The sequence below is a fragment of the Vibrio ostreicida genome, assembly GCF_013074385.2.
GTDB lineage: Bacteria > Pseudomonadota > Gammaproteobacteria > Enterobacterales > Vibrionaceae > Vibrio > Vibrio ostreicida.
In genome coordinates, this window is sequence record NZ_JABEYA020000024.1 from 1 (window position 1) to 43340 (window position 43340).

48 protein-coding genes, 9 tRNA genes and 1 pseudogene are annotated in these 43340 nt (G+C 45.5%); 44 read left to right on the top strand and 14 right to left on the bottom strand.

All coding sequences use genetic code 11. The annotated features are described in order from the left end of the window. Window positions 1-129, bottom strand: a 129-nt coding sequence (locus tag HLM86_RS20380) for a thiamine pyrophosphate-binding protein (protein WP_170883768.1), incomplete at its 3' end; no start/stop codon positions are given. A gap of 321 nt (window positions 130-450) precedes the next feature. On the opposite strand from HLM86_RS20380, the gene metK reads away from it, so the two are divergent. The 11 genes from metK (at window position 451) to ruvX (ending at window position 9156) form a co-directional block, all read left to right on the top strand. Further along, window positions 451-1602, top strand: a complete 1152-nt coding sequence (gene metK / locus HLM86_RS19245) for a methionine adenosyltransferase (RefSeq protein WP_076590682.1) — start codon at window positions 451-453, stop codon at window positions 1600-1602. Between the two features lie 339 nt (window positions 1603-1941). Beyond that, on the top strand, window positions 1942-2769 hold the full coding sequence (locus HLM86_RS19250) for an AraC family transcriptional regulator (protein ID WP_170883767.1): 828 nt from the start codon (window positions 1942-1944) through the stop codon (window positions 2767-2769). A gap of 34 nt (window positions 2770-2803) precedes the next feature. Further along, window positions 2804-3400 carry a LysE family translocator gene (locus HLM86_RS19255; RefSeq protein WP_170883766.1) on the top strand — a complete coding sequence of 199 codons (597 nt, stop codon included), beginning with the start codon at window positions 2804-2806 and terminating at the stop codon, window positions 3398-3400. A 15-nt stretch (window positions 3401-3415) separates the two neighbouring features. After that, a complete protein-coding gene (locus HLM86_RS19260) occupies window positions 3416-3826 on the top strand; it encodes a DUF2000 family protein (protein WP_170883765.1) in 411 nt (136 codons plus the stop codon). A gap of 325 nt (window positions 3827-4151) precedes the next feature. Beyond that, entirely contained in the window at window positions 4152-4946 is a 795-nt protein-coding gene (locus HLM86_RS19265) for a DUF2189 domain-containing protein (protein ID WP_076590686.1), read from the top strand. Window positions 4947-5012: 66 nt separating this feature from the next. Further along, window positions 5013-5510: a SprT family zinc-dependent metalloprotease gene (locus tag HLM86_RS19270; RefSeq protein WP_170883764.1), complete on the top strand. Its 498-nt coding sequence runs from the start codon at window positions 5013-5015 to the stop codon at window positions 5508-5510. A gap of 64 nt (window positions 5511-5574) precedes the next feature. Continuing rightward, a complete protein-coding gene (locus HLM86_RS19275; protein WP_076590688.1) occupies window positions 5575-6273 on the top strand; it encodes an endonuclease in 699 nt (232 codons plus the stop codon). 113 nt (window positions 6274-6386) lie between these two features. After that, on the top strand, window positions 6387-7118 hold the full coding sequence (gene rsmE / locus HLM86_RS19280; RefSeq protein WP_076590725.1) for a 16S rRNA (uracil(1498)-N(3))-methyltransferase: 732 nt from the start codon (window positions 6387-6389) through the stop codon (window positions 7116-7118). Between the two features lie 13 nt (window positions 7119-7131). Further along, a complete protein-coding gene (gene gshB / locus HLM86_RS19285; protein WP_170883763.1) occupies window positions 7132-8082 on the top strand; it encodes a glutathione synthase in 951 nt (316 codons plus the stop codon). A 54-nt stretch (window positions 8083-8136) separates the two neighbouring features. Beyond that, window positions 8137-8700, top strand: a complete 564-nt coding sequence (locus HLM86_RS19290; RefSeq protein WP_076590690.1) for a YqgE/AlgH family protein — start codon at window positions 8137-8139, stop codon at window positions 8698-8700. Between the two features lie 24 nt (window positions 8701-8724). Then, window positions 8725-9156, top strand: coding sequence for a Holliday junction resolvase RuvX (gene ruvX, locus HLM86_RS19295; RefSeq protein WP_076590691.1), 432 nt, complete (start codon window positions 8725-8727; stop codon window positions 9154-9156). Window positions 9157-9225: 69 nt separating this feature from the next. Here the strand turns inward: ruvX and HLM86_RS19300 are convergent, their stop codons facing one another. After that, the gene (locus HLM86_RS19300) at window positions 9226-10326 is read right to left on the bottom strand and encodes a PilT/PilU family type 4a pilus ATPase (RefSeq protein WP_170883762.1); all 1101 of its coding nucleotides are present in this window, start codon (window positions 10324-10326) and stop codon (window positions 9226-9228) included. A gap of 9 nt (window positions 10327-10335) precedes the next feature. Beyond that, window positions 10336-11373, bottom strand: a complete 1038-nt coding sequence (locus tag HLM86_RS19305; RefSeq protein ID WP_076590693.1) for a type IV pilus twitching motility protein PilT — start codon at window positions 11371-11373, stop codon at window positions 10336-10338. 24 nt (window positions 11374-11397) lie between these two features. Here HLM86_RS19305 and HLM86_RS19310 point away from each other — a divergent pair, with 24 nt between their 5' ends. From HLM86_RS19310 to hemW, 7 genes and pseudogenes are all read left to right on the top strand, one after another. Then, a complete protein-coding gene (locus tag HLM86_RS19310) occupies window positions 11398-12120 on the top strand; it encodes a YggS family pyridoxal phosphate-dependent enzyme (RefSeq protein ID WP_170883761.1) in 723 nt (240 codons plus the stop codon). Window positions 12121-12126: 6 nt separating this feature from the next. Then, on the top strand, window positions 12127-12945 hold the full coding sequence (proC, locus tag HLM86_RS19315; RefSeq protein WP_076590695.1) for a pyrroline-5-carboxylate reductase: 819 nt from the start codon (window positions 12127-12129) through the stop codon (window positions 12943-12945). Between the two features lie 38 nt (window positions 12946-12983). Next, entirely contained in the window at window positions 12984-13541 is a 558-nt protein-coding gene (locus tag HLM86_RS19320; protein ID WP_076590696.1) for a YggT family protein, read from the top strand. Next, a pseudogene (locus tag HLM86_RS19325) lies at window positions 13541-13829 on the top strand (DUF167 family protein). Before HLM86_RS19320 ends, HLM86_RS19325 begins: the two are co-directional and overlap by 1 nt. A gap of 248 nt (window positions 13830-14077) precedes the next feature. Beyond that, on the top strand, window positions 14078-14509 hold the full coding sequence (locus HLM86_RS19330) for a DUF4426 domain-containing protein (RefSeq protein ID WP_076590697.1): 432 nt from the start codon (window positions 14078-14080) through the stop codon (window positions 14507-14509). Between the two features lie 38 nt (window positions 14510-14547). Then, window positions 14548-15150 (top strand): XTP/dITP diphosphatase, encoded by a 603-nt coding sequence (locus HLM86_RS19335; RefSeq protein ID WP_170883760.1) that lies wholly within the window; start codon window positions 14548-14550, stop codon window positions 15148-15150. Further along, complete coding sequence (hemW, locus tag HLM86_RS19340; RefSeq protein WP_170883759.1) at window positions 15150-16325, top strand: radical SAM family heme chaperone HemW; 1176 nt, start codon at window positions 15150-15152, stop codon at window positions 16323-16325. The genes HLM86_RS19335 and hemW overlap by 1 nt, the downstream gene beginning before the upstream one ends. Before the next feature lie 43 nt (window positions 16326-16368). On the opposite strand, the gene glsB is transcribed toward hemW, so the two are convergent. Both glsB and trmB read right to left on the bottom strand, forming a co-directional pair. Beyond that, window positions 16369-17289, bottom strand: a complete 921-nt coding sequence (gene glsB, locus HLM86_RS19345; RefSeq protein ID WP_170883758.1) for a glutaminase B — start codon at window positions 17287-17289, stop codon at window positions 16369-16371. A 101-nt stretch (window positions 17290-17390) separates the two neighbouring features. After that, entirely contained in the window at window positions 17391-18110 is a 720-nt protein-coding gene (trmB, locus tag HLM86_RS19350; RefSeq protein ID WP_076590700.1) for a tRNA (guanosine(46)-N7)-methyltransferase TrmB, read from the bottom strand. Between the two features lie 183 nt (window positions 18111-18293). On the opposite strand from trmB, the gene mutY reads away from it, so the two are divergent. The 12 genes from mutY to HLM86_RS19410 all read left to right on the top strand — a co-directional run bounded on the left by mutY (window position 18294) and on the right by HLM86_RS19410 (window position 22287). Further along, window positions 18294-19349 (top strand): A/G-specific adenine glycosylase, encoded by a 1056-nt coding sequence (gene mutY / locus HLM86_RS19355; RefSeq protein ID WP_170883757.1) that lies wholly within the window; start codon window positions 18294-18296, stop codon window positions 19347-19349. A gap of 19 nt (window positions 19350-19368) precedes the next feature. Continuing rightward, window positions 19369-19641: an oxidative damage protection protein gene (locus HLM86_RS19360; protein WP_076590702.1), complete on the top strand. Its 273-nt coding sequence runs from the start codon at window positions 19369-19371 to the stop codon at window positions 19639-19641. Window positions 19642-19713: 72 nt separating this feature from the next. Then, the gene (mltC, locus tag HLM86_RS19365; protein ID WP_076590703.1) at window positions 19714-20850 is read left to right on the top strand and encodes a membrane-bound lytic murein transglycosylase MltC; all 1137 of its coding nucleotides are present in this window, start codon (window positions 19714-19716) and stop codon (window positions 20848-20850) included. A gap of 103 nt (window positions 20851-20953) precedes the next feature. After that, a tRNA-Phe gene (locus HLM86_RS19370) sits at window positions 20954-21029 on the top strand. Between the two features lie 50 nt (window positions 21030-21079). Then, window positions 21080-21155, top strand: a tRNA-Thr gene (locus tag HLM86_RS19375). Between the two features lie 5 nt (window positions 21156-21160). Next, window positions 21161-21236 (top strand) — tRNA-Phe (locus HLM86_RS19380). Between the two features lie 50 nt (window positions 21237-21286). Further along, window positions 21287-21362, top strand: a tRNA-Asn gene (locus tag HLM86_RS19385). A 430-nt stretch (window positions 21363-21792) separates the two neighbouring features. Beyond that, window positions 21793-21868, top strand: a tRNA-Phe gene (locus tag HLM86_RS19390). A 52-nt stretch (window positions 21869-21920) separates the two neighbouring features. After that, window positions 21921-21996, top strand: a tRNA-Thr gene (locus tag HLM86_RS19395). Window positions 21997-22010: 14 nt separating this feature from the next. Beyond that, a tRNA-Asn gene (locus HLM86_RS19400) sits at window positions 22011-22086 on the top strand. A 35-nt stretch (window positions 22087-22121) separates the two neighbouring features. After that, window positions 22122-22197, top strand: a tRNA-Thr gene (locus tag HLM86_RS19405). Between the two features lie 14 nt (window positions 22198-22211). Further along, window positions 22212-22287: transfer RNA gene (locus HLM86_RS19410), tRNA-Asn, on the top strand. A 134-nt stretch (window positions 22288-22421) separates the two neighbouring features. Here HLM86_RS19410 and HLM86_RS19415 read toward each other — a convergent pair. The 8 genes from HLM86_RS19415 to mlaF form a co-directional block, all read right to left on the bottom strand. Further along, on the bottom strand, window positions 22422-23156 hold the full coding sequence (locus tag HLM86_RS19415) for a 1-acylglycerol-3-phosphate O-acyltransferase (RefSeq protein WP_076590704.1): 735 nt from the start codon (window positions 23154-23156) through the stop codon (window positions 22422-22424). Window positions 23157-23268: 112 nt separating this feature from the next. Continuing rightward, on the bottom strand, window positions 23269-24534 hold the full coding sequence (gene murA / locus HLM86_RS19420) for a UDP-N-acetylglucosamine 1-carboxyvinyltransferase (protein WP_076590705.1): 1266 nt from the start codon (window positions 24532-24534) through the stop codon (window positions 23269-23271). Window positions 24535-24543: 9 nt separating this feature from the next. Then, window positions 24544-24798 carry a BolA family iron metabolism protein IbaG gene (gene ibaG, locus HLM86_RS19425; protein ID WP_076590706.1) on the bottom strand — a complete coding sequence of 85 codons (255 nt, stop codon included), beginning with the start codon at window positions 24796-24798 and terminating at the stop codon, window positions 24544-24546. Between the two features lie 13 nt (window positions 24799-24811). Continuing rightward, window positions 24812-25117, bottom strand: coding sequence for an STAS domain-containing protein (locus HLM86_RS19430; RefSeq protein WP_076590707.1), 306 nt, complete (start codon window positions 25115-25117; stop codon window positions 24812-24814). A gap of 2 nt (window positions 25118-25119) precedes the next feature. After that, entirely contained in the window at window positions 25120-25758 is a 639-nt protein-coding gene (mlaC, locus tag HLM86_RS19435) for a phospholipid-binding protein MlaC (RefSeq protein ID WP_076590727.1), read from the bottom strand. A 2-nt stretch (window positions 25759-25760) separates the two neighbouring features. After that, a complete protein-coding gene (gene mlaD, locus HLM86_RS19440) occupies window positions 25761-26249 on the bottom strand; it encodes an outer membrane lipid asymmetry maintenance protein MlaD (protein ID WP_170883756.1) in 489 nt (162 codons plus the stop codon). Window positions 26250-26251: 2 nt separating this feature from the next. Further along, the gene (gene mlaE / locus HLM86_RS19445) at window positions 26252-27040 is read right to left on the bottom strand and encodes a lipid asymmetry maintenance ABC transporter permease subunit MlaE (RefSeq protein WP_076590709.1); all 789 of its coding nucleotides are present in this window, start codon (window positions 27038-27040) and stop codon (window positions 26252-26254) included. A gap of 2 nt (window positions 27041-27042) precedes the next feature. Further along, complete coding sequence (gene mlaF, locus HLM86_RS19450) at window positions 27043-27837, bottom strand: phospholipid ABC transporter ATP-binding protein MlaF (RefSeq protein ID WP_076590710.1); 795 nt, start codon at window positions 27835-27837, stop codon at window positions 27043-27045. A gap of 238 nt (window positions 27838-28075) precedes the next feature. Between mlaF and HLM86_RS19455 the strand changes: the two genes are divergently transcribed. The 12 genes from HLM86_RS19455 (at window position 28076) to mgtE (ending at window position 37250) form a co-directional block, all read left to right on the top strand. Next, window positions 28076-29047: a calcium/sodium antiporter gene (locus HLM86_RS19455; protein WP_076590711.1), complete on the top strand. Its 972-nt coding sequence runs from the start codon at window positions 28076-28078 to the stop codon at window positions 29045-29047. Window positions 29048-29072: 25 nt separating this feature from the next. After that, window positions 29073-30038: a KpsF/GutQ family sugar-phosphate isomerase gene (locus tag HLM86_RS19460; RefSeq protein WP_076590712.1), complete on the top strand. Its 966-nt coding sequence runs from the start codon at window positions 29073-29075 to the stop codon at window positions 30036-30038. Next, on the top strand, window positions 30038-30595 hold the full coding sequence (kdsC, locus tag HLM86_RS19465; RefSeq protein WP_076590713.1) for a 3-deoxy-manno-octulosonate-8-phosphatase KdsC: 558 nt from the start codon (window positions 30038-30040) through the stop codon (window positions 30593-30595). Before HLM86_RS19460 ends, kdsC begins: the two co-directional genes overlap by 1 nt. Next, complete coding sequence (gene lptC / locus HLM86_RS19470; RefSeq protein ID WP_076590714.1) at window positions 30592-31155, top strand: LPS export ABC transporter periplasmic protein LptC; 564 nt, start codon at window positions 30592-30594, stop codon at window positions 31153-31155. Before kdsC ends, lptC begins: the two co-directional genes overlap by 4 nt. After that, the gene (gene lptA / locus HLM86_RS19475) at window positions 31136-31633 is read left to right on the top strand and encodes a lipopolysaccharide transport periplasmic protein LptA (RefSeq protein ID WP_076590715.1); all 498 of its coding nucleotides are present in this window, start codon (window positions 31136-31138) and stop codon (window positions 31631-31633) included. The genes lptC and lptA overlap by 20 nt, the downstream gene beginning before the upstream one ends. A gap of 2 nt (window positions 31634-31635) precedes the next feature. Further along, on the top strand, window positions 31636-32361 hold the full coding sequence (lptB, locus tag HLM86_RS19480; protein ID WP_076590716.1) for an LPS export ABC transporter ATP-binding protein: 726 nt from the start codon (window positions 31636-31638) through the stop codon (window positions 32359-32361). Between the two features lie 51 nt (window positions 32362-32412). Then, complete coding sequence (locus HLM86_RS19485) at window positions 32413-33873, top strand: RNA polymerase factor sigma-54 (RefSeq protein ID WP_076590717.1); 1461 nt, start codon at window positions 32413-32415, stop codon at window positions 33871-33873. Window positions 33874-33897: 24 nt separating this feature from the next. Further along, window positions 33898-34185, top strand: coding sequence for a ribosome hibernation promoting factor (gene hpf, locus HLM86_RS19490; RefSeq protein ID WP_076590718.1), 288 nt, complete (start codon window positions 33898-33900; stop codon window positions 34183-34185). Window positions 34186-34190: 5 nt separating this feature from the next. Next, on the top strand, window positions 34191-34637 hold the full coding sequence (gene ptsN, locus HLM86_RS19495) for a PTS IIA-like nitrogen regulatory protein PtsN (RefSeq protein ID WP_170883755.1): 447 nt from the start codon (window positions 34191-34193) through the stop codon (window positions 34635-34637). Next, window positions 34637-35500: an RNase adapter RapZ gene (gene rapZ, locus HLM86_RS19500; RefSeq protein WP_076590720.1), complete on the top strand. Its 864-nt coding sequence runs from the start codon at window positions 34637-34639 to the stop codon at window positions 35498-35500. The genes ptsN and rapZ overlap by 1 nt, the downstream gene beginning before the upstream one ends. Window positions 35501-35506: 6 nt before the next feature. Then, a complete protein-coding gene (locus HLM86_RS19505; RefSeq protein WP_170883769.1) occupies window positions 35507-35782 on the top strand; it encodes an HPr family phosphocarrier protein in 276 nt (91 codons plus the stop codon). Between the two features lie 112 nt (window positions 35783-35894). Then, a complete protein-coding gene (gene mgtE / locus HLM86_RS19510; protein WP_076590722.1) occupies window positions 35895-37250 on the top strand; it encodes a magnesium transporter in 1356 nt (451 codons plus the stop codon). A 50-nt stretch (window positions 37251-37300) separates the two neighbouring features. Here mgtE and metH read toward each other — a convergent pair whose 3' ends face one another. Continuing rightward, window positions 37301-40978, bottom strand: coding sequence for a methionine synthase (metH, locus tag HLM86_RS19515; RefSeq protein WP_170883754.1), 3678 nt, complete (start codon window positions 40976-40978; stop codon window positions 37301-37303). Window positions 40979-41068: 90 nt separating this feature from the next. On the opposite strand from metH, the gene HLM86_RS19520 reads away from it, so the two are divergent. Together HLM86_RS19520 and HLM86_RS20275 are read left to right on the top strand one after the other, a co-directional pair. Continuing rightward, window positions 41069-42427: a cation:proton antiporter gene (locus HLM86_RS19520; protein ID WP_076590724.1), complete on the top strand. Its 1359-nt coding sequence runs from the start codon at window positions 41069-41071 to the stop codon at window positions 42425-42427. A gap of 180 nt (window positions 42428-42607) precedes the next feature. After that, window positions 42608-42736, top strand: coding sequence for a winged helix-turn-helix domain-containing protein (locus HLM86_RS20275; protein ID WP_245798281.1), 129 nt, complete (start codon window positions 42608-42610; stop codon window positions 42734-42736). The last annotated feature ends 604 nt before the right edge of the window (window positions 42737-43340 follow it).

A 43340-nucleotide genomic window follows, 5' to 3' on the forward strand; every position in this document is an offset into this window, starting at 1 on the left:
AGAGCGCCAAAGCACTTCAGCGATATCAGCCATCCCCATTGGGGCGCCTGGGTGGCCAGAATTAGCTTGTTGAACGCCGTCCATGCTAAGCGCGCGGATGGCATTGGCGAGGTGTTTGCGAGAAGGCATGTCTGCTCCTGAATCGGTTAAGCGGAATCAATAAAAATCAGCAAATATTCTCTCAAAGGTCTCTAAGCTCTGCAAACGTTTTCCTCCTTTGCTCTCTCCGCTATCGGGTGATTTTCTATCGATGATTCACCCAAGCAATTAAGAATCTTATCTTTTAACGCAAACGTTTGTATATGTATTAAATTAAAAAAGAGCTTGTAATTCGGGCTATCAAATCTAGAATAGACGTCTAGATGTAGATACACCTACAGTTATTAGTATTATTCAAGAGCAGTGGGTACCAATATCCACTGCCCTAAACCAGATAAAAATGGAGCTAACATGGCTAAGCACCTGTTTACTTCTGAATCCGTTTCAGAAGGTCATCCAGATAAAATTGCAGACCAGATTTCCGACGCGGTATTGGATGCAATCCTAAAGCAAGATCCTAAAGCCCGAGTTGCCTGTGAAACCTACGTTAAAACAGGCATGGTCATGGTTGGTGGTGAAATAACAACGTCTGCGTGGGTCGATATTGAAGAACTCACTCGCCAAACTGTTCGTGATATTGGTTACGTTAACTCTGAAATGGGCTTTGATGCCGATTCTTGTGCCGTATTGAATACCATTGGTAAGCAATCTCCTGATATCAACCAAGGGGTCGATAAAACGGATCCCAAGGAACAGGGTGCGGGTGACCAAGGCATTATGTTTGGTTACGCGACGAACGAAACTGACGTGCTGATGCCAGCCCCTATCACCTATTCTCATCTTCTGGTTCAAAAGCAAGCTGAAGTTCGCAAAAATGGCACGCTACCTTGGTTACGCCCAGATGCGAAATCTCAGGTGACGTTCCAGTACGATCAAGGCAACATTGTCGGTATTGATGCTGTGGTTCTTTCGACTCAGCATGCCGAATCCATCTCGACACCGGATCTGCGTGAAGCCGTGATGGAAGAAATCATTAAGCCAGTCCTGCCGGCACAATGGCTTAACAAAGACACCAATTTCTTCATCAATCCGACTGGTCGTTTTGTCATCGGTGGCCCGATGGGGGATTGTGGTCTAACCGGTCGTAAAATTATCGTTGATACCTATGGCGGTGCCGCACGCCATGGTGGTGGGGCATTTTCTGGAAAAGATCCATCAAAAGTCGATCGCAGTGCTGCTTACGCTGCCCGTTATGTCGCGAAGAATATCGTCGCGGCTGGCCTCGCTGATCGCTGTGAAATCCAGTTGTCATATGCCATTGGCGTTGCTGATCCTACGTCGATCATGGTCGAAACTTTCGGCACGGAAAAAGTCAATCAAGAGATCATCATTGAAGCCGTTCGTCAGCATTTTGATCTTCGTCCGTACGGACTGCAAGAAATGCTCAACCTGCTGCAACCTATTTATCAAAAAACCGCAGCATATGGTCACTTTGGCCGTGAGGAATTCCCTTGGGAAGCAACGGATAAAGCCCAGTTACTGCGCGAGTTTGCTGGCCTTTAATCATCGAACACATTGACGTTACTTTTTTCAAAGGCTTCTGGTTTTCCAGAAGCCTTTTTTGTCGGTGAACAACACCGTTTAAAACTTTTCTCTTACGCTGGGTTTATTGCTACGTCACGCTACAGGAAAGAAAGTAACAATAAAGATGGAAACTCCATCTCACTCAATACGCCACCTTAAAGGAATGGTGGCAATAAAGTTCGAAACTCATTTTTGCCCCAAAGTTTGCTAGATAATAAAGAGCGACTGTTATGCATTTAGCAATTTTGTTCTATCTTCACGATCACTTGCTCTCTATACTTTCATTATGTTTCCACCAAATAGATTGAGTCTGTCAGCATGCAAGAACAATTTAGCTATCAAAAAAGTGCGCACACTTTAGGATTGTGTTCATTTTCGGCAAAGATGAGAGACTTTAGCTACGGTAAACATGCCCATGAAGAGTTCAGTATCGGTGTGACTTGCCGTGGCCGTCAGGACTTTTTTAGTAATGGAACTTTTCATAAAAGTCAGGCAGGAAACGTGATCTTTTTTAATCCAGAACAGGTTCATGATGGACATGCTGGAGGTGGAAAAGATATGGAGTATGAAATGCTCTACATACCTGAATCGACAATGATGAGTTTGATTCAAAGCATAGGGAGTGTATCTAAGGATCAGTCTCGATTGAAAGAGTCATCCTTTCATGATGCAGTTTTGCAACGACAGGTCATTTCATTTGCCCGCTCTATGAACTTAGAGCAACCACTTTCTTCACTAGAAGAAGAGCACCTCTTACTGGGCATTGCTCATTCGATTGTTCGTCTTGGCGATGGCTCGTTTATTGATAAGGCGGCTTATGGACGAACAGGTAAACTATTAGAGCAAGCAAAGGAGTTTATTCATTTCAACCTTAATCGAAAGCTAGGTATTGAAGAGATTTCAGGCGCTGCCAATATGTCTAAATATCATTTCATTCGTTTGTTTAACAAACAGTTTGGCATGACGCCACACCAGTATGTACTTAGCTATAAAATCAATCGTGTAAAACGCGACCTAGAGCTAGGTAATAACGCTGCAGATATTGCATTTAAGTACGGGTTTTCAGATTTAAGCCATCTTAATCGTAACTTTAAGAATACGTTTGGTATCACGCCAACCCAATATCAAAAACAACTCTCGTTTTAGCTTAAACTAAAGCATCGACCAAAAGATTAACTCTATGCTGGACATAATTATTTATGCTCTAGGGGTGATGTACACCCCAGGGCCAGTCAATGCTATCGGCTTAAACAGTGGCATACAAAAACAAAACTCAATATTAGGCTTCAGTCTCGGTGTCTCTATCGCGATGTTCGCATTATTCAGTGCTGTTTCGCTGATTGGTGAGACAGTAATGAATGATACTTTCTTACAATGGACGGCAATACTGGGGGCTATCTACATTCTTTGGTTGGCATACAAAATATTCGTAAGCCAAGTGGGTAAAGTTGAACTAAAACCAAGTCAAAGCATGAATCTGCGAGACGGTTTGATGCGTCAGCTTCTTAATCCGAAAGGTATTACGGTGGCATTGCCTATTGCAACAGTTCAGTTTCCATCAGCAGGTATTACGGGCGGGTACATCTTTGTATGGTGCGCTATTTTGGCACTACTTGCGTTTGGTGCTCCTACTGTTTACTACATCGCTGGACGTCTTATTGGCCAAAAGATAAACGAAACTTGCTATTTAGTTGTAATGAATAAGCTAATGGCCGTGCTGTTACTGTTTGTTGGCTTAAAGATGGGGTTGTCGCCTGCAATAGATTTAGTGTACTGATTAATAAGAGGAAATATGCAGTTTGATTCTAAATTTGTCATCGTGGTAGCAGATGATTTACCAGTATGGCAGAAGTTGAATATTGTGAGCTTTCTATCTGGTGGGGTCACATCTACATCAATGGTAGAAACTGGAAAGCAATATGTGGATGGGAGTGATAATACCTATCTACCACTTTGTATCCAGCCAACAATAGTACTTAAAGTGAAAAGAAGTAAATTATCGACTTTTGTCCAACGCGCGAATCGTGCAAACATAGAAACCGCAATATTCATCGAAGATATGTTCGCAACAGGTCATGATGACGCTAATCGAAGCACGGTTCGTTGCTATGATACAGAAAGCTTACCCTTAGTCGGGATTGCTATGTGTGCAGAAAAAAAATTAGTCGATAAAGTTGTCAAAGGTGCGAAACTTCACGATTAGAGTTGAAGTTGATTACGCCTGTAATAACGCCAATCTTAGATAACGAGCCAGAGAAAAGTGTGGCATAGTTTCAAATTTTATTGTTGAAGTTTCGAACGATATTGTCCAACGACATTTTTTACTTAGCTCGCAAAAAATAAACATACGATTTGTATTTTCTCACGCAAGCGTCAATAGTTATTAAGAGGTTAAATCGACAGCATTTTCCATGCTGCTTTTAGCGGATACACAGGCGCACCGCTTTATCATCAAAGTGGTGTAAAGCGTTTCAAAACATGACTCAGACTGACTCTGAGTGCCTCTGGCAGACTATCAAGGAGGATGTATGCCTCGTACGGTGAACCCGCAAGATGTCGACGACAAGCAAAAGCACGTTCCAGATAACGAATACGCCCGCACGATCCCGTGCAATCATGTCAGCTTTTCAGCGCCTTTTCACTGGCTGTCACTAGGGCTACAAGACTTTGTCAGAATGCCCCTCATCAGCACCTTTTATGGTTTGTGCTTTATGGCAGCAGCCGTCGGCATTGTATTACTGGTGCAATGGCAAGGTACCCACTTAGTGGTGATGCCCAGCTTGGTCGTCTACGTTCTTATCGGCCCTTTTCTTGCCCTCGGTTTATATGATGCAAGTTGGGAAAGAGAAAGAGGCCACAAAGCCCGCTTACTTCATTCAATGAAGGCCATCGGCCGTAATTCAAGTTCTCAGTGGGCATTTGCCGTGATGCTTGCGATCTGTATGATTTTTTGGATGCGCATTGCCGCACTTCTTCACGCGCTTTATCCCTCGGTGCAAGGTGCGCCACTGACCGAATTTTTGCCGTTTCTCGTTATTGGGTCCTTGGTTGGGTTTGTTTTAGCTTGCGTCGTGTTTACGATTTCAGCCTTTTCTCTCCCACTCATGATGGAGAGGCGGGTTGATATGATGACCGCTGTTTTCACCAGCTTTAACGCAGTCAAAACCAATATTCCGGCCATGATTGTTTGGGCTGGGCTGATTTGTGGCGGTATTCTGGTGGGTTTTGCTACTTACGGTATCGGGATGCTGTTTACGATGCCAATGCTTGGCTACGGCACTTGGCATGCCTATCATGAGACCATTAAGAAGAAACACCACTGACTCGCGTTAACCCTCAATCCTAGGTATGATACGCCCCTTAAAATGGGGCGTTTTTTGGAGAATAACTTGGATTGGGAACTCAACTATCGCACTCAAAGAGTCATTTGCAATTGCCTTAACGCTGCCACCAAGGCATTCAACCGCTCTTTCCCTGCACCTACAATCAACTTCAAACTGCGCGGTAAAACCGCAGGCAAAGCCTACCTCCAACTCAACGAGATACGCATTAATCCTATTTTATTTTCAGAAAACCAACAGGCTTTCCTCACTGAGGTCATTCCTCACGAAATCGCTCATTTAATTACTTATCAGGTCTATGGCCATGTAAAACCACATGGAAAAGAATGGCGAGGCATAATGGAATCGATTTTTGACGTTCCAGCTCGAACAACGCACTGTTTTTCGACAACATCGGTTCAGGGTAAAACCTTTGAGTATCGGTGTAGTTGCTCACAATACCCCCTTTCCATTCGTCGTCATAACAAGGTGTTACGTGATCAAGCACATTATCGCTGTCAACAATGCCAACACCCCCTAATATTTACGGGTAAACAACTGTCTTAAATAGGGCTTGTCAAACTGTTCGCGTGCTAGACTGCGAGGCATCATACTTTTCCCATACTTATATATGCCTATTTATCGCTTGTTGAGTTTCGCCCTGCTATTACCTATCACCAGCATTGCCGCTCCCCCAACCTCTTTTTCGAAAGCCAAACGCGAAGCAATTCACATTTATGTGGACCATCCATCGAGCTTTTATTGTGGCTGTCACATTCAATGGCAAGGCAAAAAAGGAATCCCTGATTTGATGACTTGTGGTTATGACATACGTAAACAGCCACAACGCGCCTCGCGCATAGAGTGGGAACATATCGTGCCCGCTTGGCAGTTTGGCCACCAGCGTCAATGCTGGCAAAATGGCGGAAGAAAAAACTGCACCAAGCAAGATTCAGTTTTCCGTCTGATGGAAGCCGATCTGCATAATTTGGTGCCAGCAATTGGAGAGGTTAACGGTGACCGCTCAAACTATCGTTTCAGCCAATGGAGTGGCTCACAGGGTGTGAGTTATGGCCGCTGTGAAATGCAAATCGACTTTAAACAACGTAAAGCCATGCCGCCTGACAGAGCCAAAGGCGCCATTGCAAGAACCTATTTGTATATGACTGACATGTACGGATTTAAGATTTCCAAGCAACAATCTCAATTAATGCACGCCTGGGATAATCAGTTCCCCGTCAGTGAATGGGAGTGTTTACGAGACAAACGCATTTTTGAGATACAAGAGAACCATAACCCTTTTGTGCGCTCTGCTTGCCAGCAGCTTTAGTCTGGCTATCCGTTTTCGCTTTATGATCGGGAGTTGGCTAGCCCTTGTTTTTTCACCGTAAAGCATCCATGTTAGAGTCTATCTCAACCTTTCTTGCCGGAAATAAAAATACAATGCGAATCCCACGAATTTATCACCCGGAACCCATTAACCAGTTAGGTTCTTTAATGCTGAGCGACGACGCAGCAGGTCACATTGGGCGAGTACTTCGCATGAAAGAAGGGCAAGAATTAATACTGTTTGACGGCAGTGGCGCAGAATTTTCAGCCATAATTGCTCAGGTATCAAAAAAAACGTTGGAAGTGACGATTTCTACACGCACAGAACGCAATAGTGAATCCCCGCTCAATCTTCATTTAGGTCAAGTTATCTCTCGGGGTGACAAAATGGAGTTCACGATTCAGAAGTCGGTCGAATTGGGCGTCAATATGATTACTCCCCTTATCTCCGAACGTTGCGGAGTAAAACTAGACCACAAGCGGTTCGAGAAAAAATTGGCTCAATGGCAAAAAGTGGCCATCAGTGCCTGTGAGCAGTGCGGTCGCAATCGCATTCCAGAGATTCGTCCAATTATGCAACTTGAAGACTGGTGCGCGGAAGCTGACGAGGCGTTAAAGCTCAACCTTCACCCTCGCGCTAAGTACTCGATCAACACACTTCCTGCTCCAGTGGACAAAGTTCGCTTATTAATTGGCCCCGAGGGGGGGCTGTCTGCACAAGAAATTGCCAAGACTCGGGAGTATCACTTCGAAGAGACTTTAATGGGACCGCGAGTGCTACGCACTGAAACTGCCGCCCTTACTGCTATTACCGCCCTTCAAGTTCGCTTTGGCGATCTTGGCTAAACGGAGAAAAACCATGATCAAATTAGGTATCGTAATGGACCCGATCTCGTCCATTAACATTAAGAAAGACTCTAGCTTTGCAATGCTACTTGAAGCACAGCGACGTGGTTATGAAATCCACTATATGGAAATGAGTGATCTTCATTTAGAGCAAGGCACCACATTTGCCGACACCAAGATCGTCGAGCTCAAAGAAGATCCTAATTCTTGGTATCAATTCACATCAGAGCAGACGATTGAACTGTCAGAGCTTGATGCTGTCTTGATGCGTAAAGACCCTCCATTTGACACGGAGTTCATTTATGCAACCTATCTTTTGGAGCGCGCAGAAGAGCCCGGCACTGTGATCGTCAATAAACCACAAAGCTTGAGGGATTGTAACGAGAAACTCTTTACCGCTTGGTTCCCTGAATTGACGCCCACAACGATCGTCACTCGAAAAGCCGATAAACTAAAAGCCTTTCGTGAAAAACATGGTGATGTGATCTTAAAACCATTAGATGGCATGGGTGGTGCGTCTATCTTTCGAGTCAAGCAAGATGATCCTAATGTCTCAGTCATCATCGAAACTTTGACCAACCACGGTCAAAACTATGCCATGGCCCAGACGTTTGTCCCTGACATCAGCAATGGAGACAAGCGAATTCTGGTCGTGGACGGTGAAGTCATGCCATACTGCCTAGCCCGTATTCCGGCAAAAGGGGAAACGCGCGGCAATTTAGCCGCAGGGGGCACAGGAGAAACTCGCCCACTCAGTGAAACAGATAAACAGATCGCTGCAGCTATAGCGCCTACACTTAAGGAAAAAGGGTTAATCTTTGTAGGCCTAGATGTCATTGGAGATAAGCTGACAGAGATTAACGTTACCAGCCCGACTTGTATCCGTGAAATCGAGGCTTCGTTTAATATCTCAATCACAGGTAAATTAATGGATGCCATTGAAGGTCGCATCAATAAGCCATAATTGGACCACAAATCATTGGGTGATGATTTATCACCCCTTTACGCTGGAGTCGCTATGGATTTAACCAACCATTTTTTAGTTGCCATGCCGGGGATGAAAGACCCTTATTTTCAACGCAGCGTCATCTATGTTTGTGAACACAACGATGAAGGCGCAATGGGGTTGATGATTAATGTCCCCATTGATGTAACTGTCGGTAAAATGCTCAAGCAAGTCGATGTGGAAGCGGTACAGCCTCAGCTAAAAACAGGCAGTCTTGAAAAGCCTGTGTTTAATGGAGGGCCTGTATCAGGAGATCGCGGTTTTATACTTCACAAACCCAAAGATGACTATGAATCAAGCATCAAAATGACGGATGGTATCTCGGTCACTACCTCAAAAGATATACTCGCTGTACTCGGGACCGAAGCCGAACCTCATGAGTACATTGTCGCTTTAGGGTACTCTGGTTGGGAGGCAGGCCAACTCGAAATTGAACTGTCTGAAAACTCCTGGCTGACCATTGAAGCAGATCCCCATGTTATGTTTAACACGCCAATCAGTGAGCGATGGCAAAAAGCGGTCCAGATGCTCGGCATTGACGCTTCCCAGCTCTCCAGCGATATTGGCCACGCTTAACCTTTAATCCTAACGAATACTATTATGCCTAAAACAATTATGGCGTTTGACTTTGGCACAAAAAGCATTGGTAGTGCTATTGGCCAAGAGATCACAGGAACCGCCTCCCCACTCAAAGCATTTAAAGCCAGAGACGGGATCCCTAATTGGGATGACATAGAAAAGATCATAAAAGAATGGCAGCCTCAACTGCTGGTGGTTGGGCTGCCAACTGATCTCCACGGTCAAGCACTGGAAAGCATCACCCCACGAGCCAAAAAGTTTGCCAAACGGCTACAAGGCCGATTTGGCCTACCCGTCGAGTTACATGACGAGCGACTGTCCACTACAGAAGCAAGAGCTGAACTGTTTGAGTTTGGTGGCTTCAAAGCACTCAGTAAAGGCAATGTTGATTGCCAATCTGCGGTGATCATTCTAGAAAGCTGGTTTGAGGCACAGTGGGGAAACGTCGAATAAAAATGAACGTCTTATGAGAACAAACGCCCTGCAGGAGAGGCAACCTAGCGCAGGGCAGCGACATGTCATTCAGTCCATATCAATCTTAACATCACTTAAAGCACCGCCTGCCAAACTTTCCCCTCGCTGAGTCTTGAGCATAATACGAAGATCATTGGCCGAGTCAGCGCTATGCAGGGCTTCTTCCTCATTGACTTTATCATCCAGTACAAGTTGATAGAGTGCTTGATCGAACGTTTGCATCCCTACTTGCTGCGATTTCGCCATGGTTGCTTTGAGCTCATGGAGATCCCCTCGTCGGATCAGATCAGAGACCCTTGGCGTGTTGAGCAACACTTCGAACGCACCGTGGCGCCCCTGACCGCTTTTATCACGAATCAATTGTTGGGCTATCACACCTTTCAAGTTCATAGATAGGTCAAAAAGAAACTGCTCTTTTTGCTCTTTGGGCACTAAATGTAAGATCCGCTCCAAGGCCTGATTTGCATTATTGGCGTGTAACGTCGCCATACATAAATGGCCAGTTTCAGCAAATGTCATCGCAAACGCCATCGTCTCCCGAGAACGGATTTCACCAATCAAAATCATATCCGGAGCCTGGCGCAAAGAATTTTTTAGGGCGATTTCATAACTGTCGGTATCCAGCCCAACCTCTCTTTGAGTCACAATACACTTTAAATGTGGGTGCACAAACTCAATCGGATCTTCGACGGTAAGAATATGCCCACTGCGTTGCGCGTTACGAAACCCAGTCATTGCCGCCATGGTGGTCGATTTACCGGAACCGGTTGCTCCTACGACCAACACCAATCCTCGTTTGGTCGTCGACAAGTCTTTGAGTACGTCGGGCAAACTCAAGGCATCAAAGGTGGGGATTTCCGTTTCAATACGCCGTATGACGGCACCGGGTAACTCACGCTGATAAAAAGCTGAAACGCGAAAGCGACCAAAATCTCTCACCACGGCAAAGTTTGCCTCTCGCGTTTCGGTGAATGTCTGATAGTGACTGGCATCCATCACATTACTCAGCAAACTAAGTACCTCTGTTTCAGATAAGTCATCACCAATAGGCTTTAGGTCACCATCCACACGATATAACAGAGGGGCTCCAACGGTGATGTAAAGATCCGAGGCGCTATGATCTAACATTGCTTGTAGGTTAGCGTCCATGATCGACTCCTAAAGTGGCCCCTGATCAACTTCAAGTTTCGACGCAACTTCTTCAGAGTCCACGACGCCTTGAGCGATCAATTGTTTTGAGTGTTGTTCCATGGTTTGCATACCATGGGCAGCTCCAGTCTGAATCACAGACTGCATTTGAGCGACCTTGTCTTCTCGTATCAGGTTGCGAATTGCTGGGGTTGCCATCATGATTTCATGGCACGCCGCTCGGCCCCCTCCAACGCGCTTAAGCAACTTCTGGGCGATGACCGCACGCAAAGATTCGGACAACATTGAACGAACCATTCCTTTATCGCTGCCAGGGAAGACATCGATAATTCGGTCGATGGTCTTTGATGCTGAGCTGGTGTGCAGGGTACCAAACACCAGATGACCTGTTTCAGCGGCAGTCAGTGCCAGACTAATGGTTTCCTGATCACGCAGCTCACCAACCAAGATAACATCTGGGTCTTCTCGCAATGCACTGCGTAACGCGTTGTTAAAACTGTGGGTATCGCTGTGAACTTCTCGCTGGTTTATCAGGCACTTATTATTGGCATGAACAAACTCTATAGGGTCTTCAATGGTGAGAATATGTTTGTTATGGTGACGATTAATATGGTCAACCATGGCAGCAAGTGTGGTCGACTTTCCCGACCCTGTCGGTCCAGTGACCAAGATTAAGCCTTTTTCCATATTCGACATTTTTTCAAAGATAGGGGGCGCTTGCAGTTGTTCCAACGTGGGGATTTCTGTAGGTATAGTTCGAAATACCGCTGCGCAACCTCGTGATTGATTGAACGCATTGACGCGAAATCTGCCCACATCCGGTAAGGCAAAAGAAAAGTCAACTTCGAGACGTTCTTCGAATTCGCTACGCTGAGAATCATTCATAATGTCGAAAATTAAACGGTGGACCTCAGAATGATTAAACGCAGGAACACCAAGCTTCCTTACTTCGCCATCAATGCGTACCATGGGAGAGACACCAGCAGAAAGATGTAGATCTGAAGCATTATGCTTTACACTAAAATCCAATAACTCAACGATATCCATTTAAAATCCTTAATAAAGTTAGCTATGAGTAATATTCAACAAAATATTGAACAGATCACATCACAGATTGCAGCGGCACAACAAAAGTGTGGACGCCCTCTTGGCTCTGTGCAACTTCTGGCGGTCAGTAAAACCAAACCTGTTGAGAAGATCTTGCAAGCAACCCAAGCAGGTCAGAGAGCGTTTGGTGAGAACTATGTTCAGGAAGGCATTGATAAAGTGTCATATTTCGCCGATCATCATCCAGATTTACCAATAGAATGGCATTTTATTGGGCCGATTCAATCCAACAAAACTCGTCACGTTGCGCAACATTTTGACTGGGTGCATACCATCGACAGAACGAAAGTCGCGCAACGCCTTAATGATCAGAGACCCAACGATTTGAAGCCTTTGCAAGTCTTGATTCAGGTCAACACCAGCAGCGAAATGACCAAATCTGGCGCCAACCATGACGAAATATTGACCTTAGCGAAGTTGATTTCTTCTCTGCCTAACCTCACTTTAAGAGGATTAATGTCAATTCCTGCTAATGTATCCGACTACTCGTCTCAGCTCGCTGCATTTTCCCAATTGGCTGAATTAAAGGAAAAGCTTTCGCAGCACCTCCCGACTCAACAACTGGATACATTGTCAATCGGGATGAGTGGGGATATGGAGGCGGCCATTGAGGCAGGCAGCACCATGGTACGTATCGGTACAGCTATTTTTGGCGCACGCGATTACCCCTCAAAGACAGGAGGATAACAATCAATGGAACACAAAAAAATTGCCTTTATCGGCGCTGGCAATATGGTCAGAGCCATCGTCTCCGGGCTAGTTTCTGACGGATACCCTGCGGCACTCATTACCGCGACAGCCCCTTCAGAGACTCGCCGCCGACCGTTGGAGCAAGATTTTTCGATTCTGACCAGTAGTGACAACTTTTCGTCTGTTCAAGCGGCCGATGTGGTCGTGTTATCAGTCAAGCCGCAAATGATGGAACAGGTCTGTAAGCCACTCCAGTCAATCGATTGGTCTCAAAAGCTGGTGATTTCCATTGCTGCTGGTATTAACAGCCAACGCGTCAATGAAATCCTTGCCCATCCAGTTGATTTAGTGCGAGTGATGCCAAACACCCCTTCTCAGCTTGGCTTAGGGATGAGTGGTTTATTCGCTCCGGCGTCTGTCAGCGAACAACACAAGCACTTTGCTCAGTCGTTGATGGACTCAGTGGGCAAAACCTGCTGGGTCAAGGAAGAGCAAGCTATCAACAATGTGATTGCTGCAGCTGGCAGTGCACCCGCCTACTTTTTCCTTTTTATGGAAGCCATGCAAACAGAAGCCATTGCACAGGGTTTTGACGAAGACACGGCACGCCTTTTGGTCCAGCAATCCGCTTTAGGTGCCGCACATATGGTGGTTTCCAACCCCACGACAGAATTGTCCACACTCAGAGAGCAAGTGACCTCTAAAGGGGGAACAACCGCAGAAGCCTTGCGAACATTTAATCAATGCCAACTTTCTGATATTGTCGCCAAAGCCATGCAAGCAGCGGTCGCTCGCGCGGAAGAAATGGAAAAACTGTTGTAATGACTTGAGCAATTCGCTCAAAGAATAAAAGGTAACCTATGAACTCGATAAATTTTCTGATCTCTACCCTGTTTGATCTCTACATCATGGTCGTGATTTTACGTATCTGGTTGCAAGCTGCACGTGCAGACTTTTACAACCCGTTTTCACAATTTGTTGTCAAAGCGACTCAACCTGTCGTCGCTCCACTACGTCGTGTGATTCCATCAATTGGCAGCCTTGACCTTGCCACACTATTTTTTGCCTATGCCCTCACTGTCCTTAAACTCGTGGCGCTTGGAATGCTCGCATCAAGTGACACCTTTACCCTGAGTCCCGCGTTATTATTTTTGGGCTTTTTGTCGCTCATTAAAGCCGCTGGTGGATTACTCTTCTGGGTACTGCTTATTCGCGCTATCCTAAGCTGGGTTAGTCAGGGCCGCAGCCCAATTGAATATGTTTTCCACCAACTCACCGAACCTATGCTGGCCCCAATCCGCCGAATCCTTCCTGCCATGGGAGGGTTAGATCTGAGTGTTTTGGTGCTGTTTATCGTGCTCCAGTTCGCGAACTTTTTGGCTGGAGATCTCCTTGGTGGGATCTGGTTTATACTTTAGTGGCCTTGACGGTTTGGAAAGAAGAGTATGACTTGGCACTTAGGTTGTACATACAACCTAAGTGCCAGCCATAACAAAGTTGTTGGCTTACAGGGCGATGAGCTGAAAATTGCGATCACCCCCCCTACTGAGGGGAAAGCGAATCCACATCTGAGCAAATCCTTATCCCAGCAATTTAAGGTAGCAAAGCGTCAAGTTGCGCCAGAAAAGGGCGAACTGTGCCGACATAAACAGGTCAGGGTCCATTCGTCCACCGTCATACCCCAAGATATTGAAGCCCTTACCTGAAGGCTTCAATCTTGCTCCTCGGCACGACCTTTACGCATTGGACGACCATTCCCCAGACGCTCTCCACAGCTCAGAGTCGCATAGATTACTACTCTGATATTTCAGTCTGCGTCCAGTGTCGTTAACATGAGATCCCATACAAGGATCGAAGTGCACGATCACACGTAAAATAAGGAGAGTGCCGAACGGGCCTCTGTGCTACGTTTCAGTTTCGCTTTAAATGAAGACAATCACGAAAAGGATGTATCATGAAATTATGGACCGCGCTTGCCCTCACCAGTTTATTCGTTTTCCCAAGCTGGGCTGGGCAATTTAAAACCATTAAAGATGTCGAAGTACATTACTCCGCTTTTAACTCAACCTTCTTAACACCTCAGGTAGCCCGCAGTTACAAACTAAAAAGAAACGGCTACTCAGCGGTGATAAATATCAGCGTGTTAGATAATTACCAGGCAGGCAAACCACCCACCCCAGCCAAAATTAGTGGTTCGGCTAAAAATCTGATCGGACAAACCAAAAATCTCGAATTTCGAGAAGTGAAGGAAGGCAAAGCTATCTACTACTTGGCTGAATTTCCCGTGTCAGAAAAAGAGAACCTCACATTCAACATAGAGGTTAATGCTGGTAATAAGGGCACTGGCACATTAAAGTTCACTCAGAAATTTTATGTGGAAGAGTAAGTCTCTATTCCATGTACGAACAAGAAGAAGTTAAGACTATGAATGGAAAAAAAATTGTTCTCGCCACCGGTAATCAAGGTAAAGTTCGAGAAATGGCGGGGCTGTTAGCCAAATTTGGGTTTGAAGTCATTGCTCAAAGCGAGTTTAACGTATCGGACGTGGCGGAAACAGGCACCACATTTATTGAAAATGCTATCATCAAAGCTCGTCATGCCGCTAAAGAAACCGGTCTCGCCGCAATTGCTGATGATTCTGGGTTGGAAGTCGATTTTCTCAACGGTGCGCCAGGAATCTACTCTGCTCGCTATGCAGGTGACAATGCCAGCGATCAAGAAAACCTTGAAAAGCTCCTTAACGCCATGGAAGGGGTTCCACAACAACAACGCACCGCGCGTTTTCACTGTGTTTTAGTCCTAATGCGCCATGAGCTGGATCCTACTCCCATCGTGTGCCACGGCGTCTGGGAAGGCCAGATCCTGACCCAACCTCAAGGAGACCATGGGTTTGGCTATGATCCTGTGTTCCTCGTTCCAGAGGATAATTGCGCATCCGCCCAGTTGGAACCAAGCCGCAAGAAACAACTTTCTCATCGAGGCAAGGCATTGAACCAGTTGTTTTCAACCTTATCTGAGCAAGCATAATGAGCCCATTGATTCCACCGCCACTGAGCCTCTATGTCCATATTCCGTGGTGCGTACAAAAATGTCCGTACTGTGATTTTAATTCTCACACTCTGAAAAACGACATTCCAGAGCAGGAATACATCGCTGCACTCCTCCAAGACCTCGATACTGATATTGCGCGTTATGACCTCAACGCCACCCCAAGGCAGTTAGCATCGATTTTTATTGGCGGCGGTACACCCAGTTTGATTTCAGCCCAAGGCATCGCAGATCTTCTAGAGGGTATTGATCAACGCGTCCCTTTTAAAGACGGCATTGAAATCACGATGGAGGCGAATCCAGGCACCATTGAAGCGGAACGATTTCTAGGCTATAGAAAGGCAGGAGTCACTCGCATATCCATCGGTGTGCAAAGCTTCGAACAAGAGAAGCTGGAAACACTGGGAAGAATTCACGGTAAAACCGAAGCCATTTACGCCGCTCAACTCGCACACACCATTGGCTTAAAGAGTTTTAATCTGGATTTGATGCACGGCCTGCCCAACCAAACCACAGAACAAGCGATCGATGATCTAGATAAAGCCATTGCGCTTTCACCGCCTCACCTGTCTTGGTATCAGCTAACAATTGAGCCCAACACGTTGTTCTATTCTCAGCCGCCCGTGCTCCCTGATGATGATGCACTTTGGGATATTTTTGAGTTGGGGCACCAAAAACTGGCTGAGGCTGGCTATGTCCAGTATGAAATATCCGGATACAGCAAACCTGACTTTCAATGCCAGCACAATTTAAATTACTGGCGCTTTGGAGACTATCTTGGAATTGGCTGTGGCGCTCATGGGAAGCTGAGCTTTCCTGATGGAAGAATCGTGAGAACAACAAAAGTGAAGCACCCTAAAGGGTATTTATCTGCTTACCAAAACCTTGTCAAACCGTATCTTGACAGCGAACACATTGTCGCAGATTGCGATCGCCCATTTGAATTTTTTATGAACCGCTTCCGTCTCATTGAGGCCTGTCCCAAGCAAGATTTCATAGATACAACTGGCCTTAGCCTAGACATTATTCAGCCAACAATAGAATGGGCGAAGCAAATGGATTACCTCAACGAGTCCACCACCCATTGGCAGATCACTCACAAGGGGAAGCTGTTTCTCAATGATCTCCTTGCTGCGTTTATGGCAGACGAGTAACAACAAAACGAAGTGGTGTGCACCAGCAAACCACTTCGACTCGTTAGAATATTGAACGCCCAATACGCTCAGACAAGAGTTCCAAGGTGCGGGTACCTGCCAGACTATTCCCTGATGGATCCAGCTCAGGAGACCACACAGCAATGGTCATTTCACCGGGTACAATGGCGATGATCCCACCACCCACTCCGGATTTGCCCGGCATACCCACTCGGTAAGCAAATTCTCCCGCGCCATCGTACAATCCACACGTCGCCAATAACGCATTCAGTTGTTTGGTTTGTGTCGGAGTGACGACTTGTTTACGCGTTTGTACAGAGGTTCCCTTGTTCGCTAGATAGCTAAAGGTTTTGGCTAAATCAACACAGCTCATTTTCAAAGCACAGGCATGAAAATAATTACTAAGTACTGGAATCACTTGATTGTCGAAGTTCCCAAAAGATCGCATAAGATAAGCAATCGCAGCATTGCGGTCGCTGTGCATCATCTCAGATGAGGCAACTTTTTTGTCGTAACAGATGTGTGTGTCACCAGATAGTTGACGAACAAATTCCAGCAAACGTTGCCTTGGTGCGGATAAACGACTTTGTAGCATATCAGCGACTACGATCGCTCCAGCATTGATAAATGGGTTACGTGGAATACCCTGCTCCATCTCTAGTTGGATCAGTGAATTGAATGCTTGACCAGACGGCTCTTTCCCGACCCTAGACCAAATTTCTTCAGGCGTATAGATGCTCATGGCTAAGGTTAGACTCAGCGCTTTAGAAATTGACTGAATTGAAAATGACTCATCCGCGTTACCCGCTTTGAAGACTTCCCCCTTATTGGTAAACACGGCAATCGCGAGCTTATTCGCCGGAATCTTCGCCAGTGCGGGGATGTAGTCTGCGACTTTTCCCTGACCAAGTAACGGCCGGACTTCTTGTAGGATGCTCTCTAATATTTCTTTTGTCGGTTTCATTAGTTACCTATATTTCAAAGGCTTATTATTATTCTTATAGGGTCAAAAAAGCCAACATCGAAAATGTTGGCTTTTCAATTCATTTTAGCTCGCCGATAGTTTTAGCTCACGCGTTTAAACTTGATGTCCCACACTCCGTGGCCCAGTCGATGTCCACGCGCTTCAAACTTGGTCAATGGACGCTCTTCAGGACGAGGCACAAAATCCCCATCCACAGCGATGTTCTCATAGCCAGGCGCATTATCCATTACTTCAATCATATGTTGCGCATAATTTTCCCAATCAGTCGCCATATGAAAGACACCGGCCTCCACGATCAGTTTCTCTCGCACCATCTCGGCAAAGTCTAGTTGGACAATACGACGTTTATGGTGACGCTTCTTGTGCCAAGGGTCTGGAAAAAACAGTTGCAATGTTGCCAAACTGCTATCGGGAATCATATGAGCAAACACTTCAACAGCATCATGACACATAACTCGTAAGTTAGTAACACCCGCTTCACGAGCGTCAGCCAAACAAGCTCCTACACCTGGACTATGTACTTCAATGCCAAGAAAGTTCTTTTCTGGCGAGTTTTTTGCCATTTCAACAAGCGACGCCCCCATACCGAAACCGATTTCCAACACGACTGGATTATCGTTTCCAAAAACGGCTTTCCAATCTAAAAGCTCGGGTTGGTAATCGATGCCCATTGTCGGCCAGCATTCATTCATTGCGTTTTCCTGACCTTTGGTCAGTCGGCCTTCACGACGAACAAAACTGCGCACTTTACGTATCAGCTTACCGTCTTGGTTGTATTCGTTGGTGGTCACTTCACTCATGATTTCGCCTGTCTAAAAATTGCTCTCGACTGAAAGGGATTGTGATTATCCAAAGAATCGACACAGGTGCAAGTATTTTAGGTCAATTCACGTAGATTAAACCCTTACATTTTATCGGTTGTACTTTAGTCAAAATCTATGGTGCAATTTTACTTCTCTCAAACAATAACTATAGAGCATGTCGTGACCTCTTTTGCCAAAGCCATTTTAGAATGGTATGACGCCTACGGAAGGAAAAGCCTTCCCTGGCAACAAGACAAAACCGCCTACAGTGTGTGGCTGTCGGAAATTATGCTGCAACAGACGCAAGTGGCGACTGTCATTCCCTATTACCAACGATTTTTGGAACGATTTCCATCAGTCACAGCCCTTGCCAACGCAGAGCAAGATGAGGTCCTGCATTTGTGGACAGGGTTAGGCTACTACGCCAGAGCGCGAAACCTACACAAAGCAGCCAAAATCGTCACTGAGCAGTATGACGGTGAATTTCCTCTCGATATCGAAGAAATGAATGCCTTACCCGGCATTGGGCGTTCAACCGCAGCGGCCATTCTCTCTTCTGTTTATAAACAGCCTCACGCCATACTCGATGGCAATGTCAAACGAACGTTGGCACGCAGTTTTGCCGTAGAGGGCTGGCCAGGTCAAAAGAAGGTCGAAAATCAACTTTGGGAACACGCGCAAACCCACACACCTAATATTGATGTCGATAAATACAATCAGGCGATGATGGACATGGGTGCCATGATCTGCACACGCAGCAGGCCCAAGTGCACGTTATGCCCTGTCTCCGGATTTTGCCAAGCCAACAAGCAAGGTAACCCTCTCGATTATCCTGGGAAAAAGCCCAAGAAAGAGAAGCCCGTTAAGCAAACATGGTTCATTATGCTTCACCATAAGGGTCGGGTGTGGCTTGAACAACGGCCACAAACAGGAATTTGGGGTGGTCTATTCTGTTTCCCAGAACACTCACACCCAGATTTAGAGCATCAACTCGGATTACGCAGTATCAGCGAACACCATCTTGTCAGACGTGAACAACTCATTGCTTTTCGTCATACCTTCAGTCACTACCATCTCGATATCACACCAATTTTGGTAAACTTATCAAATCAACCTGATGTGGTGATGGAAGGAAGCAAAGGTCTTTGGTATAACTTGTCACAACCTGAAGAAATAGGATTGGCCGCCCCAGTCAAACAATTACTGGAAAGCCTTCCTTTCGAACTTCAACAATGATTAACGTTAAGGAATCACTATGAGCCGCACTGTATTCTGTGCTCGACTACAGAAAGACGCTGAAGGTCTGGACTTTCAACTGTACCCGGGTGACTTGGGCAAACGTATTTTTGACACCGTCTCCAAACAAGCTTGGGCTGAATGGCAAAGCAAGCAAACCATGCTGATCAATGAAAAAAAACTCAACATGATGGATCCCGAGCACCGTCAGCTGTTGGAAACAGAAATGGTCAACTTTCTTTTTGAAGGTAAGGACGTTCATATAGAAGGCTATACCCCTCCGAGTCAATAGTGGTAGGGGTCTAGGTTAAGGAAACCTCAATGGCATCATCGCGTCTGCTTGGTGTCATTTTTTAGGAAGAATATGAAAACGCTCAGTTACTTTATTTTGGTCATGTTGTTGGCGGGCTGTAGCCGTGAATTTATCGAAAATATATACGATATCAATTATGAACCAACCAACCGCTTTGCCAAAAACCTTGCCGAACTGCCTGGGCAATTTGAGAAAGACACTGGTGCTCTCAATGCGCTGATCAATAGCTTTTCCGGTAATATTGAAAAACGTTGGGGCCGCAGTCAAATCAAGTTTGCTGGCAAAAGTAACTACGTTAAGTATATTGACAACTACCTAAGCCGCTCAGAAGTCAATTTTGACAAAGGCACTATCATTATTGAAACCGTTTCTCCTACAGACCCCAAGCAACACCTCAAAAATGCCATTGTTACCACACTACTCACTCCTGATGATCCTGCAAATGTCGATTTATTTTCTTCCAAAGCCATCAAACTAGAAGGGCAACCCTTCCTGTACCAACAGGTACTTGACCAAGATAGCAAGCCGATTCAGTGGTCGTGGCGTGCAAACCGATATGCCGATTATCTTATTGCGCACAAGCTAAAAGTCAAAGACGTCGATTTCAAAAAAGCCTACTACGTTGAAATCCCCATGGTAGAGAATCAATTTGAGATCCGCAGCTACAAATACGCAGACATTGTCCAAAAAGCCTCTCGAAAGTACGGGATCTCAGAAGACTTGATCTATGCCATCATCAAAACAGAAAGTAGCTTTAACCCTTACGCGGTAAGCTGGGCTAATGCGTATGGCTTAATGCAAGTCGTCCCTAAAACCGCTGGAAAGGATGTGTTTAAACTGGTCAAAAAGAAATCTGGACAACCATCACCGGAGTACTTGTTTAATCCAGAAAATAATATCGATACTGGCACGGCCTATTTCTATATCCTAAAAAATCGCTACCTCAAAGCGGTACAAGACCCTCTTTCTCTCGAATACAGTATGATTTCTGCCTATAACGGGGGCACAGGAGGCGTTCTAAATACCTTTAACCGAAATAACCGAAAACGCGCCATGAGTGACCTCAACTCACTCCAACCTAATCAAGTCTATTGGGCACTGACAAAAAAGCATCCGAACGCTGAAGCTCGTCGGTATCTTGAAAAAGTAACAAAATTTAAGAAGGATTTTAACGCAAGTAAAACCTAACCCTCAAAAACGCCTAAATTATCAGCAGATAACCACTTTTTGTGTTTTTTTTCCAAAAAAAAGTTGACGGGAAGCCGTAAAATCCGTTTAATAGCGCTCCGTTGCCCGGATAGCTCAGTCGGTAGAGCAGAGGATTGAAAATCCTCGTGTCGGTGGTTCGATTCCGCCTCCGGGCACCATGATTTTTATTGCTGCTCACGCATCAATATACGTGCAAAAATATTAGTGTGCCGACTTAGCTCAGTAGGTAGAGCAACTGACTTGTAATCAGTAGGTCACCAGTTCGACTCCGGTAGTCGGCACCATTTTTGCCTCGATAGCTCAGTCGGTAGAGCAGAGGATTGAAAATCCTCGTGTCGGTGGTTCGATTCCGCCTCGAGGCACCATATAGTAGATTAACTCGGTATCACTAGTATCAGAGTTAATGGCAAATAATTCCTCCTTAGCTCAGTTGGTAGAGCGACGGACTGTTAATCCGCAGGTCGCTGGTTCGAGCCCAGCAGGAGGAGCCACTTTTAAAGCCAAGTCGAAAGACTTGGCTTTTTTTGTCAGTCACGCCTTTTCATTATTCTCTGCGATTCAACAGTAAAATCCGCCCCCTGCTTTGAAAGCATGACTGGTTGTTTTTCATGTATTTAGGCATCAAAGCCGGAAACTCTCTCGATATAAACCAAGGATTCAAACTCAAATCCCGCTGGGCAAGTAGAAACTTAGACTGTTAATCCTCGTCTAAGCGATAAAAAGTACGCATTAATATTGTTTTTTCGTGCTTATAACCCGTTTATTACCGACTCTTTGTAATACGACTTATCATACTGGCTATGAACTTCTTGCTGAAAATGAGCAAAAACAGCCCATTAAGTATAGAAAAACAACAAACGAGATTATTTTTGCAATTTAATGTTGACCTCCAAGGCGAAAAGCATTTTAATACACCTCGTTGCCCGGATAGCTCAGTCGGTAGAGCAGAGGATTGAAAATCCTCGTGTCGGTGGTTCGATTCCGCCTCCGGGCACCACAGTTATTACTTGTTGGTGCGTTTACACACGGACAAGATTAAAGATTAGTGTGCCGACTTAGCTCAGTAGGTAGAGCAACTGACTTGTAATCAGTAGGTCACCAGTTCGACTCCGGTAGTCGGCACCATTTATACCAATAATTCCTCCTTAGCTCAGTTGGTAGAGCGACGGACTGTTAATCCGCAGGTCGCTGGTTCGAGCCCAGCAGGAGGAGCCACCTTCAATCATCAAGTAGATACTTGTTGATAAAGTGCCGACTTAGCTCAGTAGGTAGAGCAACTGACTTGTAATCAGTAGGTCACCAGTTCGATTCCGGTAGTCGGCACCATTTACATCTATAGTTCCTCCTTAGCTCAGTTGGTAGAGCGACGGACTGTTAATCCGCAGGTCGCTGGTTCGAGCCCAGCAGGAGGAGCCACTTTTCAAAAGCCTCATCATTTGATGAGGCTTTTTTACATCTCAGTAAAATTCACAGATTCCTCTCTTCTTCGCATAAAAAAAGCCCCAGTCATCGACTGGGGCTTTACAGTGGCTACGATTGAACCTAGCGGATTAAAGGCCTTGCTGGCGGTTGAGCGTCTCAACTTCTTCGTCTAGTTCAGCCAACTTATCCTTCATTTGTTGATGGCACCCATCAGCCAATTGACGAACGTCTTCTTTGGTTTTACCTTCTATGCTAACGGGTGGCATCATTTCGACGATGACATGGCCATTATTCCAGCGATTAAACTTGAGTCCATCGGTTGAGCTACACACGATAGGAACAATGGCCGCCTTGGCGCCCAGAGCTGCATGAAACGCGCCTTTTTTAAAAGGCAGTAAGCCTCGCCCACGTGAACGTGTCCCTTCGGGAAACATCCATACAGACACATCACTTTGATTCATGCTGTCCACTACTTGATCGATTGTACTTTTGGCTTTAGAACGATTGGCGCGATCAATAAGAATGTTTCCAGTTAACCAGTAAAGCTGGCCAAACAATGGCATCCAAGCCAGGCTTTTCTTACCCACAGTGACCACTTTAGGGGTCACCGCTGAAGAAACGGTAAACAAATCCCAGTTGTTTTGATGATTCGCAATATACACATGTTGACCACGCTGATAAGCATCTTGAGGCAGTCGTAAATCAAGTTTGATGCCAAACACCCGAGACATCTTGCCAAATAGGCGGCCAAAGGTAAAAACGTGTTTGGGGTTACGTGGGCTCAGTAAACAATAGCCACAACCAAATACGAACATCAAAATAGCAAACAGCGCGACGGCAAATACACGCAAAAGTGCAATCATTGGTTCTTCTCCAACAACAGAAAGGTCAGTAATATTTGTCCATGACTCTAACTGATCTAACGCTCATAAAAAAGCCGAAACTTACGCTTCGGCTTACATTTGTTAGCTGAGATTACTGAGTGTCTCTAAATCGGGCAATATCCGCCCCAAGAGCTGACAACTTGTCTTCGATTTTGTCGTAGCCTCGATCGATATGATAAATTCTGTCAACCGTCGTCTCACCTTGAGCAATACAACCCGCTATAACCAAACTAGCAGAAGCTCGCAGATCGGTTGCCATAACTTGAGCACCGCTCAGCTCGTCGACATCGCCACAAATCACCGTATTACCCTCAATCTCTGCTTTTGCCCCCATGCGCATCAGCTCAGGTACATGCATAAAACGATTCTCAAAAATGGTTTCTGTAATCACTCCACCACCTTTCGCCATCATATTCAGTAAGGTAAATTGTGCTTGCATATCCGTCGGAAAACCGGGGTGTGGCGCGGTACGAATGGTCACCGCTTTTAACTCCCTGCCCGTCATGTCCACAGAGATCCAATCTTCACCTGTTTCGACTTTAGCTCCCGCTTCTTCGAGCTTAGCCAACGCTGCTTCCAATAAATGGGCTCGGGTGTTACGACATACCACCTTACCACCTGAGACGGCTGCAGCGACCAAAAAGGTCCCCGTTTCAATACGATCAGCCACCACTGAGTGTTGACCTCCACCAAGACGTTCGACACCTTCGATAGTGATCGTATCAGTCCCTGCCCCAGAAATTCGCGCGCCTAACTTATTGAGAAAGTCGGCCGTATCAACAATTTCAGGCTCACGGGCAGAGTTATCCAATACCGTCGTTCCAGTCGCCAGGGTAGCGGCACACATAATCGTAATCGTTGCCCCAACGCTAACTTTGTCCATGACGATGTGTGCACCTTTCAAACGACCATCGACGCTGGCTTTCACATAACCGTCTTCAAGAGTGATGGTCGCGCCAAGCTGCTCTAGGCCGTGAATATGCAAATCGACAGGGCGGGCCCCAATGGCACACCCTCCAGGTAGAGACACCTCACCTTGGCCGAAACGAGCCACAAGTGGGCCCAAAGCCCAGATCGACGCGCGCATGGTTTTGACAAGATCGTAAGGTGCACAGAATTCTGTGATATTACTCGGGTCAACATAGACGGAACCATTACGCTCTACTTTTGCCCCTAGACGTTTCAGCAATTCCATTGTGGTGTCGATATCACGCAAATGTGGGACATTCGAGACCTCAACTGGCTCTTCTGCCAAAATTGAGGCAAAAAGTATCGGCAGCGCCGCGTTCTTTGCCCCAGAGATGGTAACCTCACCCATTAAAGGGCGCTTAGACCCTTTTACTCGAAACTTTTCCATTATGAATCCTTATAATGACATCAATTTCTTATCACGAGCCCATTCTTCTGGTGAATAAGCTTTAATTGATACCGCGTGGATGTCATTTCTTTGGATATATTCCATCAATGGTGCGTAAATCAATTGTTGTTTCTTAACGCGACTCATTCCTTCGAAACAAGCATCAACAGCGATCACTTCATAGTGGCTGCCTTCACCTTTCACATGCAGTTCTTCTAGGTTAAGTGCGTCTTCTAAAATCTGTTGTACTTTTGCGCTGTCCACAGTTGGCCCCTGTTTAATTCTTTATATGCCCATTAATGAATGACTCTATATTGCTCAATTTCACTAACGTTAATAGTTGTTTTGGCACGAAGCTAAGCATTATATGACAGTTTTGCTTTTTTGCATGCTCTAATAAATGAATTAGCATGACCATGCCAGCCGAATCAATCCGCTCGACTCGCTCAAGACTCACTTCAATCTCTTTCTCTGCTGGCGCCCATTCAGACAAATGACGCCACAGTGTAGGCACGGTGTCTCTGTCTAGAGCTCCCGATAGTTGAAAGGATAAATCAGAAAGGCTTAGCCATTGATCTTGCATCCTCATTCCTTTGCCTCAAAGCGAATCGGTTTTTGAGCTAAGTCCTCTAAATCCTTTGCAACCGCTAGAATGCCATCTTGGCGAAGCCTGCTGCTCCATTCTGATTGCTTACTGGAGAGTAAACTGATGCCTTCTGCAATCATATCAAACGCTTTCCACTCTCCGCTTTTCTTATTTTTCCGCAATTTAAACTCAATCTTAATGTTTGGACGCGGTGAATCAACAATTTCCAATTTGATACCCGTAATACTTTTGTTCGGATTGAGACTAGGTTTGGGTGAAAATTCGATTTCCTGATTGGTGTATTGTGTCAGTACCTGAGCGTAAGAACTCACCAAATACGCCCGAAAAGCTTCGATAAACTGACCCACATCTTCCCGTTTCGCTCCCTTTAAGTTGGGGCCAAGAAGTTTCAATGCTGCATACTTTTCGTTGACATAAGGCATAAGCTCTTCTTCAACAATCACTTTAAGATAATCGGGATCTTGATGAACTTTATCTTGCTCAGCTTTCAGTCTCGCAAAGGCTTGCTCGGAAACTTGCTTCATCATTTCATAGGGCTGCGTTTTATCAATTTCAGCGGCACTCACTGTAAATGAAAAGAATAAGGCAACAAAAGTAAGTACTAACTTCTTAAACATGATCATTCCTCTTCTTTGGACGAGTTTCCACCCACGCTATACAAAACCTGTCCAATAAGATCTTCAAGCACCAAAGCGGATTTAGTATCTTCTATGTAAGCGCCTTCCACCAGCATTTGCTCATCATCAAACACAAAGCCCGGTGTTAAACCAATGTATTGCTCACCAATAAGACCTGATGTCAGAATTTTCACACTCGATGTTTCTGAGAACTGGTTATATTGACTATTGATAGCCATCGTCACTGTAGGAAGTAGGTTGTCAGTATTTAGACCAATGCCGGTAACGCGCCCGACCACAACACCACCCACTTTAACAGGCGAGCGAACTTTAAGGCTGCCGATGTTATCAAATTCCGCTTTGAGGGTGTAAGTATCATTGGAACCTAATCCCTTTACGTCAGCGACTTGAAAAATCATCACCATAATTGCGCAAATTCCCGCAATCACAAAGCTACCAACCCATAATTCAGTTTTTCTTGTTTGTTGCATACTTAATTCCCAAACATCAATGCGGTAAGTACAAAGTCTAAACCAAGTACGGCCAATGAAGAATGTACGACAGTGCGTGTCGTTGCTCGACTGATCCCTTCAGAAGTTGGAATCGCATCATAACCATTAAATAAAGCTATCCAAGTCACCGTTACTGCAAAGACGAGACTTTTAATCAAACTATTACCAATGTCCTGACCCAATTCAACCGATGCTTGCATCGCCGACCAAAAACTACCTTGGTCAATGCCTTTCCAATCGACACCAACCAGTTGTCCACCCCAAATGCCGACAGCCATAAAAATCATTGTTAACAAAGGCATGGATATCACTCCAGCCCAAAACCTTGGCGCGACAACACGCTTTAACGGATCGACCGCCATCATTTCCAAGCTCGACAATTGCTCTGTTGCTTTCATCAATCCAATCTCCGCTGTCAAAGCGGATCCTGCACGCCCAGCAAAAAGCAAAGCAGTCACAACGGGACCTAGCTCTCTCAGTAATGAAAGAGCGACCATTTGGCCAAGCGCCCCCTCTGCCCCAAAATCGACCAAGATCACATACCCTTGAAGACTCAATACCATGCCAATAAATAAGCCGGATAACACAATAATTATCAGCGATTGAACACCAACACTATAAAGTTGCTTTACCAATAACGGCAAATTCTGCACTGGACGCGGGCGAGAGATCAGTGCACCAAATAGCATCAAGCTTGCACGCCCAAAGGACTCAAAAACGCCCAAAGCACGTCGTCCCGTTGCCGCCACGAAATGACCAAATACAAACATAATTAAAACAGCTCCTTTGCGATAGGTTGCGCCGGATAGCGAAATGGGACCGGTCCATCAGCATCCCCTTTTAGAAACTGTTGCACTTGGGGATCTGGATTCTCTCGAAGCTCTTGCGGCGTGCCTTTTGCGATGATCTTCCCATTGGCTAAAATATAGACCCAATCAGCAATACTCATAACCTCTGGCACATCATGGGTGACCACAATCGACGTGACATCAAGCGCCTGATTAAGGTTACGAATCAATTCAACCAACACTCCCATTGTGATCGGGTCCTGTCCAACAAAGGGCTCATCATACATAATTAACTCAGGATCAAGTGCAATCGCTCGTGCCAACGCGGCGCGCCTTGCCATACCACCAGAGAGTTCACTTGGCATCAACTGAGCTGCGCCACGTAAGCCAACGGCTTCCAATTTGAGTAGCACCAGTGTTCTGATAAGCTCCTCTGTCAACTCTGTGTGCTCACGCAAAGGAAAAGCGACATTATCAAAGACATTGAGATCGGTGAACAGCGCGCCTGATTGGAAAAGCATACTCATTTTCTTACGCTGTTTGTAAAGCTGCTTGCGATTGAGTGATGGGATATTTTTTCCATCGAACCACACTTCTCCTTGCTGCGGATAGAGTTGACCACCGATCAGTCGCAGCAAAGTTGTCTTACCAATACCTGAGGGCCCCATAATGGCGGTCACTTTTCCCTTCGGCACCTGCAAACTAACATCATCAAAAATGGTTCTCTCTCCGCGGGAGAAAGTGAGGTTGTTAACCGTGACGAGATCGTTAGAAGACATGAGTCATCCTGTCGTAGCGCTAAGATTGGGCAATCATAAGCACATTAAGTAAAAATTAAAAGCACTGTTCAATTCATTAAAAACTGACTTCGCTCGGAAAAAACATGTGTTTCATAACTTATCTTATATCAAGAGCTGCATTTTAAACCGTTAACAATTAATTACTTCCCTTTTTGCACCTAAACCGTCAAAATTAACGGTTAAATTTGCGCTGATGTTTACTAAATTGAGGATTATCATGTTTGAAGCCATCGCGTTTCTGATCATCGGATTAGTCTTTCTTGTTTGGAGCGCTGACAAGCTCGTTTTTGGAGCTGCAGCCCTAGCACGAAATATTGGTATTTCTCCATTAGTGATCGGCATGACCATCTTAGCCATGGGCTCGTCGGCACCTGAAATGATGGTATCGGCAACCGCGGCGCTGGATGGAAAAAGCGATACCGCGGTCGGTAATGTTTTGGGATCAAACATTGCTAATATCGCCCTGATTCTTGGTATCACCGCTTTCATCAAGCCTCTCTCTATTAGCTCGACGATATTACGCCGAGAATTACCGTTGATGATTGGGGTAACCATACTCGCAGGTGTGCTGCTTTGGGATAATTACCTCGGCTTTTATGAAGGCATTTTACTGCTTGTTCTATTTGCAGCCTTTATTGTAACCATGTTGAGAATCAGTAAAAAAGACAAGCAAAGTGGGCGAGACGACCCCTTACTGACAGAGCAGGAAGCTGAAGTGCCCCAAGGCGTGAGTAACCTCCATGCTGCTCTTTGGGTCATTGGCGGGTTAATTATTCTGCCTATATCAGCCAACACACTTGTCGACAGTGCTGTGTATATCGCCCAGTATTTTGGTATGAGTGATCTGGTTATTGGTCTGACGATTATTGCCGTCGGGACCAGCCTACCAGAGCTTGCTGCTTCTCTTGCTGGTGTCATGAAAGGTGAAGATGATATGGCAGTAGGCAATATCATCGGCTCAAACGTTTTTAATATTCTTGCTGTCATGGGAATTCCGGGCATTTTAGCCCCTTCCATGATCAGCGAATATGCCATGGGCAGAGATTTCTGGATTATGCTGGCGGTCTCTTTCATGCTGGTTGCCATGGCCTTAGGAAAATCTCGGAGTATAAACCGCGTCGAAGGTGCGGTATTATTCTGCTGCTTTATTGGATATCAAGGATATTTGATCCTTAACATGACCGCTTAATTGAGTGCGCCTACTGGAGTGTGAGATGTTTGACTATCGTTCTGCTGCTCTTGATGTTTTGAAAACAGAAATCGTAGCGCTTGAGCAGCTCGATCAATACTTTAATGATGATTTCACCAATGCTTGTGACCTGATACTAAATAACCAACAAGGTAAAGTGGCGGTCATGGGAATTGGAAAATCGGGACATATTGGGAAGAAAATTGCGGCCACTTTAGCCAGCACTGGCTCCTCAGCTTTTTTCGTGCATCCAGGGGAAGCCTCTCACGGCGATCTTGGTATGGTTGAGCCCGGTGATATTGTCCTGGCCATTTCCAATTCTGGTGAATCTTCAGAGATCCTTGCCCTTTTCCCCGTGCTAAAACGACTTAAGATAAAAATAATCAGCATGACGGGAAATCCTAACTCTAATATGGCGAAACTGTCTGATTTCCACCTACAAATAACCGTCCCCAAAGAAGCCTGCCCACTGGGGCTAGCTCCAACAGCAAGCACCACCGCAACTCTCGTGATGGGGGATGCATTAGCTGTTGCATTATTGCAGGCTAGAGGCTTTACTGCCGAAGACTTTGCTTTGTCACACCCGGGTGGTGCATTAGGCAGAAAACTGCTTCTCAAACTTTCTGACATTATGCATACAGGAGATCAACTTCCTTTAGTCACAGCCGATACAGTTATCCGCGATGCCTTGCTTGAAATAAGCCAAAAAGGATTGGGGATGACCGCAGTGGTCGATGACCAACATCAGCTTGTCGGCATATTTACAGATGGCGATTTACGCCGTATTTTGGACAAACGTATTGATATCCATACCGCACTGATTGGTGATGTTATGACAACTCACCCCACCGTGGCCAGCCCTAACATTCTTGCTGCTGAAGGTTTAAACCTAATGCAAAGTAAGAGCATCAATGGTTTGATCTTGTGCCAAGATCGGCACGTGGTAGGTGCATTAAATATGCATGACCTGTTAAAAGCAGGAGTCATGTAATGGCCGAATGGATCGAAACGTTGTACAAACCTGTGGAACAAAACATCCTGACTATTGCCAAAGAGATTAAACTATTAATCTGTGATGTTGATGGGGTCTTTTCTGATGGCTTGATTTATATGGGTAATCAAGGAGAGGAACTGAAAACATTCCATACACGTGACGGATATGGCATTAAATGTTTGATGAATGCTGGCATAGAAATCGCTATCATTACGGGCCGTCAGTCACGCATCGTTGAAAACCGGATGAGAGCGCTCGGTATCACTCTTATCTATCAAGGTCAGGATGACAAAGCCAAAGCCTATCAGGAGATTTGTCACCAGCTGAACATCACTCCAGATAAAACAGGTTATATCGGCGATGACCTAATCGACTGGCCGGTGATGAAAGAAGTCGCTTTGAAAGTATGCGTCGCCGATGGGCACCCACTTCTCGCTAAACGCGCCAACTATGTCACGACAATACGTGGTGGTCATGGCGCCGTAAGAGAAGTCTGTGATCTCATTTTACAAGCACGCAATGAGCTTGATGTCCACAAAGGTTTAAGTATATGAGTTTATCCCGTATCGGTTATCTGATACTGGCATTTATTATCTGTTGGTCTGCCTATTATATGTTCGACAAAAGTCAAAAGTACGACATACAGGTAGAACCGGATACAGAGCTCCCCATGTTTAGCGGTGAGGGCTTAGTGAATACCTCATACACAGATAAGGGGATGCGCAGTTACATCATTACCTCAGTGCATATGGACCACTATGCGAAAAGTGGCGATACGATTTTTGATCAGCCCGTGCTCAAAGTCTACAAAGATGGAAAGATTCAGGAATGGGAAGTCACCGCAGAGCGAGGCATCCTAGATCAAGACCATGTACTGACACTTTATGACAACGTGCTAGCCAACAACTTACTAGCCGACTCTGGTTTCGATACCATGTCGACAGACGTCATGGGTATTCAATTGGACAGTCGGGATTTTTGGGCAGACAACCAAGTAACATTGGTCGGCCCTCAGTTCGAAACAGTAGGACAGGCGATGAAAGGCAATTTTGCTGAAAATAACGCCACCCTATACAAACACGTACAAGGTAGATATGAAACTCTCACACCTTAGCCTTATTTATTGCTTAACACTTGCAGGCCCAGCGTTAGCGCTCTCAACGGATCAAGAGCAACCCGTGTATATTGATTCAGACAGTCAACAACTTGATATGCAAAGTAACAAAGTGACGTTCTTGGGTGACGTGAAGTTAAAGCAAGGCAGCATTAACATTAACGCAGATAAAGTTATTGTGACTCGTGATGCAAAGGATGGCACGATTCAAGAAATCGAAGGATACGGCGACTTGGCCACGTTTTCACAACTTACCGACGATGGAAAAACCTTATACGGTGAAGCTAAGGAGCTTTACTATGTGATGGTTGACGATCAACTCACTATGATCGATCAAGCGATGCTCTCTCAGGATGATAGTGTGATCCGAGGCACCAAGATACGTTATAAGATCTCTTCCCAAAAGCTAATCGCTGACGGTAAAGAGAAAGGTGACCGTGTTTCAACCGTCCTTCAACCACAAGCAGCACAAGAATAGTTATGGCAATACTCAAAGCTGAACACTTAGCTAAAACTTATGGTAATCGCACGGTCGTCACCGATGTCAGTCTAGAGGTAACGTCAGGGCAGATCGTCGGTCTATTGGGCCCCAACGGCGCGGGAAAGACTACGTCGTTTTATATGATTGTGGGACTAGTCGCACGAGATCAAGGTACCATTAGTATCGATGGACAAGATATTAGTATTCTCCCAATGCACAGTCGTTCGCGTTTAGGTATCGGTTACCTGCCTCAAGAGGCGTCAATTTTTCGAAAACTGTCTGTTGAAAACAACATCATGGCGGTCTTGGAAACGCGAGAGGAACTCACTCGAGAAGAGCGTCAGGATAAACTGGAAGACTTATTGGAAGAATTCCACATCCAGCACATTCGGCTCAGTGCGGGTATGGCATTATCAGGTGGGGAACGCCGTCGAGTTGAAATCGCACGCGCTTTAGCCGCCAATCCTCAGTTTATCCTGTTGGACGAACCCTTTGCGGGAGTTGACCCTATTTCAGTTATTGATATAAAGAAAATTATAGAGCATTTACGAGATCGAGGTCTTGGCGTGTTGATCACAGACCACAATGTCCGAGAGACGCTCGATGTGTGTGAAAAAGCATATATTGTCAGCCAAGGAAACCTTATCGCAGAAGGCACGCCAGAACAAGTGCTTAACAACGAACAGGTAAAACAAGTTTATCTCGGCGAGCAATTCCGACTATGATTAAAATGAAGAACGGTAAGATTCTCTAGCATTTAAGGCAAGTATTACTGAATGAAACCCTCATTACAACTCAAGCTAGGACAACAGTTAGCGATGACTCCGCAACTGCAACAAGCGATCCGTTTGTTGCAGTTGTCAACGTTAGATCTTCAACAAGAAATTCAGGAAGCGCTTGACTCTAATCCCCTCCTTGAAGTCGAGGAAGGGAATGAAGACGTCTCGAATGTGGAAGAGAAAACAGCCAATGAGGATAAAGAAGCCGGTCTAGAGCTCGCTGAACCCGAAGTCAAAGACAGCTCAGATCTTATAGAAAAATCAGAAATTAGTAATGAGCTAGAAATTGATACAACTTGGGACGATGTTTATAGTGCCAACACTGGTAGCACAGGGCTTGCCTTAGATGATGATATACCAATCTATCAAGGTGAAACCACCCAATCTTTGCACGACTACCTCACTTGGCAACTGGATTTAACGCCCTTTAGCGAGACCGACAGAACCATTGCAATGGCCATTATCGATGCCATTGATGATTATGGCTACCTAACCATATCAACCCAAGATATCTTAGACAGTTTTGATAACGAAGAGATTGAATTAGATGAAATAGAGGCGGTTCGCAAGCGCGTCCAACAATTTGATCCTCTTGGTGTCGCATCAAGTAATTTACAAGATTGTTTGCTTTTGCAGTTGGTGACATTCCCTGAAGACACTCCTTGGTTAAAAGAAGCAAAGCTCGTACTGACTGACTATATCGATCAATTAGGTAACCGCGATTACAAACTCATCATCAAAGAAGCCAAACTCAAAGAGGCCGATCTCAAAGAGGCGCTTAAGCTCATCCAGCAACTGGACCCTCGGCCAGGCAGCCGTATCTCTGCTGAACATGCTGAGTACGTTATCCCAGACGTGTCCGTTTATAAAGACCTTGGAAAGTGGGTCGTGACCATTAATCCAGATTCCGTGCCTCGACTTAAAGTCAACCAGCAATACGCCGCGATGGGTAAAGGAAACAGTGCTGACAGCCAATATATTCGTTCTAACCTTCAAGAGGCTAAATGGCTCATTAAGAGTTTAGAGAGTCGCAATGAGACCTTACTCAAGGTTGCTAAGTGCATTGTAGAACACCAACGAGATTTCTTTGAGTATGGTGAAGAATCGATGAAACCAATGGTTCTCAATGATGTGGCTCTCGACGTGGATATGCATGAATCGACAATCTCCCGAGTCACTACTCAGAAATTTATGCATACCCCCCGTGGTATTTTCGAACTCAAATATTTCTTTTCCAGCCACGTTAGCACAGACAACGGCGGAGAATGCTCATCAACAGCAATCAGAGCGCTGATCAAAAAACTCGTCGCGGCCGAAAACAATGTTAAGCCACTAAGTGACAGTAAGATTGCCGCTTTACTCGCTGACCAAGGGATTCAGGTCGCTAGACGAACAATAGCTAAGTACCGAGAATCGTTAGGTATTGCCCCTTCAAGTCAGCGTAAACGCCTGCTTTAAGGCACTAACCGAGAAGGAAAGTCTATGCAAATCAACATTAATGGCCATCACATTGATCTCACAGATTCAATGCAAGACTATGTAAACGAAAAGTTTCAAAAGCTTGAGCGCTTCTTTGACCATATAAATAACGTTCATGTTGTTTTAAAAGTTGAAAAACTTCGTCAGATAGCTGAAGCTACCCTTCACGTTAATCAAGGTGAAATCCATGCTTCCGCCGATGAGGAAAGTATGTATGCCGCTATCGACTCACTCGTTGATAAGCTTGTGAGGCAACTCAACAAGCATAAAAACAAACTAAACACTCACTAGACACCATGCAACTAAGCGAAATTCTCACCGTCGACTGCACGAAAAGTGCAGTCCAATGCACCAGCAAAAAACGCGCTCTGGAAATGATCAGTGAGATCGTGGCCCAGCGCACCGGCCAAAACTCGACAGAGCTTTTTGAATGTATGCTCAGCCGAGAAAAAATGGGCAGCACGGGCATTGGTAACGGGATAGCGATTCCTCATGCTCGAATGCAATCAAGTGATGAGGCAATCGCCGTACTATTACAATGCCAAGCACCGATCGAATTTGGATCAATTGATAACCGCCCTGTTGATCTGCTCTTTGCCTTACTTGTACCCGATGCACAATGTAAAGAGCACCTAAAAACACTTTCCCGTATGGCCGAAAGACTCAACGATAAGCAGATTCTCAGACAACTTCGTAAAGCCCAATCAGATCAAGAGCTTTATGAAATAATGGTCCATCAGTAATGCGGCTTATTGTGGTGAGTGGTCAGTCTGGAGCGGGTAAGAGCGTCGCCCTTCGCGTTCTGGAAGATTTGGGGTATTACTGTGTCGATAATCTGCCCGTCGACTTACTGGACAATTTTATTAAGTCCGTTGAATCGAGCAAGCAAAACGTTGCTGTCAGCATCGATATTCGAAATCTTCCCAAAGAGCCTGACCTAGTCACTGATGTCTTAGCAAAACTTAAAACCTCATCTGATACCAGTGTCCTGTTTCTTGATGCCAACAAAGAAACACTGCTAAAGCGGTACAGTGAAACACGCCGGATTCACCCTTTAACACTTAGCCATGAAAATACATCTCTAGAACAAGCCGTTGAAAAAGAGCGTTGTATCCTTGCGCCGCTCAAACAACACTCTGATTTAATTATCGACAGTAGCCACCGCTCATTGCATGAATTAAGTGAAACCGTTCGAGTCAGTGTCGAGGGGACAGAACGAAAAAACTTGGTCATGGTCTTTAAATCTTTTGGCTATAAGTATGGATTACCAAGTGACGCGGACTATGTGTTCGACGTGCGTTTTTTACCAAACCCCCATTGGGAACCCGCTTTAAGAGCATTTACAGGGCTTGATGCACCAGTTAAAGCGTTTCTAGAAGGCTCACAAGATGTCATAGAGTTAAATCAACACATCCGAGACTTTATTTGCCACTGGTTACCCCGACTAGAAAAGAATAACCGCAGTTATCTGACGGTCGCCATCGGCTGTACTGGTGGTAAGCACCGCTCCGTCTACCTGACTCAAGAAATCGGCAATTATTTCGCCAAAAAGGGGCATCAAGTTCAAATTCATCACGCTTCCTTAGAAAAGCAGCCAAAGGAATAGAAGATGCTGCAGAAACAACGAACGGTTCTCATCCAAAACCGACTGGGCCTTCATGCTCGTGCTGCGGTAAAACTTGTCGAACTGGCACAATCATTTGACGCTACCCTCACCATTGAAAACCATGATGGAAAAGAAGCCAGCGCCGATAGTGTGATGGGTTTACTCATGCTTGAGTCTGCGCAAGGAGAGCATGTCACTATACTTGCACAAGGTAGCGATGCTCAGATTGCTCTTGATGCTGCCTGCCATCTAATCGAAGACAAATTCGAAGAAGCGGATTAATTTTCGCGGCTAAAGCTACAAAATCCACCAGCTTCATATTAACTTATTAAATAAACACTAAAATTAAGTTACTATTCGAAATAATTGTAAACCTTAGAGTCAGGAGGAAAATATGGCAGAGCAAATAGAATTTGATCAAGCTCACCAAGCCCTCCAGGAAGTGTCACAAGCTCTAGAAAGTGGCCGTTTTGTCCATGTCCGCAGACAGTTGCAGGATATGGAGCCAGAAGACATTGCTTACCTACTAGAAGCCTCCCCAAGAAAAAGTCGTGAAGTCCTTTGGCAGCTCACCGATCCCGAAGACTTCGGTGAAATCCTTGATGAATTAAACGAAGATGTCAAAGACGCTCTGGTCTCAAAAATGGAACCAGAGGTGCTGGCTGAAGCAACAGAAGGGATGGACACCGACGATGTTGCCTATGTCCTGCGTAGTTTGCCCGATGATGTTTCCCGCGAAGTCCTTTCACAAATGGATACCGCAGACCGCCTGAGAGTTGAAACCGCTCTTTCCTACCCTGAAGATACGGCTGGCGGTATAATGAATACCGACGTTATCACGATTCGGGGTGACGTCGATGTCGATGTTGTCTTACGCTATCTGCGTATGAAAGGCGAGTTACCGGAAGCGACGGATGCACTCTATGTCATCGATGAAAATAGTCAACTGATCGGCCAGCTACCCATCACAACACTGATCACGACTCAGCCAGACATTAAAGTCAGTGAAGTGATGAGTGACTCCGACGAAGCAATTGAAGTGACGATGAAAGACTCGGATATTGCAAGCTTGTTTGAACGTCGTAACTGGGTATCCGCGCCAGTCATAAACGAAGATCAGTACTTAGTCGGGCGTATCACTATCGATGATGTCGTCGATGTTATTCGCGAAGACGCTGAACATTCTATGATGAGCATGGCAGGTATGGATGATGACGAAGATACCTTTGCCCCAGTGATGAAATCAGCACGCCGACGCAGTGTATGGCTAGGGGCAAACGTGCTCGCTGCCTTAGCAGCCGCTTCCGTTTCCAACATGTTTGAAGCCACCTTAGAGCAGATGGCCGCCATCGCCGTATTAATGACAATAGTCCCTTCGATGGGAGGCGTAGCAGGCAATCAAACCGTTGCTCTGGTTATCAGGGGGCTAGCCTTGGGTCATATCGGTGATTCAAACAAACGCGAGCTTTTGATAAAAGAAGCATTAATTGGCTTAGTCAATGGGATTATGTGGGCACTGATCATTGGAGGTATTGTCGTCGCTTGGAAGGGAAATTGGATGCTCGGTGGTATTATCTCCGCAGCCATGCTCAGTAATTTGCTGATTGCTGGTATAGCTGGAGTGACTATTCCAATTATGCTGAAAAAAATGAAGATCGATCCTGCTTTAGCTGGTGGGATGGCATTAACCACGGTCACTGACGTGATTGGTTTGACGGTTTTCTTGGGCCTAGCAACTCTTGTAATTTAGTTTTAATAAAGCGCCACTCCATACAGTGGCGCTTTCCTCATCATCAAAGGCTAATTCATGTTTGGCCCCAACCACTTTTCAGCTTCCAGTCTATCCCACCCTTTACGATCAGCATAGCTAACCACTTGATCCTGTTGGATCTGGGCAATAGCAAAGTATCGTGCATCAGGATGGGAGAAATACATACCAGATACAGAGGCACCTGGCCACATGGCGTAGCTCGTCGTTAGCGACATATCGATGGCGTTTTCAATGTCCATCAACTCCCACAACGTTCCTTTCTCTGTATGTTCTGGGCAGGCAGGGTAACCCGGAGCAGGACGAATACCTTGGTACTTCTCTCGAATCAAATCGTCGTTAGACAAATCCTCATCTGGCGAGTAACCCCAAATGTCCTTTCTCACTTCTTTATGTAGATACTCCGCGAACGCTTCAGCCAATCGGTCAGCAACCGCCTGAATCATGATCGCGTTGTAGTCGTCGCCTTTCGCTTTGTATTCATCAGCCAGCTCTCGCTCACCAATACCACCCGTTACCGCAAAGCCACCAATCCAGTCCGCTTTACCGCTGTCTTTTGGAGCGATGTAATCAGACAGGCAATAGTTAAAGCCTTTTGGTTTCTCTGTTTGTTGACGAAGGTTGTGTAGAACTTTTAGAACTTTGGTACGAGATTCATCGGTATACACTTCAATATCATCACCCACACTGTTCGCTGGGAACATGGCACACATGCCACGCGCTTTAAGCAACTTCTCTTTCTCGACGCGATCCAGTAAATCATTGGCATCTTTGAATAAACGTTTTGCTTCCTCACCCACCTCTTCATGCTCAAGGATTGCAGGGTATTTACCCACCAGTGACCAAGTCATAAAGAAGGGAGTCCAATCGATGTATTGACGCAAGGTCGAAACATCAAAATCATCGAACACATGGACCCCAGGCCTAGCTGGTCTTGGAGGCGTATAGCTTGCCCAATCAATGGCGACTTTATTTGCTCTTGCTTGCTCAAGTGTGATGGGCTTGGTTCTGGGTTTTTTACGGTTATGCTGATCACGGACACGCACGTAGTCTGCATCAACCTTTTCAACAAACCCCGGACGCAGCTCATCAGAAAGCAACGAGGTACAAACACCCACCGCCCGTGAAGCATTATTCACGTAAACAACAGGATGCTTATAGTTTTGCTCAATTTTAACCGCCGTGTGCGCTTTAGATGTTGTCGCACCACCAATTAACAATGGCAAATCAAAATCAAGACGTTCCATTTCTTTTGCCACATGGACCATCTCATCGAGTGACGGGGTAATAAGGCCTGACAAGCCAATAATGTCGACGTTTTCTTCTTTGGCTACCTTGAGGATCTTTTCACAAGACACCATCACACCCAAATCGATAATTTCGTAGTTATTACACTGCAAAACCACACCAACGATGTTTTTACCGATATCGTGCACATCTCCCTTAACCGTCGCTAACAAAATCTTACCATTCGTCGCACCGACTTCTTTGGAAGCATTGATGAAGGGTTCCAAGTGCGCCACCGCCTGCTTCATTACACGTGCAGATTTAACAACCTGTGGTAAGAACATCTTCCCTTCACCAAATAAGTCTCCGACAACATTCATACCATCCATTAGAGGTCCTTCAATCACCTCAATAGGACGAGAGGCGTTTACACGAGCTTCTTCGGTATCTTCAACGATAAAGTCGGTAATACCTTTTACCAGAGAGTGCTCCAAGCGCTTTTCTACAGGCCAAGTTCGCCACTCTAACGCAGATTTATCTTCAACCTTGCCAACAGCTCGCTCTAGGTATTCTGTTGCCATATCAAGCAAGCGTTCGGTCGAGTCATCACGACGGTTTAGTACGACATCTTCCACCGCATCACGCAGATCTTCTGGAACATTATCGTAAATTTCTAGCTGACCAGCGTTTACGATGCCCATATCCATACCGTTTTTAAAACAGTGATATAGGAATACCGCGTGAATAGCCTCACGAACGTAGTTATTACCACGGAATGAGAATGAAACATTCGACACACCACCAGAGATCATCGCATGAGGAAGCTCGCGTTTGATGTCCCCTACCGCTTCAATGAAATCAACCGCATAATTATTGTGCTCATCGATACCGGTAGCCACCGCGAAAATATTCGGGTCAAAAATAATGTCTTCTGGCGGGAAGCCGACTTCATCAACAAGAATATTATAGGCATTCGTACAGATCTCGACTTTGCGCTCTCGAGTATCGGCCTGCCCTAGTTCATCAAAAGCCATCACGATAACGGCAGCGCCATAGCGACGCACTAGCTTAGCTTGCTCGACAAACTTCTCTTTGCCTTCTTTCAGAGAGATTGAGTTAACAATACCTTTGCCTTGAATACATTTCAGGCCAGCTTCGATAACTTCCCATTTAGAAGAATCGACCATAACGGGTACTTTTGAGATCTCTGGCTCAGAAGCACACAGATTAAGGAATCTAACCATACACGCCTCAGCGTCTAGCATCCCTTCATCCATGTTGATATCGATAATTTGAGCGCCATTCTCGACTTGCTCTCGAGCAACATTCAACGCTTCATCGTATAACTCTTCTTTAATTAAGCGCTTAAAACGAGCAGACCCCGTAACGTTAGTCCGCTCACCCACGTTCACGAAAAGAGATTCTTTGGCAATCGTCAAAGGCTCTAATCCAGAAAGACGACAAGAGACGGGCAAATCTGGTAATTGTCGCGGCGTGACACCCTCAACAGCCTCGGCCATCTGGCGAATATGTTCAGGAGTCGTACCACAACAACCACCAATTAAGTTCAAGAAGCCACTTTCAGCCCATTCCTTAACGTGCTCAGCCATCTCTTCAGGAGAAAGATCATACTCACCAAACGCATTAGGCAAACCCGCGTTAGGGTGAGCAGAAACATTGCATTCTGAGATACGAGACATCTCACCAACATATTCACGCAGTTCATCGGGGCCTAATGCACAGTTCAATCCAAATGAGATAGGCTTAACGTGACGGAGGGCGTTGTAAAATGCTTCTGTCGTCTGCCCCGAAAGGGTGCGACCTGATGCATCAGTAATGGTACCGGAAATCATCACCGGTAGACTGGTCCCTATTTCTTCAAAAACAGACTCAACCGCAAAAGCACACGCTTTCGCATTTAACGTATCGAAGATCGTTTCAATAAGAATTAAATCTGCCCCCCCCTTAATAAGTGCGCGAGTCGATTCAGAATAGGCTTCAACCAACTCGTCAAAGCTAACATTACGATAACCTGGATCATTGACATCAGGGGATATAGAACAAGTTCGGTTGGTTGGACCTAACACACCCGCCACGAAGCGAGGTTTATCTGGGGTCTTTGCGGTCCATTCATCCGCTGATTCACGAGCAAGCTTGGCAGCAGCAAAGTTAATTTCTTCACTAAGGCTTTCCATATCGTAGTCAGCCATAGCAATGGTTGTCGCGTTAAAGGTATTGGTTTCGAGGATGTCAGCCCCAGCTTCAAGATACTCAGCATGAATCTCTTTAATCAGTGTAGGTTGGCTCAAAACCAAGAGATCATTGTTGCCCTTCAGATCGCAATGCCAGTCGACAAATCGTTGGCCTCGATAATCAAGCTCTTCAAGGCGGCGGTCTTGAATCATGGTTCCCATCCCACCGTCGATAAGCAAAATTCGTTCTTTTAGCTGAGCTTCAATCTGTTGCCTTACATCACTTCCCACAGTACAACCTCGTTCCTTTTATTATCTATCCATCCTAACACAGAACAAAAAGATGTCTAGACGGCTATAATTTGAATTTAGAACCTTAACATGACAAAAAAGTGTTTGCTATTTAAACACGCCGAGAACAAAATCCTCACTTACAAATTGTTACACACTGAGATTCTCATGTCGGTTTATTATACTCTCTGTTTTTTGTCAGCGGCTGCAATGTTAATTGCTTTTGTCAACAGCAAAATTGGCAAGATGCAAACCACGATTGCCATTACGGCTGGCTCAATGGTGTTGTCGTTATTGATCCTTATTGCTGGCCAAAATGATTGGTTTCACCTTACCGAAATCGCAACGCAAACCATGTCGAGCATAAACTTCGAAGACTTCCTGCTTAAAGGCATATTGGGTTTTCTTTTATTCGCGGGTGGATTGGGAATCAAGTTACCTAACCTCAAAGACCAAAAATGGGAAATCACCGTATTGGCGCTGGGAGCAACGCTCTTCTCCACTTTCTTTATTGGTTTCTCACTGTATGGCTTCTGCCACCTGATTGGAATTCCATTTGATCTTGTCTACTGCCTTCTATTTGGTGCGCTCATTTCACCCACAGACCCGATAGCGGTTTTGGCGATTGTCAAAAAACTGGATGCCCCAAAAAGAATTTCAACACAAATTGAAGGAGAATCACTGTTCAATGATGGTTTTGGCTTAGTGATTTTTGTAACTCTATTTACCATTGCTTTCGGAACAGAAGCTCCTACGGTTGGTAGTGTTACCGTACTTTTTATTCAAGAAGCCATTGGTGGCATTATCTACGGTTTCGCACTGGGTCTGCTCTTCCATTACTTAATCAGTGCTACCGATGATCATTCGATGGAATTACTCCTCACAATAGGAGTACCAACAGCAGGGTACGCCTTTGCAGAAGTGATTCATGTCTCTGGGCCTCTGGCGATGGTTGTCTCCGGTATTATGATCGGCAATTGGACACGGTTTATTGGTTTTTCTAAAGAAAGCGAGGATCACCTCGATCACTTCTGGGAACTCGTCGATGAGTTCTTAAACGGCGTGTTGTTCCTGCTTATAGGTATGTCAATGTTGCTGTTTGAATTTCATAAAGAAGACTGGATTCTGATGGCTTTTTCAATACCGCTAGTGTTGGGCGCCCGCTATCTAAGTGTTTTTTGCTCATATTTAGGCTTCCAGCGACATCGAAAGTATAACCCATGGTCTGTTAGAATTTTAACCTGGGGTGGGCTAAGAGGTGGGCTTGCGCTAGCAATGGCGCTATCCATCCCCTCAGGTGTCTGGGTTATTGAGGACAAACTGATCGACGTTAAAGAAGTTGTCTTGGTGATGACCTATTCCGTAGTGGTTTTTTCTATTCTGGTTCAAGGTTCTACCATCACCTCTCTTATCGAAAAAGCAAAGCGTGCTGAAAAAGAGATGGAATAAACAATAGCTAGTCTAGCCCCTCAAAAATAGGAAGGCTCTTGTCCAAGAGCCTTTTATAGAACAAGACGACCCGCATTCCTTGCTCCAAAGCAACGTGAACAGTTAAGCCAGTTTATCAAGCATCGAGCGTCTGACTCTTCTGGTGGACGATTAACGGGGAGCGATATTCACGCTTACATCATCAAAGAGTTTGGCAAACATTATCGCCCCGACTCTATCTATTACCTGCTCAATCATATGGGGTTTTTCTTGGATAACTTCACGCTCTACACACCCTTCTCAAGGCCAACAAATCCAAGACGACTTTAAAAAATTCAACATTGAAGCGATCCTCAAGATCCCCGGTCATACGGGCTGGGCGAGGCACAAGGCCTCGTGCGGGAAGCCGCAGCAATTTGAGTAGGCGATTCACTCTGCCCAGCAAGAGGCATTGGAGAAGCGATAGTCATCCTTGTGTAAACAAACACATTATGATTCAGCACCTCGCTCAGATCTCTCATGGTCGCCATGCTGTCGTGATCATGGATGGAGCAGTATGGCATACGAATGACATTGCCGAACCATTTTCTAATGCAATTATCATCAAGCCCCCCCTCCCTACTCACCAGAGTTGAACCCTATAGAACAAGTATGACGTTGACTACGACCACGCTACCTAGCCAACCAAAGTTTGACGAACGGCACCGACCTTGTTGAGAAGAGAGGTCGCGCATGGCATCGCTTTTTAGACAGTACCGATAGGGTGGCCACTATGTGCCAAAGAGAGTGGATTGACCTAACCCGTTAATTTTCCAGATGGGTCTAAAACGCGGGGACAAAAACAAAAAAACCCAACGCGACCGCGTTGGGTTTGGAATGCATGGCGGAGTGGACGGGACTCGAACCCGCGACCCCCGGCGTGACAGGCCGGTAT

What these genes read in the sequence shown, in the direction of transcription:
- lptB (WP_076590716.1), top strand. Translation starts at nt 31,636, where the DNA reads ATGGCAATACTCAAAGCTGAACACTTAGCTAAAACTTATGGTAATCGC.
- mlaE (WP_076590709.1), bottom strand. Translation starts at nt 27,040, where the DNA reads ATGTTTGTATTTGGTCATTTCGTGGCGGCAACGGGACGACGTGCTTTG.
- HLM86_RS19320 (WP_076590696.1), top strand. Translation starts at nt 12,984, where the DNA reads ATGAACTCGATAAATTTTCTGATCTCTACCCTGTTTGATCTCTACATC.
- mlaD (WP_170883756.1), bottom strand. Translation starts at nt 26,249, where the DNA reads ATGCAACAAACAAGAAAAACTGAATTATGGGTTGGTAGCTTTGTGATT.
- HLM86_RS19300 (WP_170883762.1), bottom strand. Translation starts at nt 10,326, where the DNA reads ATGGACGCTAACCTACAAGCAATGTTAGATCATAGCGCCTCGGATCTT.
- HLM86_RS19250 (WP_170883767.1), top strand. Translation starts at nt 1,942, where the DNA reads ATGCAAGAACAATTTAGCTATCAAAAAAGTGCGCACACTTTAGGATTG.
- HLM86_RS19260 (WP_170883765.1), top strand. Translation starts at nt 3,416, where the DNA reads ATGCAGTTTGATTCTAAATTTGTCATCGTGGTAGCAGATGATTTACCA.
- kdsC (WP_076590713.1), top strand. Translation starts at nt 30,038, where the DNA reads ATGGCCGAATGGATCGAAACGTTGTACAAACCTGTGGAACAAAACATC.
- HLM86_RS19485 (WP_076590717.1), top strand. Translation starts at nt 32,413, where the DNA reads ATGAAACCCTCATTACAACTCAAGCTAGGACAACAGTTAGCGATGACT.
- murA (WP_076590705.1), bottom strand. Translation starts at nt 24,534, where the DNA reads ATGGAAAAGTTTCGAGTAAAAGGGTCTAAGCGCCCTTTAATGGGTGAG.
- metK (WP_076590682.1), top strand. Translation starts at nt 451, where the DNA reads ATGGCTAAGCACCTGTTTACTTCTGAATCCGTTTCAGAAGGTCATCCA.
- ptsN (WP_170883755.1), top strand. Translation starts at nt 34,191, where the DNA reads ATGCAACTAAGCGAAATTCTCACCGTCGACTGCACGAAAAGTGCAGTC.
- glsB (WP_170883758.1), bottom strand. Translation starts at nt 17,289, where the DNA reads ATGAAACCGACAAAAGAAATATTAGAGAGCATCCTACAAGAAGTCCGG.
- mgtE (WP_076590722.1), top strand. Translation starts at nt 35,895, where the DNA reads ATGGCAGAGCAAATAGAATTTGATCAAGCTCACCAAGCCCTCCAGGAA.
- HLM86_RS19275 (WP_076590688.1), top strand. Translation starts at nt 5,575, where the DNA reads ATGCCTATTTATCGCTTGTTGAGTTTCGCCCTGCTATTACCTATCACC.
- HLM86_RS19520 (WP_076590724.1), top strand. Translation starts at nt 41,069, where the DNA reads ATGACAAAAAAGTGTTTGCTATTTAAACACGCCGAGAACAAAATCCTC.
- HLM86_RS19415 (WP_076590704.1), bottom strand. Translation starts at nt 23,156, where the DNA reads ATGATTGCACTTTTGCGTGTATTTGCCGTCGCGCTGTTTGCTATTTTG.
- HLM86_RS19255 (WP_170883766.1), top strand. Translation starts at nt 2,804, where the DNA reads ATGCTGGACATAATTATTTATGCTCTAGGGGTGATGTACACCCCAGGG.
- lptC (WP_076590714.1), top strand. Translation starts at nt 30,592, where the DNA reads ATGAGTTTATCCCGTATCGGTTATCTGATACTGGCATTTATTATCTGT.
- hemW (WP_170883759.1), top strand. Translation starts at nt 15,150, where the DNA reads ATGAGCCCATTGATTCCACCGCCACTGAGCCTCTATGTCCATATTCCG.
- HLM86_RS19310 (WP_170883761.1), top strand. Translation starts at nt 11,398, where the DNA reads ATGAGTAATATTCAACAAAATATTGAACAGATCACATCACAGATTGCA.
- hpf (WP_076590718.1), top strand. Translation starts at nt 33,898, where the DNA reads ATGCAAATCAACATTAATGGCCATCACATTGATCTCACAGATTCAATG.
- HLM86_RS19335 (WP_170883760.1), top strand. Translation starts at nt 14,548, where the DNA reads ATGAATGGAAAAAAAATTGTTCTCGCCACCGGTAATCAAGGTAAAGTT.
- ruvX (WP_076590691.1), top strand. Translation starts at nt 8,725, where the DNA reads ATGCCTAAAACAATTATGGCGTTTGACTTTGGCACAAAAAGCATTGGT.
- HLM86_RS19460 (WP_076590712.1), top strand. Translation starts at nt 29,073, where the DNA reads ATGTTTGACTATCGTTCTGCTGCTCTTGATGTTTTGAAAACAGAAATC.
- lptA (WP_076590715.1), top strand. Translation starts at nt 31,136, where the DNA reads ATGAAACTCTCACACCTTAGCCTTATTTATTGCTTAACACTTGCAGGC.
- rapZ (WP_076590720.1), top strand. Translation starts at nt 34,637, where the DNA reads ATGCGGCTTATTGTGGTGAGTGGTCAGTCTGGAGCGGGTAAGAGCGTC.
- proC (WP_076590695.1), top strand. Translation starts at nt 12,127, where the DNA reads ATGGAACACAAAAAAATTGCCTTTATCGGCGCTGGCAATATGGTCAGA.
- HLM86_RS19330 (WP_076590697.1), top strand. Translation starts at nt 14,078, where the DNA reads ATGAAATTATGGACCGCGCTTGCCCTCACCAGTTTATTCGTTTTCCCA.
- HLM86_RS19430 (WP_076590707.1), bottom strand. Translation starts at nt 25,117, where the DNA reads ATGCAAGATCAATGGCTAAGCCTTTCTGATTTATCCTTTCAACTATCG.
- trmB (WP_076590700.1), bottom strand. Translation starts at nt 18,110, where the DNA reads ATGAGTGAAGTGACCACCAACGAATACAACCAAGACGGTAAGCTGATA.
- rsmE (WP_076590725.1), top strand. Translation starts at nt 6,387, where the DNA reads ATGCGAATCCCACGAATTTATCACCCGGAACCCATTAACCAGTTAGGT.
- HLM86_RS19455 (WP_076590711.1), top strand. Translation starts at nt 28,076, where the DNA reads ATGTTTGAAGCCATCGCGTTTCTGATCATCGGATTAGTCTTTCTTGTT.
- mlaF (WP_076590710.1), bottom strand. Translation starts at nt 27,837, where the DNA reads ATGTCTTCTAACGATCTCGTCACGGTTAACAACCTCACTTTCTCCCGC.
- HLM86_RS19360 (WP_076590702.1), top strand. Translation starts at nt 19,369, where the DNA reads ATGAGCCGCACTGTATTCTGTGCTCGACTACAGAAAGACGCTGAAGGT.
- gshB (WP_170883763.1), top strand. Translation starts at nt 7,132, where the DNA reads ATGATCAAATTAGGTATCGTAATGGACCCGATCTCGTCCATTAACATT.
- mlaC (WP_076590727.1), bottom strand. Translation starts at nt 25,758, where the DNA reads ATGTTTAAGAAGTTAGTACTTACTTTTGTTGCCTTATTCTTTTCATTT.
- HLM86_RS19290 (WP_076590690.1), top strand. Translation starts at nt 8,137, where the DNA reads ATGGATTTAACCAACCATTTTTTAGTTGCCATGCCGGGGATGAAAGAC.
- HLM86_RS19265 (WP_076590686.1), top strand. Translation starts at nt 4,152, where the DNA reads ATGCCTCGTACGGTGAACCCGCAAGATGTCGACGACAAGCAAAAGCAC.
- HLM86_RS19305 (WP_076590693.1), bottom strand. Translation starts at nt 11,373, where the DNA reads ATGGATATCGTTGAGTTATTGGATTTTAGTGTAAAGCATAATGCTTCA.
- mltC (WP_076590703.1), top strand. Translation starts at nt 19,714, where the DNA reads ATGAAAACGCTCAGTTACTTTATTTTGGTCATGTTGTTGGCGGGCTGT.